This is a genomic window from Nocardioides sp. (assembly GCF_964228225.1).
GTDB lineage: Bacteria > Actinomycetota > Actinomycetes > Propionibacteriales > Nocardioidaceae > Nocardioides.
Genome location: NZ_CAXQZB010000074.1, coordinates 1 through 50,419, shown reverse-complemented (window position 1 = coordinate 50,419; position 50,419 = coordinate 1). Strand labels below are relative to the sequence as shown.

The 50,419-nt window shown below is 74.2% G+C and carries 37 protein-coding genes and 1 pseudogene; 29 read left to right on the top strand and 9 right to left on the bottom strand.

All coding sequences use genetic code 11. The features are described 5' to 3' along the window. Positions 1–44: 44 nt before the first annotated feature. The 10 genes and pseudogenes from ACERUJ_RS17215 to ACERUJ_RS17170 all read left to right on the top strand — a co-directional run. Positions 45–1,772 (top strand): annotated as a pseudogene (locus ACERUJ_RS17215) (transglutaminase family protein); the annotation flags it as partial. Then, positions 1,761–3,509: a transglutaminase family protein gene (locus ACERUJ_RS17210; RefSeq protein WP_370250098.1), complete on the top strand. Its 1,749-nt coding sequence runs from the start codon at positions 1,761–1,763 to the stop codon at positions 3,507–3,509. The pseudogene ACERUJ_RS17215 and the gene ACERUJ_RS17210, both read left to right, overlap by 12 nt. After that, entirely contained in the window at positions 3,506–6,022 is a 2,517-nt protein-coding gene (locus ACERUJ_RS17205) for a circularly permuted type 2 ATP-grasp protein (protein ID WP_370250096.1), read from the top strand. Before ACERUJ_RS17210 ends, ACERUJ_RS17205 begins: the two co-directional genes overlap by 4 nt. Beyond that, positions 6,019–6,912, top strand: coding sequence for a transglutaminase N-terminal domain-containing protein (locus ACERUJ_RS17200; RefSeq protein ID WP_370250095.1), 894 nt, complete (start codon positions 6,019–6,021; stop codon positions 6,910–6,912). Before ACERUJ_RS17205 ends, ACERUJ_RS17200 begins: the two co-directional genes overlap by 4 nt. A gap of 45 nt (positions 6,913–6,957) precedes the next feature. Continuing rightward, the gene (locus ACERUJ_RS17195; protein WP_370250094.1) at positions 6,958–7,626 is read left to right on the top strand and encodes a hypothetical protein; all 669 of its coding nucleotides are present in this window, start codon (positions 6,958–6,960) and stop codon (positions 7,624–7,626) included. Then, entirely contained in the window at positions 7,623–8,621 is a 999-nt protein-coding gene (locus ACERUJ_RS17190) for a putative zinc-binding metallopeptidase (RefSeq protein WP_370250093.1), read from the top strand. The genes ACERUJ_RS17195 and ACERUJ_RS17190 overlap by 4 nt, the downstream gene beginning before the upstream one ends. A gap of 5 nt (positions 8,622–8,626) precedes the next feature. Beyond that, a complete protein-coding gene (locus ACERUJ_RS17185) occupies positions 8,627–9,076 on the top strand; it encodes a hypothetical protein (RefSeq protein WP_370250092.1) in 450 nt (149 codons plus the stop codon). Positions 9,077–9,105: 29 nt separating this feature from the next. Further along, positions 9,106–9,348 carry a type II toxin-antitoxin system Phd/YefM family antitoxin gene (locus ACERUJ_RS17180; RefSeq protein WP_370250090.1) on the top strand — a complete coding sequence of 81 codons (243 nt, stop codon included), beginning with the start codon at positions 9,106–9,108 and terminating at the stop codon, positions 9,346–9,348. Then, positions 9,345–9,740, top strand: coding sequence for a type II toxin-antitoxin system VapC family toxin (locus ACERUJ_RS17175; protein WP_370250089.1), 396 nt, complete (start codon positions 9,345–9,347; stop codon positions 9,738–9,740). Before ACERUJ_RS17180 ends, ACERUJ_RS17175 begins: the two co-directional genes overlap by 4 nt. Before the next feature lie 4 nt (positions 9,741–9,744). Then, positions 9,745–10,671, top strand: a complete 927-nt coding sequence (locus ACERUJ_RS17170) for a cation diffusion facilitator family transporter (protein ID WP_370250088.1) — start codon at positions 9,745–9,747, stop codon at positions 10,669–10,671. 57 nt (positions 10,672–10,728) lie between these two features. Here ACERUJ_RS17170 and ACERUJ_RS17165 read toward each other — a convergent pair whose 3' ends face one another. Beyond that, complete coding sequence (locus ACERUJ_RS17165) at positions 10,729–11,184, bottom strand: SRPBCC family protein (protein ID WP_370250087.1); 456 nt, start codon at positions 11,182–11,184, stop codon at positions 10,729–10,731. Positions 11,185–11,412: 228 nt separating this feature from the next. Here ACERUJ_RS17165 and pdhA point away from each other — a divergent pair, with 228 nt between their 5' ends. The 4 genes from pdhA (at position 11,413) to ACERUJ_RS17145 (ending at position 16,648) form a co-directional block, all read left to right on the top strand. Then, the gene (gene pdhA, locus ACERUJ_RS17160) at positions 11,413–12,585 is read left to right on the top strand and encodes a pyruvate dehydrogenase (acetyl-transferring) E1 component subunit alpha (protein WP_370250086.1); all 1,173 of its coding nucleotides are present in this window, start codon (positions 11,413–11,415) and stop codon (positions 12,583–12,585) included. Beyond that, positions 12,582–13,571, top strand: coding sequence for an alpha-ketoacid dehydrogenase subunit beta (locus ACERUJ_RS17155; protein ID WP_370250085.1), 990 nt, complete (start codon positions 12,582–12,584; stop codon positions 13,569–13,571). The genes pdhA and ACERUJ_RS17155 overlap by 4 nt, the downstream gene beginning before the upstream one ends. 4 nt (positions 13,572–13,575) lie before the next feature. After that, the gene (locus tag ACERUJ_RS17150; protein WP_370250084.1) at positions 13,576–14,955 is read left to right on the top strand and encodes a dihydrolipoamide acetyltransferase family protein; all 1,380 of its coding nucleotides are present in this window, start codon (positions 13,576–13,578) and stop codon (positions 14,953–14,955) included. A gap of 91 nt (positions 14,956–15,046) precedes the next feature. Next, positions 15,047–16,648: a serine/threonine-protein kinase gene (locus ACERUJ_RS17145; RefSeq protein ID WP_370250083.1), complete on the top strand. Its 1,602-nt coding sequence runs from the start codon at positions 15,047–15,049 to the stop codon at positions 16,646–16,648. Positions 16,649–16,675: 27 nt separating this feature from the next. On the opposite strand, the gene ACERUJ_RS17140 is transcribed toward ACERUJ_RS17145, so the two are convergent. From ACERUJ_RS17140 to ACERUJ_RS17130, 3 genes are read right to left on the bottom strand one after another with little or no spacing between them, the layout of a single operon-like run. Beyond that, complete coding sequence (locus tag ACERUJ_RS17140) at positions 16,676–22,642, bottom strand: hypothetical protein (protein ID WP_370250082.1); 5,967 nt, start codon at positions 22,640–22,642, stop codon at positions 16,676–16,678. Then, complete coding sequence (locus ACERUJ_RS17135) at positions 22,639–25,359, bottom strand: carboxypeptidase regulatory-like domain-containing protein (RefSeq protein ID WP_370250080.1); 2,721 nt, start codon at positions 25,357–25,359, stop codon at positions 22,639–22,641. Before ACERUJ_RS17135 ends, ACERUJ_RS17140 begins: the two co-directional genes overlap by 4 nt. A gap of 19 nt (positions 25,360–25,378) precedes the next feature. Beyond that, positions 25,379–27,718, bottom strand: coding sequence for a carboxypeptidase regulatory-like domain-containing protein (locus ACERUJ_RS17130; RefSeq protein ID WP_370250079.1), 2,340 nt, complete (start codon positions 27,716–27,718; stop codon positions 25,379–25,381). A 413-nt stretch (positions 27,719–28,131) separates the two neighbouring features. Here ACERUJ_RS17130 and ACERUJ_RS17125 point away from each other — a divergent pair, with 413 nt between their 5' ends. The 15 genes from ACERUJ_RS17125 to ACERUJ_RS17055 all read left to right on the top strand — a co-directional run bounded on the left by ACERUJ_RS17125 (position 28,132) and on the right by ACERUJ_RS17055 (position 42,166). Then, entirely contained in the window at positions 28,132–28,701 is a 570-nt protein-coding gene (locus ACERUJ_RS17125; protein ID WP_370250078.1) for a DUF4255 domain-containing protein, read from the top strand. Further along, positions 28,698–29,237 carry a septum formation family protein gene (locus tag ACERUJ_RS17120; protein ID WP_370250077.1) on the top strand — a complete coding sequence of 180 codons (540 nt, stop codon included), beginning with the start codon at positions 28,698–28,700 and terminating at the stop codon, positions 29,235–29,237. Before ACERUJ_RS17125 ends, ACERUJ_RS17120 begins: the two co-directional genes overlap by 4 nt. Continuing rightward, on the top strand, positions 29,237–29,626 hold the full coding sequence (locus ACERUJ_RS17115; protein ID WP_370250076.1) for a DUF4280 domain-containing protein: 390 nt from the start codon (positions 29,237–29,239) through the stop codon (positions 29,624–29,626). Before ACERUJ_RS17120 ends, ACERUJ_RS17115 begins: the two co-directional genes overlap by 1 nt. A gap of 228 nt (positions 29,627–29,854) precedes the next feature. After that, entirely contained in the window at positions 29,855–31,423 is a 1,569-nt protein-coding gene (locus tag ACERUJ_RS17110; protein ID WP_370250074.1) for a phage tail sheath family protein, read from the top strand. A gap of 52 nt (positions 31,424–31,475) precedes the next feature. After that, on the top strand, positions 31,476–31,955 hold the full coding sequence (locus tag ACERUJ_RS17105; RefSeq protein ID WP_370250073.1) for a phage tail protein: 480 nt from the start codon (positions 31,476–31,478) through the stop codon (positions 31,953–31,955). Then, a complete protein-coding gene (locus ACERUJ_RS17100) occupies positions 31,952–32,488 on the top strand; it encodes a hypothetical protein (protein WP_370250071.1) in 537 nt (178 codons plus the stop codon). The genes ACERUJ_RS17105 and ACERUJ_RS17100 overlap by 4 nt, the downstream gene beginning before the upstream one ends. A gap of 21 nt (positions 32,489–32,509) precedes the next feature. Further along, entirely contained in the window at positions 32,510–32,683 is a 174-nt protein-coding gene (locus tag ACERUJ_RS17095; RefSeq protein WP_370250070.1) for a DUF6760 family protein, read from the top strand. Further along, a complete protein-coding gene (locus tag ACERUJ_RS17090; RefSeq protein WP_370250097.1) occupies positions 32,673–33,185 on the top strand; it encodes a phage tail protein in 513 nt (170 codons plus the stop codon). The genes ACERUJ_RS17095 and ACERUJ_RS17090 overlap by 11 nt, the downstream gene beginning before the upstream one ends. 65 nt (positions 33,186–33,250) lie before the next feature. Then, positions 33,251–36,196 carry a hypothetical protein gene (locus ACERUJ_RS17085; protein WP_370250067.1) on the top strand — a complete coding sequence of 982 codons (2,946 nt, stop codon included), beginning with the start codon at positions 33,251–33,253 and terminating at the stop codon, positions 36,194–36,196. Further along, on the top strand, positions 36,196–36,852 hold the full coding sequence (locus tag ACERUJ_RS17080) for a LysM peptidoglycan-binding domain-containing protein (RefSeq protein ID WP_370250065.1): 657 nt from the start codon (positions 36,196–36,198) through the stop codon (positions 36,850–36,852). The genes ACERUJ_RS17085 and ACERUJ_RS17080 overlap by 1 nt, the downstream gene beginning before the upstream one ends. Continuing rightward, positions 36,852–38,633, top strand: a complete 1,782-nt coding sequence (locus ACERUJ_RS17075; RefSeq protein WP_370250063.1) for a phage baseplate assembly protein V — start codon at positions 36,852–36,854, stop codon at positions 38,631–38,633. Before ACERUJ_RS17080 ends, ACERUJ_RS17075 begins: the two co-directional genes overlap by 1 nt. Further along, on the top strand, positions 38,633–39,070 hold the full coding sequence (locus tag ACERUJ_RS17070; RefSeq protein WP_370250062.1) for a GPW/gp25 family protein: 438 nt from the start codon (positions 38,633–38,635) through the stop codon (positions 39,068–39,070). Before ACERUJ_RS17075 ends, ACERUJ_RS17070 begins: the two co-directional genes overlap by 1 nt. An 8-nt stretch (positions 39,071–39,078) precedes the next feature. Beyond that, positions 39,079–41,031, top strand: coding sequence for a putative baseplate assembly protein (locus ACERUJ_RS17065; protein WP_370250061.1), 1,953 nt, complete (start codon positions 39,079–39,081; stop codon positions 41,029–41,031). Next, on the top strand, positions 41,028–41,609 hold the full coding sequence (locus tag ACERUJ_RS17060) for a phage tail protein (RefSeq protein WP_370250059.1): 582 nt from the start codon (positions 41,028–41,030) through the stop codon (positions 41,607–41,609). Before ACERUJ_RS17065 ends, ACERUJ_RS17060 begins: the two co-directional genes overlap by 4 nt. After that, positions 41,606–42,166, top strand: coding sequence for a hypothetical protein (locus tag ACERUJ_RS17055; protein ID WP_370250058.1), 561 nt, complete (start codon positions 41,606–41,608; stop codon positions 42,164–42,166). Before ACERUJ_RS17060 ends, ACERUJ_RS17055 begins: the two co-directional genes overlap by 4 nt. Positions 42,167–42,463: 297 nt before the next feature. Here the strand turns inward: ACERUJ_RS17055 and ACERUJ_RS17050 are convergent, their stop codons facing one another. The 5 genes from ACERUJ_RS17050 to ACERUJ_RS17030 form a co-directional block, all read right to left on the bottom strand. Then, positions 42,464–43,675 carry a DUF222 domain-containing protein gene (locus ACERUJ_RS17050; protein ID WP_370250057.1) on the bottom strand — a complete coding sequence of 404 codons (1,212 nt, stop codon included), beginning with the start codon at positions 43,673–43,675 and terminating at the stop codon, positions 42,464–42,466. A gap of 103 nt (positions 43,676–43,778) precedes the next feature. Then, positions 43,779–44,267, bottom strand: coding sequence for a hypothetical protein (locus tag ACERUJ_RS17045; protein ID WP_370250055.1), 489 nt, complete (start codon positions 44,265–44,267; stop codon positions 43,779–43,781). Continuing rightward, positions 44,267–47,473 (bottom strand): DUF4157 domain-containing protein, encoded by a 3,207-nt coding sequence (locus ACERUJ_RS17040; protein ID WP_370250054.1) that lies wholly within the window; start codon positions 47,471–47,473, stop codon positions 44,267–44,269. Before ACERUJ_RS17040 ends, ACERUJ_RS17045 begins: the two co-directional genes overlap by 1 nt. Then, positions 47,466–49,334, bottom strand: coding sequence for an ATP-binding protein (locus tag ACERUJ_RS17035; protein WP_370250051.1), 1,869 nt, complete (start codon positions 49,332–49,334; stop codon positions 47,466–47,468). Before ACERUJ_RS17035 ends, ACERUJ_RS17040 begins: the two co-directional genes overlap by 8 nt. A gap of 119 nt (positions 49,335–49,453) precedes the next feature. After that, positions 49,454–50,293 (bottom strand): SDR family oxidoreductase, encoded by an 840-nt coding sequence (locus ACERUJ_RS17030; protein ID WP_370250050.1) that lies wholly within the window; start codon positions 50,291–50,293, stop codon positions 49,454–49,456. Positions 50,294–50,419: the final 126 nt, after the last annotated feature.

Genomic DNA, 50,419 nt, shown 5'->3' with positions numbered 1-50,419 from the left:
GCCACAAGCATTCGGCAGGCGGATTCGCCGATTTCGCCTGCCGAATGCTTGTGACGACGTCCCCACGGCGACCACAGGGGCGCCGTTCGTCTCGGGCGCGTTACCGCCGTGCAACAGGGCACGGGCAGGGTGGGGGCATGTCCATCAAGGTCGCGCTGGAGCACCGCACCACCTACGAGTTCGCGCACCCGGTGAACGTGGCGCCCCACGTGGTGCGGTTGCGGCCGGCGCCGCACTGCCGCACCCCGATCGAGGCGTACTCGCTGACGGTCGAGCCGGCGGGGCACTTCGTGAACTGGCAGCAGGACCCGTTCGGCAACTGGGTGGCGCGGCTGGTGTTCCCCGAGAAGGTGGCGGCCCTGGACATCACCGTCGGGCTGGTGGCCGACCTGATGGTGATCAACCCCTTCGACTTCTTCATCGAGGAGTACGCCGAGACCTTCCCCTTCGCCTACCACGCCGCGCTGGCCGCCGACCTCGCGCCCTACCTGCGCGAGGTGGACGACGCCGACGCCGCCCGCGCGTTCGCCGACTCCCTGCCCCAGCCCGGGGACCGGCCCGGCGGGGTACCGACCGTGAGCTTCCTGGCCGAGCTCAACGCCGCCGTGCACGCCGAGGTGGCCTACTCGGTGCGCATGGAGCCGGGCGTGCAGACCCCCGACGAGACGCTGGCGCGCCGGATCGGCTCGTGCCGCGACTCCGCCTGGCTGCTGGTGGCGCTGCTGCGCCACCACGGCCTCGCCGCCCGCTTCGTGTCGGGCTACCTGGTGCAGCTGGCCGCCGACCAGGAGTCGCTGGACGGCCCCAGCGGGCCGGCGGCGGACTTCACCGACCTCCACGCCTGGACCGAGGTGTACCTGCCCGGCGCGGGCTGGGTCGGGATGGACCCCACGAGCGCGCTGTTCGCCGGCGAGGGCCACCTGCCGCTCAGCGCGACGCCGCACCCCAGCGCCGCCGCCCCGATCGAGGGCGCCACCGACCCGGTGGAGGTGACGTTCTCCTTCAGCAACACGGTCACCCGGGTGCACGAGGACCCGCGCGTCACCAAGCCCTACACCGAGGAGCAGTGGGCCCGCGTCGACGCCCTCGGCTAGGCCGTCGACGCCCGGCTCGAGGCCGGCGACGTGCGGCTCACGATGGGCGGGGAGCCCACCTACGTCAGCCTCGACGACGCCACGAGCCCGCAGTGGAACACCGACGCCGACGGCCCCGACAAGCGTCGCCTGGCCACCGACCTGGCCGAGCGGCTGCGCGCGCGCTACGCGGAGGGCGGCGTCGTGCACCGCGGCCAGGGCAAGTGGTACCCCGGCGAGCCGCTGCCGCGCTGGAACATCGCCCTGCAGTGGCGCACCGACGGCGTGCCGATCTGGGCCGACCCCGCGCTGCTGGCCGACCCGTGGGGTCCGCCGGCGCCCGACCGCGACGCCACTGCCGACGCCGAGGCGCTGGTGCGCCGGATCGCCCGCACCCTGGGTCTGCCCGAGGACCAGGTGCTGCCCGCCTACGAGGACCCGCTCGCCGCCCTGGCCAGCGAGGTGCGCCAGCCGTTCGGCGAGCGACCCGACGACGCCGCCGAGAAGCTCGACGCGCAGGGCCTGGGCGTGCTGGACGCCGCCGTGGACACCCCCACGGGCTGGGTGCTGCCACTGCACCCCGACAGCGCGGCCGGCTGGACCAGCCCGGCATGGCGGTTCCGACGCGGCCGCCTCGTGCTGCTGCCCGGCACCAGCCCGGTGGGCCTGCGGCTGCCGCTGGACTCGGTGGCCTGGCGCGACCCTGCGTTCGAGGGCGAGGAGACCCGGCTGGAGCCGGGGCCGCCGCCGAGCCCGCAGGTGCCGGTGGTGCGCGTGGTCGACCCCGAGGGCGCGGCCACGACGGCGCTGGCGGTGGAGGCCCGCGACGGCCACGTGCACGTGTTCCTGCCGCCCACGCTGCGCCTGGAGGACTACCTCGACCTGCTGCGGCTGGTCGAGGTGGGCGTGCGGCGCGTCGGCTGCCCGGTCGTGCTGGAGGGGTACGGCCCGCCGGCCGACCCCCGGCTCGCGCAGCTGGTCGTGACGCCGGACCCCGGCGTGATCGAGGTGAACGTGCCGCCCTCGGGCTCCTGGGCCGAGCTGCGCGACCTCACCACCACCCTGGCGGAGCAGGCGCGGCTCGCGCGGCTGGCCACCGAGAAGTTCGACCTCGACGGCCTGCACACCGGCACCGGCGGCGGCAGCCACCTCACCCTCGGCGGGCCGAGCCCGGCCGACAGCCCGCTGCTGCGTCGTCCCGACCTGCTGGCCAGCCTGATCCGGTACTGGCAGCGCCACCCCGCGCTCTCCTACGTCTTCGCCGGCCGGTTCGTGGGCCCCACCAGCCAGGCGCCGCGCTTCGACGAGGGGCGGCCCGAGGCGGTGTACGAGATGGAGATCGCGCTGGCCGAGCTCGCCCGGCTCACCGCCGAGGCCGAGAGCGGACCCGGCGGCGGGCCGGCGCCCTGGCTGGTGGACCGCGCGCTGCGCCACCTGCTCACCGACCTCACCGGCAACACCCACCGCGCCGAGTTCTGCATCGACAAGCTCTACAGCCCCGACTCCGGCCGCGGCCGGCTCGGCCTGCTGGAGCTGCGCGGCTTCGAGATGCCGCCCCACCCGCAGCTCGCGCTCGTCCAGGCCCTGCTGGTGCGGGCGCTGGTGGCGATGTTCTGGGAGCGGCCCTGCACCGATCCGCTGATCCGGTGGGGCACCCGGTTGCACGACGACCTGCTGCTGCCCGCCGGGGCCGCCGCCGACCTCGCCGAGGTCGCGGCCGACCTGCGCGCCCACGGCATCGCCTTCGAGACCGCGTGGTTCGACCCCTTCCTGGAGTTCCGGTTCCCCCGGCTCGGCGCCACCCGCCTCCCGGGTCCGGGCGGGCGCGCGATCGAGCTGGAGCTGCGCCAGGCGATCGAGCCGTGGCACGTGCTGGGCGAGGAGGCCACCGGCGGCGGCACCGCGCGCTACGTCGACTCCTCGGTGGAGCGCGTGCAGGTGTCGGTGCGCGGGATCGACCCCCACCGGCACCTCGTGACGTGTCAGGGTGTGCCGGTGCCCCTCACCGCCCCTGCCACCGACGCCGGTGCTGCCGACGCCGCTGCTGCCGGGGACCGGCTCCACGGCGGCGTGCGCTACCGCGCCTGGCAGCCGTGGTCGGCGCTGCACCCCAGCATCGGCGTGCACGCCCCGCTGACCGTCGAGGTCGTCGACACCCGCAACGGCGTCAGCCTGGGCGGGGTCACCTACCACGTCGCCCACCCCGGGGGTCGCGCCTACGACACCCCGCCGGTCAACGCCGCCGAGGCCGAGGCGCGTCGCGCCGCCCGCTTCGCCGCCCTGGGCCACACCACCGGCCGGGTCGACGTCGGCGCCCTGCGCGAGGCCGCCGCCCGCGCCGCCGCACCGGAGTACCCCCGCACCCTGGACCTGCGGCGCGTGCCGCCGCGCCGCGCCCTCCCCAGCGCCCCGGCCGGGGGGTCCCCGGCCCCGTGACCGTGCTGCGTGACTACAGCACCGGGCTGAGCCAGCCGCCGCTGGGCGGGGCGCCGGTGCGCTTCGACGAGGTCGTCGGTCCCGACGGCGCCCTGCGCGCCCCGTGGAAGGGGTTGGCCGAGCAGGCCGTCTCGCTGCAGCCGGCCGACCTGCGCCGGGTGCACGCCGAGGCCGTGCGGGCCCTGGCCGACGACGGCGTCACCTACTCCCGGCCCGGCGGACGCCGCGAGCCGTGGCGCCTCGACCCGATCCCGATGATCGTCGACGCGGCGGGCTGGTCGGCGGTGGAGGCCGGTCTCGCGCAGCGCGCCGAGCTGCTGCACGCCCTGCTCACCGACCTCTACGGCGAGCAGCGGGTGCTGCGCGAGGGCGTGCTGCCCGCGCCGGTGGTGTTCGGCCACAGCGGCTTCCTGCGGGTGCTGGCCGGACCCCCGCGCCCCACGGCCGAGCCGGACCTGCGCCCGCTGGTGGTCGTGGCCACCGACCTGGGCCGCGACGCGCGCGGTGAGTGGCGGGTGATCGCCGACCGCACCCAGGCGCCGTCCGGCCTGGGGTACGCGGTGGAGAACCGCCGGGTGCTCTCGCGGGTGCTGCCCGAGCTGTACCGCAGCGCCGGCCTGCACCGCATGGAGCCGTTCCTGTCGGCGGTGCGCTCGGCGCTGCTGCAGGCCGCGCCCGGCGACCGGGCCGACCCGCGCGTGGTCGTGCTGTCCCCCGGCAGCCAGTCCGAGACCGCCTACGACCAGGCCTTCCTCGCCTCCCGGCTCGGGTTCCCGCTGGTCGAGGGCAAGGACCTCGTCGTGCGCGACGGCTGGGTGCAGATGCGCGTGCTCGGGCGCCTGGAGCGGGTGGATGTGATCCTGCGCCGCGTCGACGCCGCCTGGAGCGACCCGCTGGAGCTGCGCGGGGAGTCGCAGCTCGGCGTCGCCGGGCTGGTCGAGGCCGTGCGGCGCGGCCGGGTGCGGGTCGTGAACGGACTCGGCTCGGGCGTGCTGGAGAACCCGGCCCTGCTGCCGTTCCTGCCCGCCGTGTGCGAGGCCCTGCTCGGCGAGCCGCTGCGCCTGGGGCAGATCCCGACCTGGTGGTGCGGCGACCCCGACGCCCTGGAGCAGGTGCTCGACCGCGTCGACCACCTCGTGGTCCGCCCCCTCGACGGCCCCACCACCGCCCTGGCCGACCTCACCCGCGACGACGTCCGCGCCCGCGTGCTGGCCGAGCCCGCGCGGTACGTGGCCCAGGAGCCGCTCCCGCTCTCGCAGGGTCCCGTGTGGCGCACCGGCCGGGGGACCTCCCCCGGGGTCGCGGAGCCCCGACCGCTCACCTGGCGCACCTTCACCGTGCGCTACGGCTCGGCCTACCGGCCGCTGCTCGGGGGGCTGGTGAGCGTCCTGGAGGGTGACCGGTCGATCTCCAGCAAGGACGTCTGGGTGCTCAAGGCCGACCCCGCCACCCCCGACCAGCACCTGGCCGACGTGCTGCCGCTCACCAGCGTGCGCACCTCCAACTCCCTGGTGCCGCGCGTGCTGGAGGACATGTTCTGGGTGGGCCGCTACGCCGAGCGCGCCGAGGACCTGCTGCGCCTGGTGCTCGCCACCCACGCCCTGGCCGAGGACTTCCGCACCCGGCCGCGCTCCACCGGCGGTGCGGTGCTCGAGGTGATGATGAGCGCCCTCGCGCGGCTCGCGGGCCGCGGCGAGGCCGACCTCGACGCCGAGTTCCGGGGCCTGCTGCTCGACCCCGGGCGCGTGGGATCCGCCGCCCATGCGCTCGACGGGCTGCGCGACGCCCTCGACGGCGTGCGCGACCAGCTGTCCTCCGACACCTGGCGGGTCTTCGGTGCCGTGGGCCGCGCCGCGCAGGCACTGGGGGAGAACCCTCACAGCCACCAGGTGGAGGAGTCCGCCGGCCGCATGCTCACCGGCATCCTGTCGCTGCAGGGCGTCACCGCCTCGATGATGCGCGACCCCGGCTGGCACAGCATCGGGCTGGGCCGGTCCCTGGAGCGCGCGCTGCAGGTGTGCCACCTGCTCGCCGCCACCACCACCGTGCGTCGCGGCCTCGACGTCGACCGGGCGGTGCTCGACGCCGTGCTCGCCGCCGCCGAGAGCGCAGTCACCCACCGCCGTCGCTACCGCGGCTACGTGCGTCCCGGCGGGGTGCTCGAGCTGCTGCTCACCGACGCCGACAACCCGCGATCGGTGGGCTTCGCGCTCGCCGAGGCCGCCGCCCACCTCGCCGCCCTGCCCGCCTCGACCGGGAGCAGCCGCCCCGAGCGGCTGGTGGCCGACCTGCGCGAGCAGCTGGCGGACACCGACATCGCCACCCTGGTGGCCATCGGCGGCGAGGGTCGCCCCCACCTCGTCGCCTTCCTCGACCAGTTCCTCGCCCAGCTCGCGCGGGTCGCCGACGCCGTCGCCGAGGTGCACTTCGCCACCGGCCCGGCGCCGCGCGCCCTGCTGGGCCTGCCGGTGGTCAGCAGCCTCGACGCCGCTCCCGCGGGAGGTGGGCGATGAGGTACCGACTGCGCCACACCACCACCTACACCTACGACGCCCCGGTGGGCGACTCCCTCGGGATCGCCCACCTGGTGCCCCGCTCGCTGCCCTGGCAGCACGTCGGCGGCTACGACGTCGTCGTCGACCCCGCACCCACCGACCTCGCGACCGACACCGACTTCTACGGCAACCACATGACCTACTTCCAGGTCACGACGCCGCACGAGCGCCTGGTGGTGGAGGGCACCGGCGAGGTGGAGGTGCTCGCGCCCGACCTCGCCCCCGCGCTGCTCGCGCGCCCGTGGGAGGAGCTGCGGCCGCACTGGACGCCGCAGGCGCCGGGCGCGTGGTCGGCGGTGGACCACGCGCAGGCCTCGCCGCTGGTGGCGCTGGAGGCCGGGGCGCGGGCCTATGCGGCGCCGTCCCTGACCCCCGGGCGCCCGATCGGGGAGGCCGTGCTCGACCTCGTGCACCGGGTGCACGCGGAGTTCGAGTACGACAAGACCGCCACCACCGTGACCAGCGCGGTGGCCGACGTGCTGGAGCGGCGCGCCGGGGTGTGCCAGGACTTCGCGCACCTGCTGCTGGCCTGCCTGCGCGGGCACGGCCTCGCCGCGCGCTACGTCAGCGGCTACCTCGCCACCGATCCGCCGCCCGGCCGGCCCCGCGTGGTGGGGGCCGACGCCAGCCACGCGTGGGTGCAGGTGTGGCTGGGCGAGGACCACTGGCTCGCGGTCGACCCCACCAACGACCAGGAGGCCGGCGAGCGCTACGTCACCGTGGCCTGGGGCCGCGACTACGGCGACGTGCCGCCGCTCAAGGGCGTGATCTTCACCGAGGCCAAGCGCTCGACGATGCAGGTGGCCGTCGACGTCGCGCCGCTGGACCCCGCCTCCCCGAGCGGCTGAGAGCCGGTGCGCGGCGGGGGTGGCCCGGGCTGGGATGATGGGCCCATGCGTGCCCGTCTGCGACCCACCCCGATCCGCCGGATCGGCGCGGTGCCGCTCGCGGGGGCCGTGCTGCCGGTGCTGCTCGCGCTCACCGGCTGCTCCTCGGGCCCCTCGCGTCCCCTCGACGACGGCGGCCAGGGCGGTGTCACCGCCGTGCAGGGCCTCGACGTCGAGGTGATCGACCCCGACCAGCCGGTGCTGGCCGAGTCCGCGACGGTGGTCGACGCCCTCGGCGAGGCCGGGCTGGAGGCCCGCTCGCACCCCGCGTCCAGCCCCGACGTGCCGGGCCTGGCCTTCGAGCCCGACACCACCGGCGGGCTGCTGTTCACCGTCGGCAACCTCGGCATGAAGCGCTCCCGCACGGGCCACTACGTCGTGCTCGCCTTCGCCACCCCGGCCTCGGCGCGGCTGTTCGCCGCGACCCGGCCCGCGGGCGGGGAGGAGGCGGTCTTCGAGCGCGACGCCTGGCAGCAGCGCGCCCGCGCCTACCTCGCCGGCACGCTGCTGGCCTACGCCACGCCGTCGGGTGGCGAGCGGGGCGGGGATCCCGAGCAGGCCCTGACCTCCGCGCTGCGCCGCCTCGCCGGCGTCACCGCGGCCACGCCCTCGGCCACTCCGTCGGCCAGCTCCTCGGCCAGCCCCTCGGACAGCCCGTCGGGGAGTGCGGGGTGAAGGCGTTCCGCTGCCGGGTGTGCGACGCCACCCTGCACGTCGAGAACTCCCTGTGCCTGCAGTGCGGCTCGGCGCTGGGCTACTCCCGCGACGAGCACGCGCTGGTCCCGCTCACCGACGGGCGGTACCACGACGCCGGCGGCACGGTGTGGTCGGTGTGTCCGCAGCTCGACGTCGTCGGCTGCACGTGGCTGACCCGCGACCCCGACGCCCTGTGCGACGCCTGCCGCCTCACCCGCACCCGCCCGGCCGACGACGACGAGGTCGGGATGGCGGCGTGGCCGGCCGCCGAGCAGGCCAAGCGGCACCTGCTCCTCGAGCTGGACTCCCTGGGCTGGCGGGTGCCGGGGCTGGCCGAGGAGCCCGACTCGGGCCTGTGCTTCGACCTGCTGTCCTCCACCCGCACCGACGTCGTCATCGGGCACGCCGACGGGGTGGTGACGATCGACCTCGCCGAGACCGACGACGCCCACCGCGAGCGGGTGCGCGCGGAGCTGGCCGAGCCCTACCGCACGATGCTGGGCCACTTCCGCCACGAGGTCGGCCACTACGCCCAGTGGCGGCTGGTGCGTGACCCCGCGCTGCAGGAGCGCGGCCGGGCGCTGTTCGGCGACGAGCGCGAGGACTACCAGGCGGCGCTGGACCGGCACTACGCCGACGGGCCGCCGGCGGGGTGGGAGGAGTCCCACCTCTCGGCCTACGCCACGATGCACCCCGCGGAGGACTTCGCCGAGACCTGGGCGCACTACCTCCACATCGCCGACACCGTCGAGACCGCGCGCGAGTACGGGCTGCTCGCGATCGGGGGCGTGGCCGACTTCTCCAGCTTCCGCGACCTCGTCACCGGGGTGTGGATGCCGCTCTCGGTCGCGCTGAACCAGGTGAACCGCAGCATGGGCAAGGACGACCTCTACCCCTTCGTGATCCCCGGGCCCGCGCTGGACAAGCTCGACTTCGTGGCCGACCTGCTGCCCGGCGCCCGGGCCCTGCGGTGAGCGTGATGACCCCGCAGCGCTGGTTCGGCCTGGTCGGCGTCGTCGTCGCGCTGCTGCTGGCGGGCGGGTCGGTGCTGCTCGCGATGGGCCGCGACGGCCTGCCGCCGCAGGAGGTGTCGCAGCGCTACCTCGACGCGCTCGTGGCCGCCGACGCCCGGGCGCTGTGCACGTGGAGCACCGGCGAGCTGCGCAGCGAGGTGCTGGCCGGAGCGCGCGACTGCACCGACCTGCCCGGCGCGCCTGCGCCCGCCGACGTGGCCGCCGCGGCCGCCCGCACCGGCGTGCTGATCAACCTCGGGCAGGTCCTCGTCGTCGACCGCGACACCGCCACCGCCGACTTCACCCTCACCGTGCCCGGCGACGCCGCCGACGTCTCCGACCAGCTGCAGCTGGTGCAGGTGGGCGGCGAGTGGCGCATCGCCGCCGGGCCGCGGGGGCCGCTCGCGCTCGGCTGATCATGTCGCACAAGTGCTACCGTGAGGTGGTGGACACGGTGGGACTGCGGGAGCTGCGGCAGAACGCCTCGGACCTCGTGCGTCGCGTCGAGGCCGGGGAGCAGATCGAGATCACGGTGGCGGGGCGGGCGAGCGCCCGACTCGTCCCGGTGCCGCGTGCCGCGTGGCGCCCGCTTCCGCGGGCCCTCTTCGAGGGCCCCGCCGATCCCTCCTGGGCCGAGGATCGCGACGCGGTCGCCGACGACCTGGGCGACCCCTTCGCCCCGCGGTGAGCGCGCCCTCCCGGACGCTGCTCGACACCAGCGTCGTCATCGGCCCCGACCCGGGCCTCGGGGGCGATCTCGCCATCAGCGCGATCACCCTGGCCGAGCTCCACTTCGGCGTCCTGGTCACCCCTGATCCCGGGGTGCGGGCCGAGCGGCTGCGACGGCTCTCCCTCCTGCACGCCGAGTTCGAGCCGTTGCCGGTCGACGCCGCGGTCGCGGCTGCCTACGGGCAGCTTGCCGCCGCCGTCGTGGCGTCGGGCCGGCAGCCGCGACGCCGTGCGCTCGACCTGCTCATCGCCGCGACCGCGCGCGTGCACGGGGCACGACTCGCCACCCGGAACCCCGCCGACTTCGCCGGTCTGGACCCGTGGGTCGAGATCGTCGCGGTGGAAGGCTGAGGCCATGGGTCACGGGCACGGGCACGGGCATGCGCACGGTCGGTCGCGCGCCGGCGACCGGCGCCGGCTGCGGATCGCGCTGGGCATCACCCTCACGGTGCTGGGCGTGCAGGTGGTCGGGGCGGTCGTCACCGGCTCCCTCGCCCTGCTGGCCGACGCCGGCCACCTCGCCACCGACGCCGGCGCGGTCGTGCTGGCCCTCGGCGCGGGCATGCTCGCGGGTCGGCCGGCCGGGCCCCGCAGCACCTTCGGCTGGCACCGGGCGGAGGTGCTGGCGGCGCTGGCCAACGCCGTCGTGCTGTTCGGCGTCGCGGCGGTGCTGGTGTGGCAGGCCGTGCCGCGCCTCACCGATCCGCCCGAGGTCGAGGCGGGTGGGCTGGTGGGCTTCGCGATCGTCGGGCTGCTCGCCAACGCCGCGGCCTTCGCGGTGCTCAGCGGGGGCGACCGCGGGTCGCTCAACCTGCGCGGGGCGCTGGCCGAGGTGCTCGCCGACCTGCTGGGCTCGGTGTTCGCGGTGCTGGCCGGCGTCGTCATCCTGCTCACCGACTGGCAGCAGGCCGACCCGGTGGCGACGCTGCTGATCGCGGTGCTCATCGTGCCGCGCGCGCTGGTGCTGCTGCGCGACGCCGGCGCGGTGCTGCTCGAGGTCGCGCCCGCCGGGCTGGACCTGGAGGAGGTGCGTCGGCACCTCGAGGAGCTGCCCGGGGTGGTGGAGGTGCACGACCTGCACGCCTGGACGATCACCAGTGGCCTGGCCAGCCTCTCGGCCCACGTGACGGTGACCGAGGACGCGCTCGCCGCCCGCGGCGTCGGAGCGGTGATCGACGACCTCGCCGAGTGCGCGGCGTCGCACTTCGAGGTGCGCCACACGACCTTCCAGGTCGAGCCCCCCGGGCACCGCACCCACGAGGACCTCGGCCCCCTGCACTGACGGGCGAGGGGGGAGGTTTGCTCGGCTGACCGAGCAGACTGCCCCACCGCCGCAGGGTCAGGCGGCGTCGGACTCCGCGGCGGCCTTGAGCTTGACCAGGGTGGCCTCGATGGCGGCCTGGGTCTTCTTCCCGAGGCTGGCGGCGAGGCCCAGGCGCAGGGGGAGCGGGTAGCGGGAGACGTCCCAGGTCTCGGTGACCACGGTGTCGGCGCCCTGCGGGGTGAGCTCGTAGCGCCAGCGGTGCAGGCCCTTGTGGCGCCAGGCGATGAGGCGGTCGGTCTCGAACTCCACGACCGTGTTGCCGATCTTGTAGGCCGCGCCCATCTTCATGTCCATGCCGAACGTCGAGCCCAGCTCGAGCCGGTCGGGGCCGGAGACGACGGCGCGCACGGTGCCGGAGCCGTCGATCCGCGCGTGCTGGCGGGGGTCGGCCAGGATCGAGAAGACGACGGACGGCGGCGCGGACACCGTGGTGGTGGCCGAGCGGTTCTGGCGGGTGCGGCGGTCGGTCATGCCGCGAGCCTAGACACGCCGCACCGGCGCGCGGAACGACCGGATGGGTGCCCGACCTTCGGGACTCCGACCTGATTCGTCGGCCCCCGCGGCCGCGGGTACCGTGAGGGGTACCGCCTGTGCTCCAGGTCACACCTCCACCCACGGGGTGTGCCGCCGGGGCCCCGGCACCCGGCAGCACCCGGGAGCGGCCACCCCGCCACCCGGTGACGACGAAGGAGGCAGACGATGTCCCTACCCCCCGCTGACCCCACCCGCCACGACCCGCACCCGCCGGCCGAGTTCGGCCCCCCGCTGGGGGCCGGTCCCGACGCCGACCTGGTGCAGCTCCTCACGCCCGAGGGCGAGCGGGTGCACCATCCCGAGTTCGACCTCGACTTCAGCGTCGAGCAGATCCGCGGGTTCTACCGCGACATGGTGCTCGTGCGCCGCCTCGACGTCGAGGCCACCGCGCTGCAGCGTCACGGCGAGCTCGGCCTGTGGGCGCAGCTGCTGGGGCAGGAGGCCGCCCAGATCGGCGCCGGCCGCGCCGTGCGGCCCCAGGACTTCGTCTTCCCGACCTACCGCGAGCACGGCGTCGCCTGGTGCCGCGGCGTCGACCCGCTCAAGCTGCTCGGCCTGTTCCGCGGCGTCGACCACGGCTCGTGGGTGCCGGCCGAGCACCACTTCGGCCAGTACACGATCGTCATCGGCGCCCAGACCCTGCACGCCGTCGGCTACGCCATGGGGATGCAGCGCGACGGGGTCGTCGGCACCGGCGACGCCGCGCGCGACGCCGCGGTGCTCGCCCACTTCGGCGACGGCGCCAGCAGCCAGGGCGACGTCAACGAGGCCTTCGTCTTCGCCGCCTCCTACCAGGCACCGGTGGTGTTCTTCTGCCAGAACAACCAGTGGGCGATCTCCGAGCCGATCGAGCGGCAGAGCCGGGTGCCGCTGTTCCACCGCTCGCGCGGCTTCGGCTTCCCCGGCATCCGCGTGGACGGCAACGACGTGCTCGCCACCTACGCCGTCACCCAGGCCGCCCTGCAGCGCGCCCGCGAGGGCCAGGGCCCGGTGTTCGTGGAGGCCTACACCTACCGGATGGGCGCCCACACCACCACCGACGACCCCACTCGCTACCGGCTCTCCAGCGACGTCGAGAGCTGGAAGCTCAAGGACCCCATCGCCCGGGTGGAGGCCTACCTGCGCCGCAACGGCCTGGTCGAGCAGGCCTTCCTCGACGACGTCGCCGCGGAGGCCGACGCCCTGGGCCACACCCTGCGCGAGGGCTGCAAGGCCCTGCCCGACCCCGACCCGATGGCGATCTTCGACCACGTCTACGCCGACCCGCCGCCCGAGCTGGTCGCGCAGCGCGACGGCTACGCCGCCTACCGGGCCCAGTTCGAGGAGGTGGCCCGATGAGCGGGCGGAGCAGCCAGATCACCCTGGCCCAGGGCCTCAACCGCGGCCTGCGGGCGGCGATGGAGGCCGACCCGAAGGTCGTGCTCATGGGGGAGGACATCGGCCGGCTGGGCGGGGTCTTCCGCATCACCGACGGCCTGCAGAAGGACTTCGGCGACGACCGCGTGATCGACACCCCGCTGGCGGAGTCCGGCATCGTCGGCACCGCGGTGGGCCTGGCGATGCGTGGCTACCGCCCGGTGGTGGAGATCCAGTTCGACGGCTTCGTCTACCCCGCCTACGACCAGATCGTGTGCCAGGTCGCCAAGATCCGCTACCGCAGCCGCGGGGCGGTGCCGATGCCGATCGTCATCCGCATCCCCTTCGGCGGCGGCATCGGGGCGGTCGAGCACCACAGCGAGTCGCCGGAGGCGCAGTTCGCGCACACCCCGGGCCTGAAGGTCGTGGCCTGCTCCAACCCCGTGGACGGGTACTGGATGCTGCAGCAGGCCATCGCCAGCGACGACCCGGTGATCTTCCTCGAGCCCAAGCGCCAGTACCACTCCGGTCGCGCCGAGCTGGACCCCGACGCCACGCCGCCGCCGCTGTTCACCAGCCGGGTGGTGCGCCCCGGCACCGACGCCACGGTGCTGGCCTACGGCCCGACGGTGCGCACCGCGCTGTCGGCGGCCGAGGCCGCGGCCGCCGAGGGCTGCTCGCTGGAGGTCATCGACCTGCGCACGCTCTCCCCCCTCGACCTCGACCCCGTCCACGACTCCGTGCGGCGCACGGGCCGTGCCGTGGTCGTGCACGAGGCGCACGTCAACCTCGGCCTGGGCGCCGAGCTCGCCGCGCGCATCACCGAGGAGTGCTTCTACTCCCTGGAGGCGCCGGTGCTGCGGGTCGGCGGGTTCGACACCCCCTACCCGGCCTCGCGGTCGGAGGAGGAGTTCCTGCCCGACCTCGACCGGCTCCTCGACGCCGTCGACCGCACCCGGGGGTGGTGAGCCGATGCCCGAGTACCTGCTGCCCGACGTGGGCGAGGGCCTGACCGAGGCCGAGATCGTCACCTGGCGCGTCGCGGTGGGCGACGTCGTCGCGATCAACGACGTCGTGGTGGAGATCGAGACCGCCAAGTCGGTGGTCGAGCTGCCCTCGCCGTTCGCCGGCGAGGTCACCGCGCTGCTGGTCGCCGAGGGCGAGCTGGTGACCGTCGGCACCCCGATCATCGCGATCGGCGCCCCGGTGGCGGCGCCGGCGCCGTCGCCATCCGCGGCGCCAGCGCCTGCGCTGGAGATCGACCTGTCCAACCCCGCCGCGTCCGGTGGCGGCGAGGGCGAGTCGCTGGTGGGCCGGAACAAGGCCGAGCGCGGCGCGGTGCGCCGGGCCCGCCGGGCGCCCGCCCTCGTGGGTGCGGGCGTGAACGGCACGGCACCGCCCGCCGTCGTCCCGACCCCCACTCCGGCGCCCCCGGCCGGTCCCGCCGAGCTGCGGGTGCTCGCCACCCCGCCGGTGCGCAAGCTCGCGCGCGACCACGGCGTCGACCTGCGCGCCCTGACGCCCACCGGTCCGCGCGGCACGGTCAGCCGCGCCGACGTCGAGGCCGCCCTGGCCCACCCGGTCGCCCCGACGGCCCCCGCCCAGGCGCCGGTCGGGCGGTCCGCCGTCCCCGCCGGTCCGGGGGAGACCCGCGAGCCGGTGAAGGGGGTGCGGCGCGCGATGGCGCAGGCCATGACGGCCTCGGCGTTCACCGTGCCGCACGTGACGGTGTGGACCACCCTCGACGTCACCGCCACCGTCGAGCTCGTGGCCCGGCTGCGCGAGCACCGCGACCTGCGCGACGTCCGGGTCTCGCCGCTGCTGGTGGTGGCGAAGGCGGTGCTGCTGGCCCTGCGGCGCCACCCGCTGCTCAACTCCCGGTTCGACACCGGGGCCGGACCCGACGGCGCCGGGGAGGTGGTGCTGCGCGAGGATGTGAACCTCGGCATCGCCGCCGCCACGCCGCGGGGCCTGCTGGTGCCGCAGGTCAAGGGCGCGCACCGGCTCGGCCTGGCCGACCTCGCCCGCGAGCTCGCCGACCTCGTCGCCACGGCCCGGGCCGGCACCACGCCGCCCGCGGCGATGGTCGGCGGCACGTTCACGATCACCAACGTCGGCGTGTTCGGCATGGAGGGCGGCACCCCGATCATCACCCCGGGGGAGTCGGCCATCCTGTGCGTCGGGGCGATCGAGGCCCGGCCCTGGGTCGTCGACGACGCCGTCGTGCCGCGGCAGGTCACCACGCTCGCGCTCAGCTTCGACCACCGCCACATCGACGGCCAGGCGGGGTCGGCGTTCCTGGCCGACGTCGCCGCGATCCTGCGCGACCCCACCCAGGCGCTGTTCTTCTGACCCGCGCTCCGACCACCGCACCCCGGCGCCACCGGCGGCACGCGCCCACGACGGGGCGCGTGTCGCCGGCGGCGGTTAGGCTCCGATGTCCATGAGCACCCCCACGCCCGAGCCCGGCACCCGACTGGGTCCCTTCGAGCTCGGGGACCGGCTCGGCGCCGGCGGGATGGGCGTGGTCTTCGAGGCCCTCGACACCTCCCTGGGGCGCCGGGTCGCGCTGAAGGTGATCGCCCCGCACGTGGCGCAGGACCCCGACTTCCGGGCCCGGTTCACGCGCGAGGCGCAGGCCCAGGCCAGCCTCGACTCGCCCCACGTCGTGCAGGTCTACTCCTTCGGCGAGGCCGACGGGCGGCTCTACATCGCCTCCCAGCTGGTGCCCGACGGCGACCTCGGCCAGATGCTGCGCCGCCACGGCCACGCACCCCCGCGCATCGCGCTCCACCTCGCCGCCCAGATCGCCGACGGCCTCGCCACCGCGCACGCCGCGGGCCTGGTGCACCGCGACATCAAGCCGGCCAACGTCCTGCTGCGCGACCGTGAGGGCAGCCTGCACGCCTACCTCGCCGACTTCGGCATCGCCCGCCGGCAGCAGCCGGGACCCGGCCCGCTCGGCGGACTCACCCAGGTCACCCAGGCCGGCCACCAGGTCGGCACGCCCAGCTACATGGCGCCCGAGCTCCACACCGGCACCGCCCCCGCCGGCCAGGCCGCCGACCAGTACGCCCTGGGCTGCCTGCTCTGGACGATGCTCGCGGGCGCCGCGCCGTTCCAGGGCGGCACCGACTACCAGGTCGTGATGGGCCACGTCGAGGGCCCGATCCCCCAGGTGGTGGGTGGCGGCCCCCTCGCGCTCGGTGTCAACCGGCTGCTGCAGCTGGTGCTCGCCAAGCGACCCGAGGACCGGTTCCCCAGCGTCGCCGTGCTGCGCGAGGAGCTGCGGCGCCTCACCCGCCTCTCCGACGACCCCACCCTGGTCGTGCCGGGCGCCGGCGGGGCGCCCCCGGCCGGCACCGCGCCGGGCTTCGACGCCGTCAAGATGCCGCCGCCCCCACCGACCCCCGGTCCGACGCCGACGCCCCCCCCGGCGGCGCCGCCCACCGCCCCGCTGTCCGCCCCCCTGTCCGGCCCGTTCCCGACGCCGTTCCCGACCCCGGCGGGGGGACCGCCGCCCGGCGCGTTCGGCGCCCCCGCGCCGGCGCCCCGCCGGCGTCGTGGCGTGCTCGTGGCGGTGGCCCTGGTCGCGCTGCTCGGCCTCGGCGGCGCGGGCGCGCTGGCCCTCGCGGGTGGCGACGACGACCCGGTGAGCGGCGGCGGGGCCACCACGGCCTCCCCGACGCCGCAGGAGACGGCCAGCATCCCCCCGGCGCCCTCGCCGAGCCCGGCCGAGCCGACCGGGCCGACCGAGCCGACGGCACCCACCGATCCCGCCGGGGGCGACTACTCCGCCCGTGAGCAGCAGGCGATCGACGCGATCGCTGAGGAGTTCGGGCCCCAGGGCACCCCGGAGTCCGCGCGCTGCATCGGCGAGCGGCTGGTCGACGCCGTGGGCGTCGACGGGCTCATCGCCGGCGGCCTGCTCACCCCCGACCTCGAGGTGGGGGCCAGCAGTGCCGACCCCGAGGCCGCCGCCGCCCTGCTCGACGCCGTCCAGGACGCCACCACCGACTGCATCGAGGAGCTCACCGGCGGGTGAGGTCGGCGCCCCCCGAGCAGCGCCCCGTCAGGGGGTGCCGCCCCCGGGCGGGGTCGGGGGCGGCGGGTCCTCCGCGAGGGTGAGCGAGGCCGTCAGCGCGGTGAGGTTCACCGTCTGGGCGACGTAGGTCACCGTCGTGGTGCCGTCCACCCGGGTCGCGTCGATCACCCAGCGGCCCGAGGGCAGGTCCAGGTCCGCCACGCCACCGGAGGTGAGCACCCCGCCCGTGTAGGCGGCCGGCACCGACGCCGTCTGCCCCGCCCCGGGCGCGATCGTCACCAGGGCCTCGCTCGCGGGGCCGGCGCCCGCGGCGGTCACGCGCAGTCGTGAGGTGATCTCGGTCAGCGCCACGGGTTCGGTGTGGCTGCCGTCGGCGAGCTCGGCCGCGGTGACGGTCGCGCTCACGTCCGGCCAGAACACCCCCACGAACCCTCCGGTCGCGGCCAGTGACACCGTCGTCGCGAGCGGCCGCACCCACAGGGTGACCGTGGTGGCGCCGCCCGGGACGGGCAGCGTCTCGTCGTAGGAGACGCCGGTGCCGGTGACGCGCAGCCGCACCGGCGTGGCCACCGGGTGCCCGAGCTGCGGCACCGAGGTGACGTCCAGCGTGAGCCGGCTCTCCTCCACCCCGACGTTGAACGCCAGCGGCGTGGCCACCGACGGCGTGGTCGGCACCACGACGTTGCGCGTGCACACGCCGGTGCCGTCGGGCGGCAGGGTGACCCGGCCGTAGTGCAGGGGCGGCAGGGTCACCGTGAGGCGGTAGCAGCCGTGGTGGACCGAGGAGAAGCGCACCAGGCTCGTGCCGACCGAGCCGGCCGGCAGCGTGGCGGTGAGGGTCGTGCGGCCCAGGTCGGTGTTGCTCGGGGTGAGCGTCAGGACCGTGCCGCTGAGGTCGTTCGTGGCCACCGTCGGGGTGATCGTGATCTCCACGTCGCGCCGCACGTGCTGCAGGGTCGCCGAGACCGCCGGCGGTGCCGCGCCCGTGGTGGAGAACTGGAACGGTCCGGCGGTGATCGGCTGGTAGCCGTCCTTGCTGAACCGCACCGCGAAGAAGCCGTCGGGGATCGTGATGAACTCGTAGCGGCCGGCCTCGGTGGTCTGCTGGGTCAGCGGCTCGCCGTCGATGCCCTCGGCGGCGGTCGTGGTGCAGGTGGTGGCGCTGAGCGTGGTGCAGGCCAGCAGGTCCACGGTCGCGTCGGCGAGCCCGCCGGTCACGTCGGTGCCGGTGACGATGCCGTTGAGGCGGCTCGCGGGCCGGCTCACCGGGTAGCGCAGCGTCTGGGTGGCGGCGTTGCGTCGGATCTCCACGCTCTGGGTGGAGGTGATGATGCCGGGGCCGCTCACCTGCAGGTCGTAGGTGGCGGGGGCCATGCCGGCGAACAGGTAGGAGCCCCCGGTGCCGACCGCGAGCGCCTCGCGGACGTTGGCGGTGAGCAGCTCCACCGTGAGCCCGCTGACCGGTCGGTTGAACTGGTCCACCACGTTGACGGTGAAGTCGACGGTGCGGGTGTTCACCTCCAGGTCGGTGTTCACGACCAGCACGCCGCTCGGGACCTGGACCGGGAACCCGGCGGGGGCACCGCTCGCCGCCCCCGGCTGGGGCGGCACCTCGTAGGTGTCGCCGCGCGGGATCAGCAGCCAGAAGCCGCTGGTGATGCCCTCGACCTGCTTGGTGCCGGTGAGCCGGAAGGTGCCCAGGGCGTCGGTGGTGCCGGTGATGCCGGCGTCGGCGACGGTGGTGCAGTACGTCCCGAAGGAGCCGATGGCGGTGGCGGTGCAGCGCCGCGCCTCGATCGGCTCGTTGAACAGCCGGGTCCGCGTGACGACGCTGTTGCGGGTGGTGATCTCGGTGATCGACCCGGTGAGGGTCGCCAGCCGGGTCAGCCGCACCGTGCAGGTGGTGGTCTTGCCCGGGTCGAGGACGACGCTGCTGGAGAAGGTCTGCCCGAACGTGCCCGGCCGCAGGCAGGACGTCAGCGGGGCGTCGGTCAGGAAGGCGTGCCCGGCCGCCCGCACGTCGACGGTGTAGACCGCGCCGTCGTCGAGCGGCAGCTCGGTGAAGGTGGCGGTGAGGTTGGTGGTGTCGAGCGAGCTCACCGCGGTGCCGTTGCGCTTGAGGGTCACGGTCGCGCCGGGCACGCCGTTGCCGTTGGAGTCGGTGACCGTGACGCCGAGGGCCGCCAGGCGTCGCAGCGTGAGGCTGCGGACGACGGTCTGGCCGCCCACCGACACCGGCGCCGCGGTCGTGCACGCCGAGGCCGCCACGGTGCAGGTGAAGGTCTGGGTGATCGGCATGTAGCCGGCCAGGCTCGCCGAGACCGTGTAGGTGCCGGGACGGATCCGGCCCAGCGGGTAGCGGGGGTCGTTCCAGGTGAGCTGGCCGTTGGCGGCCGCCGAGAGCGTGATGGCCGGGGTGTTCGGCGCCGGGTTCACCGGCACCACGCTGAAGTTCACGGCCGCGAAGTTCACCGCCGCGTTCGCGAAGTCCTCGATCCGCAGGGTGTCGCTGAGCGGCTTCACCGTGGGCTGCAGCTCGTACTCGTTGATCGCCGTGGGGGAGTTGCGCAGCAGCTCGACCCCGGTCTGGAGGATCCGGTCGTAGCCGCTGGCGGTGATGTCGATCGTGGCCGTGCTGGACACGAACCGCTGGAGCGCGAGGCTGGCCGCGCTCGAGAAGCCGGCGGGGCAGTTCGTGCTGTCGGGGCGGTCGATGGTCGCGTCGCGCAGCACCACCACGCAGCCGTCGCTGCCGGTGGTCAGGACCAGGCGCCGGGTGATCGCGGTGTCGCCGTTGTAGCCGATGATGCCGGTGATCGCGACGCTGACGTTCTGCAGCCGCTCCGGGGTCGAGGTGAGGTAGGTGTAGACCCGGGCCGCGATCGAGCGGATGTCGTCGACCATCACCAGGGTGTAGGTGACGTCCTGGTTGAACCCGACCGTGATCGACTGCGGATCCGAGGCGCGCTGCTCGTCGGGGTCGGTGGCGAGGTTGCTCGCGCTCAGGGTGTAGGTACCGCTGGGCAGGCTCAGGTAGGTGCCGGCGCCGTCGTTGCCGGTGGTGAGCACCCGGGTGGCGCCACCGCCGCCCGGGATCAGGCTCACGCTGGCCGGAGCCACCGAGAGGTTGCCGTTGATGGCGTCGTCGGGCTCCTTGGTGATCACCCGCACGATGCCGTAGCGGTCCAGCTTGAGGTCGAGCACGGTGGTGCTGGCGGGCAGCGCGCTCACCGGCTGGGCGCCGATCGGGGCGTACTGGGGGTCCACCGGGGTCGTGAACAGCTGGTAGGAGCCGCGGCGGGCGGTGCGGATGCGGTACTCGCCCACCCCCGGCTGCACGACGTCGCACAGCGGGGTGCGGTCGGGGGTCTGGGCGATGTTTCCGACCGTCTCGCAGTCGGCGGGCACGCAGGCCGGGTCGAAGCCGGTGGCCTGGTCGTCGGGCACGACCCACACGCAGGTCGGGGCGCTCGGCAGTCCCGCGGCGGCGCTGATCGTGCCGCGGATGAGCGGGGAGCGCAGCAGCTCGGCGTCGGCGGCCAGGACGTCCTGGTCCAGGCCGACGCTCACCGGCACCTCGCGCAGCTCGTAGCCGGGGGCGAAGACCTCGACCCGGTACAGGCCGGGCTCGAGGCCCTCCACGCCGTCGTCGGCGTCGGGCAGGGTGTACTCCTGGTCGGGCTTGAACGTGGTCTCGAGCAGCGCGCCCCCGTTCGGCAGCTGCAGCGAGGCGCGCAGGCACGCGGTCGACTGGGTGGGGTCCACCGGGTCGGCCGGGCACTCGATCTGGTCGCCGGTGTCGGCCTCGACCGCGGCCCCGACGATCCGCGAGGTCGCCTTGAGCCCGCCGTTGGGCACGACCCGCAGCCGCGGGTTGGCGCGCACGGTCGCGCCGCCCGGGACCTCCACCGTGAGGGTGTCGGTGGTGAACCCGAACAGGGTGACCGACAGCGTGTAGACGCCCGGCTCGATGTTGTTGAACTCGAAGGTGCCGGCGCTGTCGGGGGCGGCGGTGGTGGCCGTGGCCGCCGTGGTCTTGTAGGTGTCGCCGGCGTTGGTCAGCACGAGCCCGGCGTTCTCGCCGGTGGGCACCTCGGTGTCGGCGTCGCGGATGGTGCCGACGACGCGGCCCAGCGAGGAGCGCAGGCCCGTGGTGAGGCCCACCTCGGCGTCGCCGGGGCGCACGTCGATGCGGCGGGTCTGGGTGAGGAAGCCCGCGCCGCTCAGGGTCGCGGTGTAGCGGCCCGGGCGCAGGCCGGGCACGACGAACCGGCCCTCGAGCTCGTCCCCGGCCTCGGAGGCGGTGAGCGAGGTGGTGGTGAACCGGGCGCCCTGGGTGTCGGTGACCACGACCGAGATCCCGCCGATGCCGTTGCGGGCGCGGGCCGCCTGGCGGGCGGTGGTGCCGGTGGCGTCGGCGGCGAAGCCGATGAGGGTGGCGGTGCCGGCCTCCAGGGAGAGGTCGACGACGCGGCTGCCCTGGGCGGGCAGCGAGACCAGGGCCGAGGCGGTGGCGAGGCCGTCGGAGCGCACCTCCACGGTGTAGGACCCGGGGGTCTCCAGGCCGGACACCGACCACGTGCCCCGGTCCGCGCCCCGGCTCGCGGTGCTGGTGGTCAGGGTGCTGACGCCGTCGCTGATCGTCACCTCGGCGCCGCCGAGCAGGCCGCGGGGACCGGTCACGCTGCCGCGCAGCGCACCCTCCCCGGGCACCATCTCGATCTCCAGCGGCTGGGTGGACTCCGCGCGGGAGGAGTCGATGACGTACTTCTGGGTGGCGAAGCCGACCTTGCTGAAGGTGAGCAGGTAGTACCCGGGGGCCGGGACCTCGGGGAAGGCCCAGATGCCCTCCTTCGTGGTGGTGGCGCTGCGGTCGGGGGAGGTGAGCCGGGGCGCCCGCACGAGCAGCGAGGTGCTCAGGGTCTTGCCGGCCGCGGCGAGGGCGACGTCGAAGCCCACCGGCGTGGCGTCGTCGAGGGAGGCGCTGGACAGCGACTCCTGGCGCAGGCGCACTGTGACCCCCGCGGGGTCGGTGCCGGTGACGGTGCCGCTGAGCTGCACCCCGCGCTGCGTGGCGCGGGTGCTCGACCGCCGGACCTGCACCTTGCTGCCGCCCGCCGCCCCGTCGGCCCCGTCGGCCCCGGCCCCGTCGGCGCCCTGGCCGGTGGAGGCGCCGGAGGCGATCGCCTCCTCCTTCGCGCGCTCGTTGACGCGGTCGGCCAGGCGCGGCACGAGGACGAACGCGGCGGCGGCCCACACGGCGACCACGGCGAGGAACGCCACGGCCCGCACCCAGCCGGACCCGAACGCGGGACGCTGGACGACGTTGCCGCGCACCCGCCGCACGGTCTCCTCGGCGGTGGCGGTGATCGACCAGTGGTGCTGCAGCGGGGCGCCGAACCGGCGGGGGCGGGTGGCCACGAGGCGCCCGCGCACCGTGGCCTCGGCCCCGGGGGCGAGGGTGAGCCGGGTGCGGCGCAGCCGCACGTCCAGGCCCTTGGACGCCGTGGAGCCGAGGTCCACGGCCACCGGCTCGACGCTGCGGTTGGCCAGCTGCACCCGCACCCGGCGGCTGCGCACGAAGGTGGTCTCGAGCGGCTCGGCGCCGACCTCCAGCGCGGTGCGGGGGCTGACGACGATCGTGCCGTCGGCCACGGCCACGGGGGCGTCGGCCGGTCGCTCGCGGGTGGGGTCGGCGTCGGGCACGAGCGCCTGGGCGTGCACCGCGAACGGGTACTGGGCGGGCAGCGTGCCGGTGGGCGGCGCGACGGCGAGGGTCAGGGTGACGGCGTCGCCGGGTGCGACCACGGCGGTGCGCAGGGGCCCGGCCCCCCATGTGGCGTCGATGCCGATCGGCACCACCTGGAACAGGCGCGGCGCGGCGGCGTCGTTGGTGAGGGTCACGACGAGGTCGGTGCGCGAGCCCGCCCCGACGCGGACCGACGGGGTGACGACGATCCGGGGGGCCGGTTCCCGGGAGCTGGATCCGTTCACGATTCGATCCTCAGGTTCACGACACGCTGCTCGCTGGGATCGAGCGCGATGTTGGTGGTCAGCAGGGGCACGCTGCCGGTGGAGCGGCGTACCTGGATGACGAAGTTCTCCGGCGCGTCGACGTCGGGGAACTCGTAGCGGCCCTGGGAGTCGGTCGTCACGGTGGCGTACACCACTCCCGGGTAGTCGGCCGCGCGGTAGAGCTCCACGCGGTAGTTGTTCGCGGGCTGCTCGGTGCCGGCGGCGTCGACCACCACCACCGTGCCGGAGACCCGCGCGGGCGGGGCGAGGACCAGGGAGTAGTCGAGTCGCTGACCGGCCACGAGCGTGCGGATCGCGGTGCGGGGGCTGACGCCGGAGCGGCCCACGCTGATCGTGTAGGTGCCGGGCACGATGCCCTCGATGACGTACTCGCCGCGCCGGTCGTCGGGCCGGGTCGCGGTGGTCACCGAGTAGGTGCGGGAGCCCGAGGTGAGGGTCACCGTCACCTCGCCGGCCTCCTCCACCGTCTCCGGGGCCCCCGGGGTGCTGGTCGAGGCGGCGATCCGCTGGCTGATCGTGCCCTGCACGACCGCGGTGGACGAGCTGAGCACGGTGCTCAGCCGGCCGGTGCCGGTGACGTCGCCGCTGATGAGTCCCGAGGCGTCCAGGCTCACCGAGATCGTCTGGGACGACAGGTCCGAGCGGGCCAGGGTGACGGTGTAGGACCCGGGGATCGGCAGGCCCGTGACCTCCCACGTGCCGAGGTCGGTGCCCGAGCTGCGGGTGGCGGTCTGCACGGTGCGGGTGCCGTCGGTGACGGTGACGCTGACCCCCGGGGCGGGGTCGCCGTCGGTGGTGAGCGCCGTGCCGGCCAGGGTGCCCGACGCGGTGCCCAGGGTGAGGGTGACCCCGGTGAGCTCCTGCCGGTCGGCGAGGGTGACGGTGAGGGTCTGGGAGGCGTAGCCCTCGGCGGAGGCCACGAGCGTGTAGGTGGCCGGCGTCGGCAGGCGGCGCAGGGTGAAGGTGCCGACGTCGCCGTCGGTGAGGCTCAGCGTGGACGACGTCGTCTGGCCCGAGCTGACCGTCACCGTGGCGTTGCCGAGCGGGGCACCGCCCGCCACGACGGTGCCGGCGATGATGCCGTTGCCCTCGGTGAGGTTGATCTCGACGTTGCGGCGCTCCTCGCCGGCCGAGACGTCGATGCGCTGCACGGCGGGGGCGTAGCCGGGCTTGGTGACCACGAGGTCGTAGACCGCGGGGGAGGGCACGTCGCCGATCGTGAACCGGCCCTCCGCGCCGACCGCGACCGCCTGCACCACGGCGCCGTCGCCGGTGGGGGTGGGAGTGGTCGGGGCCGCCGAGGTGCTGCCGGGCGCGGCGCGCGCCACGGTCCGACCGGCGGTGGGGCCCGCCGGGGCGAGCGCGGTCGCGGACGGCGTGCGCAGGGTCACCGTGGCCTCGGAGACGTCGTCGCCCACGACGGTGCCGGTGATCGAGGCCGGGACGCCGCCGATCGCGACGTCGAGTCCCGACAGCACGGTGCCGTCGTCGAGCTCGACCTCCTCGGCGTTGTCGGGGTCCAGGGCCTGGGGGTACCAGGTCGGCACGAACCCGGCGCCGCGGAAGGTGAGCTTGTAGCTGCCGGCCGGCAGCTCGCGGAAGCGGTAGCCGCCGTCGGAGCCCGTGGCGTCGTTGACCAGCGGGGTGCTGGGGTCGTCGGCCCGGTAGACCGTGACGACCACGCCCGGAGCGGGCTGGCCGGTGGCGAGCTCGACCACGGTGCCCTCGATGCCGGAGCGGCCCGTGCCCTGACCGGCGCCGTCGCGCGCCGCGGCGATCTTCAGCGCCAGCTCGCGATCGGCCGCGGACTGGTCGACGATGCGCGAGAGGGCGATGGTGATCACGATCGCGAACACGGTGACGGCCGCCAGCAGGCCGAGCAGCGAGAGCGCGCCGCGGGCCAGGAACGACTTCTGCACCAGGCTGGCCTGGGCCAGCGGCAGCGACCCCTCGGGAGGTGCGGGGCGGGACCGGCGACGACCGACCCGCGGCGGGGCGAGGTCGGCCGCGGGCGGGTCGGCGGGATCGGCGGCCTCGGCGGCCCCCAGCGCGGCGGGGGCGGAGGGTCCCGTGGCGGGTCCGGTGCCGGTGGGGTCGACCAGGTGCACCTCGAGCAGGCGCAGCCGCGGGGAGCCAGCGAAGGGACGCCGTCCGCTCACCTTGAGGTTGACCACCGCGTGCTCGCCGGGCCCGAGGTCCACCTCGGCGGGCTCGCTGGTGAAGCGCAGCGTGGCCTCGGGGTCGTCGCCCATCACCCGGCCCGCGACCCGGGTGTTGCCGGTGTTGGAGACCAGCACGCTGTAGCTGGCCCGGCGCCCGGCGGTGGTGGTGGGCGGGTCGACGGCGAGTCGCACGTCGCGCGCCTCGGGCACGGTGAGGGTGATGTCGGCCAGCTCGCTGGCGTGGGGCGGCGTCAGCTCGCGCACCTGCACCGAGAGCCGGCGTTCGCCGGCGGGCAGGCCCACGGGCACGGTGACCGTGGCGGTGATCGTGCCGGACTCCTCCGGGAACAGCGAGACCTGCTCGGAGTCCAGCTGCACCCAAGCGGGGTCGAGCCCGAGCAGGCGCAGGCGGTAGCCGCCGATGACGGTGCCGGTGTTCGTGATCGTCAGGGCGATCTGCTGCGGGACCCCCGGGAGGGCCTGGAGCTCGCGGGGGGAGATGTCGAGGCGCATGTCGGAACCGGTCGTCCCCTCAGCCCCGCGGTCGCAGGAGCAGGGGACAGGAGGAACGGCGTCCGGCGACGACCTCGATGATCGCGGTCATCGGCCGGTAGCCGCTGGCGCTCACGGTCACGCTGTAGGTGCCGGGGGCCAGGGCGGGGATGAGGAACCCGCCGCGCGGCAGCCCGCCGTCGGCCGAGGAGGAGGTGGTGCTCACCGTGACCGTGCCGTTGGTGGCGGTGATCGTGGCCCCGACGTAGGGGTCGGGCTCGGCGTCGGCGTCGGCGCCGTCGGGCTCGAAGACCTGGCCCACGATCCGGCCGAGCGCCGCCGGCATCTCGACCTCCACCTTCGAGGCGGGGCCGTCGGCCGAGAGCGTGACCGGCGCGGTGACCGAGTCGTAGCCGTCGAGGGAGAACGTGAGGGCGTAGGTGCCGGGGGTCGGCAGGTCGTCGATGACGAAGCTGCCCGCCGCCGTGCCGGAGGTGAGCGTGGTGGTGCTGCGACTCGACCCGTCGGTGGTGCTGACGCCGCCCACGGTGACCGTGACCCCGCCCAGGCCCTCGCCCGAGCCGTCGGTGACCTGGCCGGTGATGCTGCCCGTGCCCGAGGCGAGCGACTGGTTCGCGCTCAGGTCGGACTCCCCGGCCTCGAGCGCCACGATCCGGCTGCGGGTGCCGTAGCCCTCGACGGCGTAGGTGATGAGGTAGGTGCCGGGCGTCGGGAGGTCGTCGAGGCTGTAGGAGCCCACGGCCCCGCCGACCGCGGTGGTCGGGGTGATCACCGAGATCACCCGCCCTCCGACGGTGGTGGTGACGGTGACCCCGCCCAGCGGACCGTCGGCGCCGGAGACGACGCCCGCGATCCGGCCGCCGCCCGCGCTGAGCAGCTGGGTGGGCAGGACCCGGTTCTCCCCGCCCCGCAGCGCCTGGACGACCGAGGCGATCTGGTAGCCCGGGGCGCGGAAGGACAGCTCGTAGCTGCCGGGGGCGGTGAGGTCGCGCAGCGAGAACGTGCCGCCCGGCCCGGTGCGCACCCGGCGCGGGGGCTCGGGGTCGCCGGTGGCGGTGGTGAGCAGCCGGGCGGTCACCTCGACGGGCACGTCGCCCAGGGAGTCGCCGGGATCGACCTGGCCGGTGATCGAGCCGGGCAGGCCGCGGATGACCACGTCGAGCCCGGTGTTCTCCCCGCCGGCCAGCGCGGCGACCGGTTGCGCGCCGCGCTGCGAGGCCGCCTGGGGGTAGTAGACGGTGCGGTAGCCGGTGGCGCTGAAGCGCAGCACGTAGTCGGTCGGGAAGAGCCCGGCCAGCACGTAGGAGCCGTCCTCCTGGGTGGCGCTGGAGCTCACCGGCTCGGGCAGCAGGTCGCCGTCGGGGCCCCGGCGCAGGGCGTCGACCACGATCCGGCCCACCGGGGCGCCGTCGCTGCGGGCGGTGACGGTGCCCTCCAGCCGTCCGCCGACGCCGGCCGGCACCAGGCCGGTGCGGCCGAGCGCGCCGACGGGGGCGCGGGCGGCGACCGCGGTGACGTCGCCGATCACCTCGGCGGTGTCGACGTCGGCGGGGAAGAACGAGGCCGGCGCGGCCTTGGGCACGGGGTCGCCGGCGAAGATCTGGCCCAGCCCGAGCAGGAACACCGCCGCCCACAGCGTGACGATCGAGACCAGCACGCCGGCGGTGAGCAGGCCGCGGCCGATCAGCGGGCGCTGCCGCAGCACCAGCGGCACGACGGTGGCGACGTCGGCGTCCGGCGACTCGACGTCGAACTCGGCGCCGGCGGTGCCGTCGCGGCGGCCGCGGATCTCGACGGTGGCGGTGCGGTCCAGCTCGGAGCCGGTGAGGATGCGGGGTCCGCGCAGCACCGCGATGGCGGCGGTGCGGGTGCCGGGCTCGAGGCGCAGGGTGCTGGGGGTCAGGCGCAGCTCGGTGCCGGTGGCGGTGTCGGCCGGCGCCAGGACCAGGGTGAGCGGCACGTTGCCGCCGTTGTGGAGGTCGATCACGAACCGGCCGCCGCGACGGGACCGGACGACGCGGGGGGTGCTGCGCGCGGCGAGGGCCGGACGCGCCGGCACGTCCACCTCGACGTCGACGTGGGAGACCGCGCCGGTGGTGTGGGAGACGATCTCGATCGTGAGCGGGTGCCGTCCCGAGGGCTGGTCCTCGGGCAGGGTCAGCGCGACGGCGAAGCGGCCGGCGGCCTCGGGGAACAGCGGCAGCATCGCGGGCTCGGCGCGCGAGACCGCGCCGTCGATCCCGACCACCCGGGCGCTGAGGCCGTCGATGATCTCGCCGCTGTTGACGACGTCGACCCCGAACTCGAGGGTGCTGCCGGGTTCGCCGTGCAGCACGGCGTGCTCGGTCGCGACCCGCATGCGTTCCTCGCTTCAGATCCGGGGGCCGTGCGATGGGGGAGAGTCTGACCTGCCCTGAACATGGCCGAACGTGGTCGCGGCCCGATCCGCGGTGGGGCAAGAGTAGACGCCCCTCGGGGTTTCCGGGAGGGGCTTCCCGCGGCCGGTCCGCGCTCGCGGGGCCCGGATGTGTCCAGGAACGTATCCGCATTTGTATCCAGGATGTTTCGAGTTCCTGAGAAACCCGCCGAGGTATGGCCGAAACCCTGTTGCGGGAGCCGATCTTGCGCCTATGGTTCTCGCGCCGTCATGACGCCAGCTCGGGCTCGACGAGAAGCAGGTTCTCCCCATGGTCCACCGGTTCCGCCCGCGTCCCCGCCGGGGTCGCGCACCCGTCGCGGCCCCGCCGCGCGAGGGTCAGGTGGCCTAGACCGGTGTTCATCCGTCACGTCGACACCGCCCTCGAGCAGCTCGTGCGGCAGCGGCTGCCGCTGCCCGAGGACCTGGGCGAGGTCTCCTTCGAGCAGCCCACGGGCACGTGGTCGGCCCAGGTCACCCGCGTGACCGTGAACCTCTACCTCTACGAGGTGTCCCGCAGCGCGCAGCCCTCCACCGCCGCCCGCATGCGGATGGTCGGCGACGGCCCGGCGCAGGTGCGCCGGCCGCAGCCGATGATCCAGCTGGGCTACCTGCTCAGCGTGTGGGCCGGCTCGCCACGTGACGAGCACCAGGTGCTCGGCGACCTCGTGAGCATGCTCGCCGGGATCGACGTGCTGCCCGCCGAGCTCGCGCCGCCCGAGCTCTCCTCGCCGATCCAGCTGGCGATCGGCGACGAGCGCAACATGCCGCGCGAGCTGTGGACCGGCCTCGGCGGCCAGCTGCGCGCCAGCCTGCAGCTGCGCGCCACCGTGGCCGCCGACACCCACGACTGGAGCGACCCCGCGCCGTCGGTCGAGCGGGTCGCGCCGGCGCTCAACCCCTTCGACGCCGGAGCCCGCGCATGAGGGCCGCGGGTCCCGGCGGCGCGCGCCGCGCCGCCGTGCGGGTGACGACCCTCGCGCTCTGCGCCGCGCTCTGCGCCGGGCTCTCGGGGTGCGGCCTGTTCGAGGACGACGAGCCGGGCGAGGTCACCTCCGTCTTCGAGGTCGGGGTGGGGACCTGCCTGCGCGGACCGACCGAGGTCACCGCCGACATCACCGAGGTCGACACGGTGCCGTGCACCGAGCCGCACACCCAGGAGGCGTACGCGCTGGTGACCTACGAGGCCACCGGCGCGACCGCCGCGGCGTCGGGCGACCCCCAGGCGGCCCTCGACGCCGACCTGTACCCCGGCGAGCAGGTGCTCACCGACTTCGCCAACGGCGTGTGCGCCGAGCGCTTCACCGACTACGTCGGCCGCAGCTACCTCGACTCCGCGCTGTTCTTCAGCTTCCTCACCCCCACTCCGCGCAGCTGGGAGGAGGGCGACCGGCAGGTGCTGTGCGTCCTCACCGACCCGGGGCGCCCGCTCACGGCGTCGTTGAAGGGAGCCGATCGCTGATGCCCCTCCAAGCCGTCGCGGGCGCGCAGCTGTCCTGCAGCTTCGGGGTGTCCCCCTCGGTGCTCTCGGTGCTGCCGGTCAACCGCGTGGTCGCCGGCGGCGCCCCGGCCGCCAACATCGGCGACAGCAAGCCGCTGATCAACATCGCGCCGTTCGGGATGTGCTCGTCCCTGGCCAACCCGACGGTCGCCGCCGCCACGGCGGCCGCCCTCGGCATCCTGACCCCCATGCCCTGCATCCCGGCGACGCCGGCCCCGTGGACGTCGATGGCGCCGCGGACGCTGGTCGGGCCGATGCCCGCGCTGGTGCAGGGAGCGCAGCTGATGTGTGCCTTCGGGGGGGTGATCCAGATCCTGAACCCCGGTCAGTTCACGGTGCAGTGCTCCTGAGCCGTTCCTGACCGGGAGCCCGAGCGTCCCCGCCCTGCGCGGGGTGCATCGGGGGGTATGTCATCCGGGGCGGAAGTGCAAGAGGCCGAACCCCTTGTCATACCCAGTCACGTGCGTCACATTCTTCCGGAGCCTGAGAAAGTTCAGGACCTTCTGGAACGCCGGCGAGGCCGGCACGTCCCGCAGTACCAGTCAGCCGTCGTCCCAACCCAGAGAGCGGTTCTCCCTATGCCCACCTACACCGCCCCCGGCGTCTACGTCGAGGAAGTCACCAGTTCCCAGAAGGTCCTCGCTGCGGCTCCGACCGCTGTGGCGGCCTTCGTCGGTTTCACCGAGCGGGCCCCGTCCGACGACCCGCGCGACCCCCAGGGCCTGGCCCCGCGCCTGGTCACCAGCTGGTCGCAGTTCGAGGCGCTCTACGGCGGGTTCGCCCCCGGGTGCGTGCTCCCGCTCTCGGTCTACGGCTACTTCGCCAACGGCGGCAGCATCGCCTACATCTGCCGCGTGCCGAACACCGAGCCGGCCGGCGAGCCCGCGCGTGCCGCGCTGCCCGCCAGCGACCGCGCCCTGGGCCTCCCGGTCTCGGTCGAGAGCCTCGAGCCCGACGCCGACATCAGCCTGGAGATCACCAACGACGACGTCGCCGACGACGACGCCCCGGCCTCCTTCACCCTGACCGTCCTCGAGGGCGGCGAACCGGTGGAGTCCTTCCCCGGCCTGGGCCTGGGCCCCGGCCCCTCCAACGTCGCCACCGCCGTCAACGGCACCTCCACCAAGATCAAGGTCGAGGTCCTGCTCGAGGAGTCGGTCGACCTCAGCGGCCAGCTCGAGCTGGTGCGCCCCGGCGTCTACGACCTCGAGAAGGCCCCGCCGGTGCCCGTCGCCGTCAACGGCCGCAAGTTCGCGGGCTCCGAGACCGCCCGGGCCGGCATCGGCGGCCTCGCGGTGGCCGAGGACGTCACGATGGTGATCGTCCCCGACCTCGTCACCGCCGCCACCCGTGAGGACGGCACCGTCGACCTCGACCTGTGGAAGTCGGTCCAGACCGCCCTGATCTCGCACTGCGAGCAGAACGGCAACCGGATGGCGATCCTCGACGCGCCTCCGGGCATGAGCCCCCAGCAGATCAAGGAGTGGCGCTCCGAGACCGCCATGTACGACTCGGCCTACGCCGCGCTGTACTACCCCTGGATCAAGGTCGACAACCCGGTCGGCGTGAACGGCGACCGCGAGGTCTTCATCCCGCCGTCGGGCCACATCGCCGGCGTCTGGGCGCGCACCGACGAGACCCGCGGCGTGTGGAAGGCCCCGGCCAACGACACCATGCGCGGCGTGCTCGACATCGAGCGCACCATCAGCCAGAACGAGCAGGCGCTGCTCAACCCGATCGGCATCAACTGCATCCGGCCCTTCGGCACCCGCGGCATCCGCATCTGGGGCGCCCGCACCCTGGCCTCCGACACCGACTGGACCTACATCAACGTCCGCCGGCTGTTCAACATGATCGAGTCGACCATCCTCACCGGCACCCAGTGGGCCGTCTTCGAGCCCAACGACGTGACCCTGTGGGAGGGCGTCAAGCGCACGCTCGACGGCTTCCTGCGCGGCCTGTGGTCGGCCGGCGCGCTGTTCGGCAACAGCGCCGAGGAGGCGTACTACGTCAAGTGCGACGCCGAGACCAACCCGCCGGAGTCCATCGACGCCGGTCTGCTCGTCGTCGAGGTGGGCATCGCCCCGGTCAAGCCGGCCGAGTTCGTGGTGTTCCGCATCAGCCAGAAGAAGCAGAGCGCGGCCTGAGCCGCCCGTCCCCCTCCCCGACCCGTACACCGACTGAAGCGGAGCGCCTCACATGCCCAACGAACTGATCGGCGTCGACATGATCGTCGCCCAGAACTTCTTCCTCGAGATCGACGGCCAGGTCGTCACGATGCTCTCGAGCGTCTCGGGTCTCGACGTCGAGGTCGACGTCGTCACCCAGACCCAGACCGGCCCCGGCGGCAAGACCCAGCTGGTCAAGACCCGTGGCACCGCCACCAAGGTCTCCGACATCAGCCTGGTCCGCATGGCGCCGGCCGACGCGATGGCCGACCCGATGTGGAAGTGGTTCCGCGACATCTCCACCAAGGGGATGGTGAACAAGACCCGCACCAGCAACCGCAAGAACGGCTCGATCGTCATGTACGACTCGGCCAACACCGAGATCGGCCGGTTCAACTTCTACAACGGCTGGCCGAGCAAGATCTCGACCGACCAGCTCAGCGTCGACTCCAACGAGGCGGTCAAGGAGACCATCACGATCGTCTGCGAGCGGATCGAACGCGTGAAGTGAGCGGACTGCGTACCTCCTACGAGTTCCGTCTCCCTCGGGGCTACGTCGACTCGGAGGGACGCCTCCACCGTGTCGGTGAGATGCGGCTCGCCACGGCTCGCGACGAGCTGGAGCCGCTGCGGGATCCGCGGGTGGAGGGTCCGGACGACCCCCGCCTCACGGTCCTCGTGCTCGCCCGGGTGGTGACCCGTCTCGGGGACCTCGAGATGGTCACCCCCCACGAGATCGAGGGGCTGTTCGCGGTCGACCTCGCCTACCTCCAGGACTTCTACGGCGTCATCAACTTCGGCAACCAGGCCGAGTTCGAGGCGCTCGTGGCGGCCCAGGAGGCCACCGAGCTGGTGGGCTCCCAGCCCACCCCCGCGCCGGCGTCCGCCGCGCCCGCTGCTCCGGCAGCGGGCCCGGCGGACCCGGACGGGTCCGCGGAGGAGCCCGGTGAGCGGATCGTCGTCGAGTCGACCATCGAGCGGGCCGGCAGCCGACCCAGCATCCGCACGGCGGTGGAGGAGCTCCCTCGCCGTGCCGAGTCCTGACGTCGGGGAGGCGCCGCGATGATGCGGTACCCCAGCGACGCCCTGTGGCAGGAGATCGCCTTCCTGGCCTACCACCTGCACTGGGGGTTGGACGACCTGTTGGACCTGGAGCACATGGACCGCGTGCGCCTCGTGCGCGCGGTCGTGTCCTTGAACGAACGAGCATGGGAAGTGGTGCGTGAGCATGCCGGCTGAGCCCGGAGCCCCGCTGGGGGGCGACCTCCAGGTCACCACGCGCTTCCTCTTCGAGCTCGACGGTGTCGAGATCGGCGTCTTCCGCGAGGTGCACGGCCTGGAGGTGACCGTCGGCGTCCACGAGTTCCGCGAGGGCGGCCAGAACGGCTACAGCCACCGGGTGCCGGGGCGGATGACCTGGCCCAACATCGTCTTCCGGCGCGGCATGACCGAGAGCAACGCGCTCTTCGAGTGGCTGCAGCGCTCCTCCGGGGAGGGCTTCGCCGCCGCCAGCAACAAGCTCACCCGCTCGACCGGGGCGATCACCGCCGTGTCGAGCACCGGTCAGCGCCTGCGCACCTGGGAGCTGATCGACGTCTTCCCGGTGCGCTGGAAGGGCCCGGAGTTCTCCACCGGCAGCACCTCCCCGCTCGAGGAGGAGCTGGAGATCACCCACCACGGCTTCCGGGCGCGCAACCAGGCGGCCGGCAGCGAGGGCGCCCGCGCCGGGGGCCCGACGTGACCGGCCCGGGCACGTCCCCGGACCCCTCCCCGGACCCTGGGGACCGGACCCGGCTGGGGCGGGCGGTGGGCGCGCGGCTGCGTCGTCCCGGCCCGCCGCTGGGGCGCCCCCTGCCCACCCGCGTGGGCAGCCTCGCCTCCTCCGTGCAGCGCTTCGCCTCCTCGGTGGGGATGCCGGTGGACGTGCGGGTCGCGATGCGCGGCCCCGGGCTGAGCCACGGCACGCGCCCGCCGCGCTGGTGGGTGCCCGCCGCACCCACCGAGATCGAGCCGGCGACCGGTGCGGTGATCGGCCGGTCGGTCGCGCCCGCCGCGCGCTGGCTCGCGGGCAGTGGCACGGTCAGCGGGCTGCCGGAGCGCGGCCTGCCCCGCGCCGCCCGCGGCGTGCCCGACGAGGACAGCTACAGCCCCGGCGGCATCGTCGGCGGCCTGCGACCCGAGACGGTGCGGGTGCGCCGCCACCCCGAGGTCACCGCCACGGGTCCCATGCTCACCTCCGGCGACCAGCGCCGGCTCAGTGCCTCCACCGTGCGACGGCGCGTGCGCGCGGAGGCCGCGGCCGCGACCGCCGCCGTGCCGGCCCCGACGCCCCGTGACACCCGGACCCCCGGCCGCCCCGCGACGCCGGGCCCGTCCGACGCCTCGGCGCCGCGACCGGCGGGTCCGGCCGGACCCTCCGGACCCTCCGGACCCGCCGCCGTCGCTCCGGGTGGTGCCGACCCGGTGCGACGCACCCCGGCCGGCGCCCCTGCGGTGACGGCCGCCGCGGACACCGCGGTCCCGGTCGTGCCCGCGCCGGCGCCCGTCGCGGACACCGCTTCGACCCCGACCTCGACCCCGGCCGCGGTCGGGGCGGCCGCTCCCGCGTGGCGGGTCGGGGCCACGCCCGAGCGGCTGCGCTCGGCCCTGCAGCGCGGCGCGGCCCCCGGGACCCTCGGGGGAGCCGCCCCGCCCCGCGCCGCCGCGGTGCTGCGCCGCCGTGCGGGCGGCAGCGGCCTGGCCACCGCCCACGCCGCCGGATCGGTGATCGCCGCCGCCTCGGTGGGCCTGATGCAGCGCGCGCCCGGCCTGCCGTCCTCGCCCGCCCCCACGGTGCGGCGTGCCTCGGCCGTGTCGACCTCCGGACAGCCGATCCCGCTCGCCGACGTCGCCCGCGTGCTGCGGGCCGACGCCGCCCCCGGGCCGGTGGCCGCCCCCGTCCCGCCCGTCTCGCCCGCCCCGCCGGCCGCTGCGGCGTCGTCCGAGCCCGCCGCGGTCGCCCGCCGCGCGGTGCCCTCCACCGCGGATCAGTTCGTGCCGGCCGCGACCCCCGCCGCCTCGGGCGCGACTGCCGCTCCTGTGTCGCCCGCCGCGTCCGAGCCGGCCGCGCCGGCCGCGGCGCCCGTGCGGCGCCTGGCCTCCGTGCTCGGACGCTCGGTGCCCACCACCGTCCCGGCGTCCCCGGCCGTCGGGGCCTCCCCGGCGTCCCCGGCACCCGGACCGCCGGTGCCGACCGCCGGTGCCGCGTCGCCGGTCCCGGGTCCCGCCGGGGCCACCCCGGTGCCCGTCACCAGCGTGGGCGTCGGGATGCCCGACCAGTTCGTGCTGCGCCGCACCGCGCGTCACGGCCGGCGACCCGGCGTGGCGATGCCCACCGCCTTCGGCGCCGACGGTCCCATCACCCCCGCCAGCGCCACGCGCGCCGTGTCGCCGCCGGTCGTGCCCGTGACCGCGACGTCGGCCGACCCGGGTCGCTCCGCCCCGGTGCGGCGCTCCCCGACCGCCCGGACCGCGACGGGCCCCGCCCGCGTCGCCGGCTCCACCGTCGGTCGCGCCGCGACGGCCCGCACCGTGGCCGTCCCGGCGGCGCCGGTCCCCGCGGTCGCGCCGCGGCCCGCCGCCACCGCCTCGGACCCGACCCCGTCGGCCCCCGGGCCGACCGCGGCCGCGTCTGCCTCGTCTGCGTCGTCGGACTCGAGTCCCCTCGCTGCGACCGCCACCTCCGCGGACCCCGCCGCCGTTCCGGTGCGTCGCACCCCGTCCGCCAGCGCGGCACGGCTGCCGGTGCTCGGCGACGTCACCACGACGATCGCGACGACGGGGTCGGCGCGTGCCGGCGCCCGACCGGGCGGCCCGGTCCGCTGGCTGCGGCGCCAGCCCGCCGCACGGGCGGGGACCACGCAGTCCGGCCAGGCCCTGACCGACGGCGCGCCGGCGGAGTTCGCGTCCCTCACCGGACCGGTCGCCGCACCCGGCGCGACGTCGCGGACGCCGGGTCCGGTCGGCCCCGGTGACGCCCCGCTGCGGCGTACCCCGCGCGGCCCCGCCCGCGGCGCCCCGGCCGGTCCTGGACGTGCCGGCGCGGCACCCGCCGGTGGTCGGGGCGTGCGACCGCCCGTGCCCGGGGTCGCGCGGGGCGCGGGCCCGGCCGTCCCGCGGGTCGGGGACGGCCTCAGCGCCGCCGCCACCGGCGACGGACCGGCCTCCACCTGGTTGTTGCGCAGCCTGCGGGTCGCCCCGCCGCGCGTCGCGGTGACCCCGCGCGAACCCGCCGTCCCGGCGGTGGCCCAGGACCTCGCCGGTGGCGCGGGTCCGCTCGGCGGCCTGGCCGGGAGCGTGGCCGACGCGATGCTGCGCCGCACGCCCGCCGGCGGTACCGCCGGCACCACCGGCGCCGGTGGCAGCCTGCTCGACCGCAGCGCCGCGCTGTTCGACGCCGCCGGCCCCGGAGCCCCCGCCACCACCGACCCGTTCTCCCCCATCCGCCGTTTCCGCACCAGCGAGGCGCCCATGTCCCCCTCCACACCCCTCTCGCAGAGCTCGCCGCCGCTCGGCCCGCCGCCGCGGGCCACGGACCGGGGCGGGTCCTTCGGGTTGCCGCCCGAGCAGGCGGCGCGCTCCGGGGGCGGCGGATCGGACCTCTCCCGCGCCGACGTCGACCGCATCGTCGACGCCGTCGTCGAGCGGATCGAGCACCGCGTCGTGGAGGAGCTCGAGCGGCGCGGTCGGCGCCACGACTGGAAGGTGTTCTGATGGCCGAGCTCGAGAAGGCCTTCCTCGAGATCGAGGGCGGCGAGCGGATCCCCTGCCTGTACAACCCCGAGACGGTCTCGATGGGCCGCCGCAACTCGTGGGTCTCCACCCCGATGCCGGGCAAGGGCGTGCCGTCGCTGCGCTACGCCGGTGCCAACGGCGGGTGGCTGCGACTGGACCTGGAGTTCGACACCACGGCCCAGGGTGTGAGCGTCACCCGCCACACCGGCCGGCTGCTCGGACTCATGGACATCAAGCCCGACCTCCCCGGCACCGACGCGGGCAGCAACAACGCGCGCCCGCCGACGGTGACGCTGCACTGGGGCGACCTGCACTCGTTCAAGTCCGTGGTCTCCGACCTCCAGGTCTCCTTCACCTACTTCTCCTCCACCGGGGTGCCGTTGCGCGCCACCGTGCGCCTGGAGCTGCAGCAGTACGAGGAGTCGCGCGCGTTCGGCCCGCAGAACCCCACCTCCGGCACGCCGCGGCCGGGCCGCACCCACCGGGTGCAGCCCGGGGAGACCCTGGACCGCATCAGCGCGCGCTACTACGGCGACTCCACCCGCTGGCGCATGCTGGCCGCCGCCAACGCGGTGGAGGACCCCCTCGCGCTGCGTCCCGGCACCGTCCTGTCGGTGCCCCGGTTGGAGTCCTGATGCCGCTCGCCGTCGCGCCGATCCTGACGATCAACGGCACGCTGCTGACCCCGCAGCAGATGGACAAGCTCCGCGGCCTGCGCGTGCACCGCGAGTTCGGTCTCGTGGGCCGCGCGACGCTGCGGTTCCAGGACCCCGACTACGTCCTCGCGCGGTCCACGATGTTCAAGCTGTGGTCGGACGTGCAGGTCACGCTGCCCCCGGCGCCCGGGCAGGCGGGCAACGAGATCGTGTTCAAGGGCGAGATCACCGGGGTCGCCCTCGACGCCGGGGTGTCGGGCATGGGCGGCGAGGTCGTGGTCACCGCCGACGACTTCTCCCACCGGCTCACCCGCGGCACGGTGCAGGAGACGTCGCTGGACAAGAAGGTCACCGACGTCGTCTCCGTGCTCACCGCCCAGGCGGGGATGACCAACGACGTCACGGTCATCTCCGACCAGGTCCACCCCTACCTGCTGACCACCGGCAGCGCGATGGACGTGCTCAACGACCTGATGCGACGGGCCAACGGCCGCTGGATCTGCCGGCCCGACAGCCACACGATGACGGTGCGCGCCGCCGACGCCCCGGGCCGGTCCGGACCCACGCTGACGATGGGCGAGCAGCTGCAGCGCTTCTCCGTGCGCTTCAGCGCCCTCGGCCTGCCGAAGTCGGTCGTCGCCACGGGCTGGGACGTCCAGCAGACCCAGCCCATCGAGGCCACGTCCACCCCGCCCCAGGCGCTGCACAAGTCCGACTTCCTCCCGCCGCCCTCGAAGCTCGGCGCGCAGGGTGAGGTCGTCACGCTCAACGGCACCAACCCCACCGCGATCGTCGAGGCGCGCGCGCTGGCCTCCGCGCGGCTCACCGAGGGGGTCGCCGGTGCCGTCACCGCGCGCGGGGCGCTCGCGACGGGCGACGGACGGATCGACCCCGGGGTCACGGTCACGGTGCAGGGCGCGGGACCCTCCTCGGGCACCTACCTCGTCACCGCCGTGGAGCACCTCTTCGACGCCGACGGCCTGCGCACCCAGTTCACCGCCGGCTCCCACCGGCCGGCCTCGATGGTCGACCTCCTGCACCGTCCCTCCGACGACGCCGGCCTGACCCGCGACCGGCTCGTCGTCGGCGTCGTCACCAACAACCAGGACGAGAAGAACCTGGGCCGGGTCAAGGTGAAGTACGTGGTCTCGGGCCAGGGCGGTGCCATGGAGTCGGAGTGGGCCCGGATCGTGACGCCCGACGCCGGCGCGAGCCGCGGCTTCGTGTTCCTGCCCGAGGTCAACGACGAGGTGCTGGTCGGCTTCGAGCACGGCGACACCCGTCGTCCGATCGTGCTCGGCAGCATCTTCAGCGCCAAGGTCGGGCTGCCGAGCAAGGACAAGAGCAACGTCAAGAACGGCCGGGTCGAGCAGCGGCGCATCACCTCCCGCTCGGGCCACATGATCGAGTTCGACGACACCGCGCGCGCCGAGCAGGTCCTGCTGCTGCACAAGGCCGGCCCGCAGGTGCTGATCCAGGAGCGGTTGATCGAGGTCAAGGGGACCGACGTACCCATCCGGCTCACCAACGGGCGGGCCACGGTGGAGCTGAAGCCCAACGGCGACGTCGTGATCGAGTGCCTGAACCTGAAGATCAACGCCCAGATGAACGTCGAGGTGAAGGGCACCCAGATCACCGCCAAGGCCAACGCGGCGGCGGTCGTGGAGGGGGCGGCGAGCGCGACCCTCAAGGGCGCCAACGTCGCCGTCGAGGGCCAGGCGGTCGCGCAGATCAAGGCCGGGATCGTGAAGGTGAACTGATGACCGTCTCCCGAGGACACGACCACCCCGCCGAGGACGACGGCGCCTTCGTCGGCCGCGGCTTCTCCTGGCCGCTGGAGGTCGACCACACCGGCTCGATCCGGCTCACCGACGGCGTGCCCGACCTCGACGCCGCCATCCGGATCGTGCTGTCGACCTCGCCGGGGGAGCGGGTGATGCGCCCCCAGTTCGGCTGCCGCATCTGGGACCTGCTCTTCGAGCCGGTCACGGGCAACCTGCTGGGCCTGATCAACGAGGCCGTCCGCGACGCGCTCGCCCAGTGGGAGCCGCGGATCGCGGTCGAGCAGGTGTACTCCGAGCCCGACCCGCACGACCACTCCCGCGTCGCGGTGCACATCGACTACCGGGTGCGGGTCACCAACGACCGCCGCAACCTGGTGTTCCCCTTCTACGTCATCCCCCACGACGCCGAGTAAGGACGCTCATGCCGCTCCCCACCCCGAACCTGGACGACCGCACCTTCCAGGACATCGTCGACGAGGCCAAGCGACTCATCCCGCAGTACTGCCCCGAGTGGACCAACCACAACGTCTCCGACCCCGGCGTCGCGCTCATCGAGCTCTTCGCCTGGATGAGCGAGATGGTGCTCTACCGGGTCAACCAGGTGCCGGAGCGGCTCTACACCCACTTCCTCAACCTGGTCGGCATCGAGCCGTTCGCGCCCACGGTCGCGCGCACCGACCTCACCTTCTGGCTCTCGGCGATCCTGGACGCCCCCGTCGTCGTGCCCGCGGGCACGGAGGTCACCACCCCCGCCAGCGTCGGCGCCGGCGACGACGCCATCGTGTTCAGCACGGTGCGCGACCTCGTGATCGCCCCGCCCCGGCTCGCCGCCGCCCAGACGACCAGCGGCGGGGGGTCCCGCGTCGTCGACGTGTGGGACGACCTGCGCTTCGCCCCCGACGGCGTGGCCTGCTTCGCCTCCGCCGACCTCACCCCCGGCGACGCGTTCTGCCTGGGGTTCCGCGACTCCCTGGCCGGCCAGGCCCTGCGGATCGACGTCGAGGCGCGCGCCGAGGGCATCGGCGTCGACCCGACCGACCCGCCGCTGGTGTGGGAGGTGTGGAACGGCGAGGGCTGGCTGGGCTGCCGCGTGTACGAGGACACCACCGGCGGCCTGAACCGCGCGGGCTCGGTCGTGCTGCTCGTGCCGGTGGAGCACGAGCCGCTGAGCATCGGCAACGTCGTGGCCTACTGGCTGCGCGCGCGGCTGCTGGCCCCCGCGCCCGGGCGGCCGCAGTACCAGGCCTCGCCGCGGGTGCGCGGCCTCGAGGTCTCCGCGCTGGGCGGCACCGTGGGCGCCGAGCACGCCGAGCGGCTGCCGGGGGAGCAGATCGGGCGCAGCGACGGCACGCCGGGCCAGACCTTCTCCGTGGGCCGTGCGCCGGTGCTGCCGCGCACCGAGGAGGAGTACGTCGAGGTCGTGGACGGCGACGGCACGGTGGTGTGGACCGAGGTCGACGACTTCTCCGCCTCCGGGCCGGGCGACCGGCACATCGTGTGGGACGACGCCACGGGCGTGGTGCACTTCGGCCCGCGGGTGCGCTACCCCGACGGCAGCACCCGCCAGCACGGCGCGATCCCGCGCGACGGCGCCGTCGTGCGCGTCAGCGGCTACCGCTCCGGCGGCGGGGCCCACGGCAACGTCGGGTCGAGCACGCTGACCCGGCTGCGCAGCTCGGTGGCGTTCGTGAACAACGTCGTGAACCTGGCCCCGGCCACCGGCGGCGTCGACGCCGAGACGGTGGCGGAGGCGAAGGTGCGCGGGCCGCTCACCCTGCGCACCGGCCAGCGTGCGGTGACCGCCGGCGACTACGAGCGGCTCACGCGCGAGGCCTCGCACGAGGTGGCGCGGGCCCGCTGCCTCGACGCCGGGCGCGGCAACGGGGCGGTGCGGCTGCTGCTCGTGCCGCAGGTCGTCGGCGCGCCCACCGCCCACACCATCGACGACTTCGCCATCTCGCCGACCCTGATGCAGACCGTCACCGAGTACCTCGACGAGCGCCGGGTGATCGGCACCGCGGTGGAGGTCTCCACGCCGTACTACCAGGGCGTCTCGGTGGTCGCGCTCGTGCACGCGGCGCCGGGCCGTCCCGACGCGCTCGTGCGCCAGCAGGTGACCGAGGCGCTGAGCCGGTTCATCCACCCGCTCACCGGCGGCGTCGACGGCACGGGCTGGGCCTTCGCCCAGGACCTCAACGCCGCCGCGGTGACGCAGCTGCTGGAGGCCATCGACGGCGTCGACCGGGTGGAGGAGGCGCTGCTGTTCGAGTACGACCTGCGCACCGGCGCCCGGCTGGGGTCGGCCAAGGAGGTCATCCGTCTGGAGCCGCAGTCGCTGTTCCTGTCCGGGCGGCACCAGGTGGTCGTGCGGTGAGCATCGTCCCCTCGGTGTCCACCGTGCCCTCGCCGCGGCAACGACCGCGGCGCGACCCGGACTGGATGCTCAACCAGCTGCCGGTCTCCGCGGTCTCCCACGACTTCTTCGCCCGGTTCGTGCGCATCTTCCAGACCCTCGGCGACCGGCTGCTCGAGGACGCCGACGGCATCGAGCACCTGCTCGACGTCACCGTGACCCCGCCCGAGATGGTGCGCTGGCTCGCAGGCTGGATCGGTGTGCACGTGGTGGACGACTCCCAGCCCGAGGAACTGCAGCGGCGCATCGTCGCGGTCGCCGGCCGCACCCTGGCCTGGCGCGGCACCGCCCGCGGACTGCGGGAGTTCCTCACCCTCGTCAGCGGCGGGCCGGTGGACGTCGAGGAGGGCGGCGGCATCTGGCGCTCCGGCGAGGCGCCGGCCGACACCGCCTGGGTGCGGATGATCGTGCGCCAGACCGGCGTCCTGGAGGAGGCCGAGTTCATCGACGTCGTGCGCGACGAGATCCCGGCGCACGTGCGTGCGGAGTTGTCTGTCGGCGACCGGTTGATCTGGTCCAGCCAGGAGGGCGTGGCATGAGCGAGACCCCCGAGAACGCCGGGACCACCGACCTGACCGGTGGCCTGACCGGTGGCCCCGAGACCGCCGACGCGACGGTCGTCCTGGGCAAGCACCAGGCCCCCGTCGTCGCGGGTGGCACGGGCGCGCGGCCGCGGCTGGCCTGCCCGGAGTGCGGCACCGAGGCGGAGGTGTCGCTCACCCGCCGCGACGCCGTCGACTTCTGCCGCCAGTGCGACTTCCCGCTGTTCTGGACCCCCACCCAGATCCGGCTCGACGACACCCGCCGCACCGCCGAGGAGTCACTGCGGCGACTGCCCGGCACCGCCGGCCGGGTCACCGTCGGGTCGGTGCCGTGCCCGCACTGCCAGGAGGCCAACGGACTCGCTGCGGTGACCTGCATCCGGTGCGGCCTGCCGATGGTCGTCACCCCCGTCGCGCCCCCGCCCGTGCCGGTCGCGGCCCCTGCCCCGGTCGTGGTGCCGCAGCCCCGCACGCCGTGGTGGGTGTGGCTCGTCGGCCTGCTCACCCTCGCCCTCTTCGTCACCGTCCTCGTCGTCCTCATCACCGACCCCTGAGGCGCCACCCTCGTCGAGGAGGGGCCCGTCCGGTGACGGTCGTTGGTCGGGTGCGGGCGCCTCGTGACGCTCGCTTCGCTCGCTCCTCGACGACCGTGGGTGGTCACGTTCGTCGAGGAGGCGCGCCAGCGCCGTCACGAGACGGCGCGGCCGGTCTGCGGGTGCGCGCGTCTCGAGACGCAGCGAGATGAGGGGCGGCGTGGGGACAGGCCGGTCTGTCAGGTGCGCGCGTCTCGAGACGCTCGCTCCTCGACGACGGTGGGTGGTCACGTTCGTCGAGGAGGCGCGCCAGCGCCGTCACGAGACGCCGCGAGGTGGGTCGGTGCCCCGGTCCCGTTGTCGTTCGCGGTGGTGCTTCGGGCACCGTGGCTTGCCGGTGAGGTCGGTGCCTCCGCCGGATTCCCAGGGTGGGTCGTGGTCGATCTCGCAGTGACTGGCGGACACGTCGCAGCCGGGGTGGACGCAGGTGGGGTGCATGGTGGCGATGGCCAGGCGCTGGGCTCTGGTGTGGAACCTGCGGGTGTGTCCCCAGTCCAGCACCATGCCGGTGCCGTCGAGCACGGCGGGGATGATCCCGGCCCTCGCGGCGAGCCTGCGGGCGGCAGTCGCGCTGATCTTCTCCCCGGTGTCCAGGAGCCCGGCCTGCTGCAGTTGCTGGGTGAGGTTCTCGATCGTCATCGTGACCACGACGGTGGCGCCGCACCCGGCGCGGTCGGGGAGGTCGGTGTCCTGGATGCGTTCGATCAGGTCGCAGAACGCCTGGCCCCACCGGGCCGGGGTCCTCAGCGTGGGGTCGTAAGACCCAGCACCCTCCGCGGCTCGCTTCGCCTTGGGGGCGCCGATCGCGACCAGCATCTTGCGCAGCATCGCGCCGTGCAGCACCGGGACCCGGAACCAGCCCTCCATCGTGCCGTCGTCGTGCTCGACCATCGAGAACCGCACCCGCTGCGCCGCACGCGCCTCCTGCCGCTCGAGAGCCGCGGACTCGCGTGCATCCGCCGCGACCGGGTCCAGGACCTCCCAGATCCGGCGCCCCAGGACCCGCAGGTCCTTCGCGTGATGCGTCGTGGCCTCGGACAGCAGGTACGTCGACGCCCGATCGCGGTCCTCCTCCGGCACCTCGGCGACCGCGTCCACGATCACCTTCACCTGCGCGGGGTTGATCGCGGCGCTCGCCAACGCCGAGGCGACGTCAGGCCGGCCGTCCAGCGCGAGGGCCTCCCGCATCGCCGCGCGCCCTTGCGCGACCGTCGTGCGCGTCGCACGGGCGTGCCACACCGCCACCGACTCCGCCCCCGTGTCCTGGTGCGCTCCGGTGGCCTCGGCATGCACCAGCACCTGGGCCTTCAACGCCGCGGTGACGGCCTCCAGCTCGGCCAACTCCCGCAGCACCGTCAGGCTCTCAACCGCCCCGAGCCGCCACACCTCCCCACCCGCCGCCGCGCCCAGCGCGGTGCGGGCGGCGTGCGTCAACGCCGCGACGCTCGCCTCCGGGGTGGCCATCTCCATGTGAGGAGTCAACACCAGAGCACCGACAGTCCCGACCGTTCACGGTCGCGACTGTGGAGAACATGCCCCGGTCAGGTGGCTGAGTGGGCGAGCGGACGCAGGCTCAGTCCTCGCCCTCGATGTCCGCGAGGATCTCGGTGACCGGGCGGTCACCCATCACCGTGGTCACCAGGCCGGTGAGGTAGGAGTTCATCACGCTCACGTTCGCCGCCGAGAGGTCCAGGACGAAGGCCTCGAGGACCTCGTCGGTGACGATCTCGGGGGGCAGCGTCGTGAACTCCATGCCGCTGCGCAGTCGCACCTCCCCGTCGTCCCGGTCGAACTCGAAGGTCGAGGAGATCAGCCCGTAGTTGGCGCGGTCCACGAACTCCGCCATCCGGGCGATCGCCTCCGCGTCGGCGAGATCGACGGTCACCGGCGCCACGGAGTAGAACGCGAAGAGTCCGGTGTCGTCGGTGATGACCAGCGCGCTCCAGGCCCCGTCCTCCCCCTCGACGTCGACGAAGAACCCGTCCTCGCCCTCCATCGCACTGATCGGCCACCCGCCGCCCTCGTACACGCGGCGGGCTGCCTCGAAGAGTCGTCCACCCATCAGATCTGCAGCTCCTTGGCCTTCTCCTGCTTCGCCTTCGCCTCGCGCTTGCGTCGATCGATCTCCGCGTGGAGCACGATGACCTTGAGCCGCTCGATCTGGTCCTCCGAGTTCGGGTTCACCAGCGACGCGCCCTTCAGGATCAGCTCGTCATCGCTCATCTGGAGCAGGTCGAGGCGGAACGACTCCACGGGCAGCTCGGGGCCGGAGACGTCACGGGGGCGCCGCTTCTTGAGCCCGGCCTGGGACCAATACTCCTCCCGGTCGGTGAGGACGATCGGCTTGGAGTCGTCCATCCGCGCATCCTGGTCCTGCTTGCGTGCGGACTTGTCGTGACTGCTGCGCGGCAGCTCCTTCTCGACGTAGTTGGGGTCGAGCTTCTTCTTCTGCTCGTTCTCGGCCTGGATGCGCAGTCGCGTCTTCTGCAGGGACTTCTCGTTGTTCGCCGTCCCGCGCAGTGCATAGAACAGGCGGGACCCGCCCCCGCGATCACTGCGGCCGTTGTGGGACGTCTCGTTCTTGCTGTCGCGGATCAATCCGGCGTTGGCCCAGTTGTCCTTCATGCTCTTGCGCAGCGACTTGAGCTTCACGGCGTTCTTGAACTTCTCCCACCTCGTCACCGGGTCGGGAAGTCCGCCCGGCGGGTCGGGCGGTCCGAGAACGGCCTCCTTGACCGAGGCCACGCCGTCGCTGACCTTCTTCCCCACGGTCCGCGGGTTCCCCGAGGCCTTGAGCTCGTCGAGGATCTTGTCGCGCAGTTCGTCGAACCACATCGACTCGATCTCCTTCTCGGTGACGCCGTAGCTCATCAGCGTGAAGATGGCGTTGCGGTCCTTCCGCTTCTTCGCCGCCACGATCATCACGTCGACCGCCGAGCCGATGTCGTACTTGAGGACGTCGCGCGACGCCCCCTCCTCGTGCTTGCGGTCGAAGCCCTTCAGTGCGGTGGACGCCTTCGATTCCGACCACGTGTCGTAGGCGGTGTGGCCGATCTTGTGCAGCACGTCGACGACCGTGACGATCAGCTTGGCGGTCGCCGGGAACCCGAGGCCGCCCGCGGTGCACACCTCGACGATGCTGAAGCCGAGGTTCGTGCAGTTCTTCACGACCGCCGCGATCTCCTTCTCCATCAGCTGGAGGTTGCGGCTGGTCAGGCGCGCGTAGCCGGCGGCCAGGGGCTGCTTGTTCTCGTAGATGGCCTGCTCGCCGGCCATCGAGGTGCTGGTGTGTCGTTCGACGAGCGGCACGAGGTCGAGGGTGCTCGAGATGACCCCCAGGCTCGAGGTCACCACGCTCACGATCGGGATCCCCAGGCCCAGCTGGTTGATGACCTGCTGGTTGCCGGACTCGAACGCCTTAACGCCGGTCTCGCTGATCTTCATCGCCGAGCGGGTGGCGGAGGCGGCGATCTGGAAGATGTCCACGAACTCGCGCAGCGCCTTGAGCTTGGCGCCGGGGTCGGCGGTGCCGCGGTTGATCTCGCGCACCGAGGCGATGAAGGTCATGATCGCCTGGGCCAGGTCGAGCAGCGATCCGACGACCGCCAGGCTCGAGGTGGTCATGTCGCTGATCGTGAGCCCGGTGTCGTTCTTGTCGACGTTCGAGATGTGGGGGATCGCCTTGCCGATGCCCTTGCCCAGGCTGCCGGTGATGGAGTGGGCCATCTCGGCGTAGCGGACGTTGGTGATCTGCTCCAGCAGCAGCTCGTCGTCGCCGTACTTCTCGTAGTTCACGTCGTCGGCGCACTTCTTCAGCAGCACCGCGCGCTCGTTCAAGGACAGTTCCTTGCCCTGCTTGACGGCCTCTTCGACCTTCTTCTGGTACTTCTCCTGCGTCTGGCGGCTGAGCTTGGTCTCCAGGTCCTCACGCAGCTCGGGGAACTCGTTCGGCTTGGCGTTCTTGATGATCGACATGTTGTCGCGGCCCCGGGAGTCCTCGGCCCGCACCCGCTGGCGTGCGAGCGCGCGCTCCTTGTAGACCTTCGCCATCGCCTTGTCGGGGGTGATGTGCGAGCCGAGGGACTGCTCGTGGTTCTCCATGTACGCGTTGTAGGCGTCGGTCTGGTCCTTCAGGTGCTCCTGTCGGAACTCCCGCACCTCGTTGAGGGCCTTGTCGAACTCGTCGTAGCGGTTGGGCCGCAGGGCGCGGACGTCGTCCCCGGCGGACTCCCAGACCGATTCGATCTCGGCGTCGGTCTCGCGTCGGACCTGATCGAGGTCGACCGGCTTCCCGGTCTTCTCGTGCTGCGCCTTGATCCGCTCGTAGATCATCGTCTCCTGGATCAGGACGTCCTGGAACCGCTTGGTGAGGGTGGTGAGATCGAACAGCGGCTGGTTCTTCTGGCTCTCCGGGCGCAGCTCGTACTTCGTCTTGATCTTCTTGTCCAGCGCCTTCTTGTTCTTGTTGACCTTCTGCGACTTCGAGCGGACCTCCTTGTCGGTCTCCTTGGCAGAGGTCTTGTTCTGCTTGATGACCTTGGTGCGCTCCTCGCGACGACGCGTCTCCTCCTCCTGGCGCGCCTTCTCCTTCTTCTTCTCCTCCGCCTTGCGGTCCTCCTCCTCCTTCTTCTGCTGGGCCTTCTGCTCCTTCTTCAGCTTCTCGGCCTGCTTCTCCTCCTCGGTCTTCTTCTTCCAGAAGCGGCCCACCTGGTCACCCCCCTGCAGGACGTGACCCAGCTCGTGCGCCAGCACCCGCTGGCCGCGGGCGGAGGAGGGGTCGTAGGCGCCGGAGGAGAAGAAGATGTCGTTGCCGGTGGTGAAGGCCTCGGCGGAGATGGAGCGGGAGAGCCGGTCGGCCTGGCCGCCGCGGTGCACGCGCACCCGGCCCAGGTCGGTGCCGAAGGCGGCCTCCATCGTGGTGCGGACGTCGCCGCTGAGCCGCTCGCCGCCGCCCTTCATGCGGCGGATCTGGTCGCTGGTGTCGGAGTCGAGCGCGCCGCCGGCGGCCCCGATGACGCCGGACCCGGTGGCGCTGTCGGTGCCCGCCGGGCTGCGCCCGATCGAGCAGGCCGCCGTGTGGACGTGCGGTTCGGGCGCCTGCGCGCGGTCGCCGGGCTGCAGCCCGGCGAGCCAGGACAGGGCGGCGTCGGCGCGCTGGTCGGCGTCGCGCTCGGCGTGGTCGTTCACCGCCCCGACCGTGAGGGTGCCCGCCTTCTGCGGAGCCTCCTTCTCAGCCGTCTGGGGAGAGTGGTCGGGCTGGCTAGACATGGAGATCCTCCGGGTTCAGGACACGTCCGAGTTTCTGGTACTCACTCGCCAGGGCGGCGAGCAGATGGCTCATGGAGAGGGGGGCGGCCTCGTCGGCGGCCCGGAACATGCCGCTCACGACGGCGTTGCGGATGATGCCGCCCGGCACCTCGAAGCGCTGGGCGAGCCGGTCGACGTCGATCTCGCCGAGGGGGACATCGCCGTCGCGCAGGTGGTGGTCCCAGATCGCGCGCCGCTCCTCCACGCCGGGCACCTGGAAGGGCACGACCTCGTGGATGCGGCGCAGGAACGCGTCGTCGATGTTCTTGGGCAGGTTGGTGGCCAGGATCACGACGCCGTCGTAGCGCTCGAGGCGCTGCAGCAGGTAGGAGACCTCGAGGTTGGCGTAGCGGTCGCGGCCGTCCTTGACCTCCGCGCGCTTGCCGAACAGCGAGTCGGCCTCGTCGAAGAACAGCACCGCGCTGCCGGCCGAGGCGGCGGCGAAGAGCTTGTCGAGGTTCTGCTCGGTCTCGCCGATGTACTTGCTCACGACCTGGGAGAGGTCGACCTTGTAGAGGTCCAGGCCCAGGGAGTGCGCGATCACCTCGGCGGCCAGGGACTTGCCGGTGCCCGAGGGGCCCGAGAACATCGCGACGATGCCGCGGCCGGAGGCGGAGGTGACGCCCCAGTCGTCGTAGACGGTGCGGGCGTGCCGGAAGCGGGCCACGATCGTGCGCAGCTGCTCGGCGCGCGACCCGCTCACCACGAGGTCGTCCCACGACTTGCGTGGCCGGATGCGCTGGGCCAGCCGTCCCATCGGCCCGGCGAGCAGGCGCCGCACCGCGGCGTCGAGGTCGTCGCCCACCGCGGGAAGCGCCTCGCGCACCTGCTCGAACTGGCGGGCGGTGAGGCGGTGGGTGTGGGGCCGCTCGGGGCCGAACACCGCCGCCCACTCCTCGGCGGTGACCACGCGGTCGTCGGCCACGAGCTCGCTGCGCGGGCGGTCGGGCAGGTCGCTCAGGGCCAGGGAGTCCTCGCTGGAGAGCACCCAGGTGAGGTGCCGCGCGCGCTCGAGCCAGCGGCGGCCGTCGGGAGCGAGGTCGCCGGTGAGCTCGACGAGCAGGGCGCTGCCGGTGATCGTGGCCTCGCGCACCGCGGCCGCCCACTCCTCCGGCGTCGCGGGGGCGGGGACGACGAGGTAGACCTCCGCGCCGACCCGTTCGACCGCGTGCTGACGACGTCGCACCGGGTCGGGGCCGGTGACGAGCACGAGGCTCTCCAGCACGGGGGTGTCCGGGTCGGGCGGCGGGCCCTCCATCATCCAGCTGCCCAGCGGCAGCTCGGGGTCCGGGGACTGGTCGCCCGCGATCGCCCACATCGCGCTCGGAGCGAGCGCGACCTCGGTGCCCGACCACGGGCCGTGCGGCACCAGGGTGATGAGCGCGCTGCGCTGGAGCGCCGAGCCCGGCCCGGTGGCGCCGGCGCAGAGTCCCACGCCGCCGATCAGCCGCGCGATCGCGCCGAGGGTGAGGTGGCCGCCCCGCCCGCTGGCGGTCAGCTGTGCCACCCGGGCGGTGCGGACCAGGTCGGACTCGCAGGCCACGAGCAGCGCCAGCACCTCGCGACCGTGGTCGTCCAGCTCGGCGTTGGCGCACACGGCGGCGAACGCCGTCGGCTCGTCGTCGTGGGCGAGGTCCGCGCGCGCCCGCGCCATCGCGGCCTGCGCGCGCGCGAGCGATTCGGGCTCGACCGCGACGGGCGGGCGCACGTCGCCGGCGGCCCCGAGGGCGCGCTCGGGGGCGCCGAGGAGGGCGAGGTCGAGGGCGGCGTCGGCGAACCGGACGTGCGCGGGTAGCGCGGTGTCCGACGTGAGTGCCTGCATACCCGTCCCCGTACTGAGCGATGGTCGCCCTCAGGGTGGCGGCTCCGGGCCCGCGGCGCAATGGCCCAGGTGAGCCGTTCTCGCTGCTCAGGACCCGGATTGGGGCCTGGAACGGCCCGTCAGACGGTGATCGGGCCGACCTCCCAGCCCTCGGGGCTCAGCGGGTGCAGGATCGCGTCGGTGCCGCCGTCGATGAACAGGCAGGCGCCGACGATCAGCGACGCCGCGGGCGAGAGGAGGAACGCGATCGGCGCGGCGATCTCCTCGGGCCGTCCGTCGCGGCCCAGGGCGCTGGGGTAGTCCTTCGACAGCGGCCCGAACACGGGGTCGGCGGCGAGTCGCTCGGTCATCGGGGTGGCGATCTTCCCGGGCGCCACGCTGTTCACGCGGATCCCCGTGCCCGCCCAGTCCGGGCCGATGCCGTCGCGGCGCGCCCACCACGCCAGGGCGGCCTTCGTGCCGGGGTAGACCATCACCGACTCCACGGAGTCGCCGACCGCGATCGCCGCGGCCTCGTCCTCGCGCAGACAGGCCGCGGCCACCTCGGCGGTCCAGCCCGGCATGCCGGTGATGGAGTTGGAGGCGAGCAGCACCACCGCGGCGTCGCCGTCGCGCTCCGCCGCCGCCGCGAGCTGCGGTCGCAGTCCCCGGACGAGCGCGAGGGCGCCGAAGTAGTTCACCCGCACCAGCAGGTCGCTCGGCACGCCCGTCAGGCCCGCGACCCCGGCCGCCGGCACGATGCCGTGCACCACCGGAGCCCGCTCGGCCACCGCCGCCACCGCCGCGGCCCGCCCCGCGGGCGTGCCGAGGTCGGCCGCGACGTCGATCGGTCCCGCCGGCCCCTCGGGGTGCAGGTCCACCGTGATCACCTCGTGGCCCTGGTTGCGCAGCAGCGTCGTCGTCGCCGCCCCGATGCCGCTCGCCGCGCCGCTCACCACGTAGGTCCGGGAGTCCGTCATGCGCGCAGACTAGAACGTGTTCTCGGAAATCGGGTGGTGGACGGTCGGGAGATCGGAAGAGCGTCGTGTAGGGAAAGAGTGTTAATGGTCGTGTAGATCTCGGTGGTCGCCGTATCATGAAAAGGG

Coding starts and splice junctions, on each gene's coding strand:
- ACERUJ_RS17200 (WP_370250095.1), top strand. CDS start 6,019: ATGAGGTACCGACTGCGCCACACCACCACCTACACCTACGACGCCCCG.
- ACERUJ_RS17195 (WP_370250094.1), top strand. CDS start 6,958: ATGCGTGCCCGTCTGCGACCCACCCCGATCCGCCGGATCGGCGCGGTG.
- ACERUJ_RS17185 (WP_370250092.1), top strand. CDS start 8,627: ATGACCCCGCAGCGCTGGTTCGGCCTGGTCGGCGTCGTCGTCGCGCTG.
- ACERUJ_RS17170 (WP_370250088.1), top strand. CDS start 9,745: ATGGGTCACGGGCACGGGCACGGGCATGCGCACGGTCGGTCGCGCGCC.
- ACERUJ_RS17165 (WP_370250087.1), bottom strand. CDS start 11,184: ATGACCGACCGCCGCACCCGCCAGAACCGCTCGGCCACCACCACGGTG.
- pdhA (WP_370250086.1), top strand. CDS start 11,413: ATGTCCCTACCCCCCGCTGACCCCACCCGCCACGACCCGCACCCGCCG.
- ACERUJ_RS17155 (WP_370250085.1), top strand. CDS start 12,582: ATGAGCGGGCGGAGCAGCCAGATCACCCTGGCCCAGGGCCTCAACCGC.
- ACERUJ_RS17150 (WP_370250084.1), top strand. CDS start 13,576: ATGCCCGAGTACCTGCTGCCCGACGTGGGCGAGGGCCTGACCGAGGCC.
- ACERUJ_RS17145 (WP_370250083.1), top strand. CDS start 15,047: ATGAGCACCCCCACGCCCGAGCCCGGCACCCGACTGGGTCCCTTCGAG.
- ACERUJ_RS17135 (WP_370250080.1), bottom strand. CDS start 25,359: ATGCGCCTCGACATCTCCCCCCGCGAGCTCCAGGCCCTCCCGGGGGTC.
- ACERUJ_RS17130 (WP_370250079.1), bottom strand. CDS start 27,718: ATGCGGGTCGCGACCGAGCACGCCGTGCTGCACGGCGAACCCGGCAGC.
- ACERUJ_RS17120 (WP_370250077.1), top strand. CDS start 28,698: ATGAGGGCCGCGGGTCCCGGCGGCGCGCGCCGCGCCGCCGTGCGGGTG.
- ACERUJ_RS17115 (WP_370250076.1), top strand. CDS start 29,237: ATGCCCCTCCAAGCCGTCGCGGGCGCGCAGCTGTCCTGCAGCTTCGGG.
- ACERUJ_RS17110 (WP_370250074.1), top strand. CDS start 29,855: ATGCCCACCTACACCGCCCCCGGCGTCTACGTCGAGGAAGTCACCAGT.
- ACERUJ_RS17105 (WP_370250073.1), top strand. CDS start 31,476: ATGCCCAACGAACTGATCGGCGTCGACATGATCGTCGCCCAGAACTTC.
- ACERUJ_RS17095 (WP_370250070.1), top strand. CDS start 32,510: ATGCGGTACCCCAGCGACGCCCTGTGGCAGGAGATCGCCTTCCTGGCC.
- ACERUJ_RS17090 (WP_370250097.1), top strand. CDS start 32,673: ATGCCGGCTGAGCCCGGAGCCCCGCTGGGGGGCGACCTCCAGGTCACC.
- ACERUJ_RS17080 (WP_370250065.1), top strand. CDS start 36,196: ATGGCCGAGCTCGAGAAGGCCTTCCTCGAGATCGAGGGCGGCGAGCGG.
- ACERUJ_RS17075 (WP_370250063.1), top strand. CDS start 36,852: ATGCCGCTCGCCGTCGCGCCGATCCTGACGATCAACGGCACGCTGCTG.
- ACERUJ_RS17070 (WP_370250062.1), top strand. CDS start 38,633: ATGACCGTCTCCCGAGGACACGACCACCCCGCCGAGGACGACGGCGCC.
- ACERUJ_RS17065 (WP_370250061.1), top strand. CDS start 39,079: ATGCCGCTCCCCACCCCGAACCTGGACGACCGCACCTTCCAGGACATC.
- ACERUJ_RS17055 (WP_370250058.1), top strand. CDS start 41,606: ATGAGCGAGACCCCCGAGAACGCCGGGACCACCGACCTGACCGGTGGC.
- ACERUJ_RS17050 (WP_370250057.1), bottom strand. CDS start 43,675: ATGGAGATGGCCACCCCGGAGGCGAGCGTCGCGGCGTTGACGCACGCC.
- ACERUJ_RS17045 (WP_370250055.1), bottom strand. CDS start 44,267: ATGGGTGGACGACTCTTCGAGGCAGCCCGCCGCGTGTACGAGGGCGGC.
- ACERUJ_RS17040 (WP_370250054.1), bottom strand. CDS start 47,473: ATGTCTAGCCAGCCCGACCACTCTCCCCAGACGGCTGAGAAGGAGGCT.
- ACERUJ_RS17035 (WP_370250051.1), bottom strand. CDS start 49,334: ATGCAGGCACTCACGTCGGACACCGCGCTACCCGCGCACGTCCGGTTC.
- ACERUJ_RS17030 (WP_370250050.1), bottom strand. CDS start 50,293: ATGACGGACTCCCGGACCTACGTGGTGAGCGGCGCGGCGAGCGGCATC.